The sequence below is a fragment of the Microbacterium sp. 71-36 genome (genome assembly GCF_001898305.1).
GTDB lineage: Bacteria > Actinomycetota > Actinomycetes > Actinomycetales > Microbacteriaceae > Microbacterium.
This window is the reverse complement of record NZ_MKTP01000001.1, coordinates 396,864-453,246: the sequence shown is the minus strand read 5'-3', so window position 1 is coordinate 453,246 and position 56,383 is coordinate 396,864. Positions and strand designations below refer to the sequence as shown.

The window sequence follows — 56,383 nt, the reverse complement described above, 5'->3', positions numbered from 1 at the left end:
CTCACGTCCGACGAGGTCGGAGACGAACCCGCCGAGGGCGCGGCCGATACGCGCACCCGATGGGGCGTGGTGCAGGTGCAGGCCCTCCTCGACGCACTGCCGGCTTTCGCCGACATCCGGGTCGAGATCCTGCACGGCAAGATGCACGCCGACGAGAAGGATGCCGTGATGCAGGCGTTCGCGCGCGGCGACATCGACGTCCTGGTCGCCACGACCGTCATCGAGGTGGGCGTCGACGTGCCGAACGCCTCGACGATGGTGATCCTGGAGGCCGACCGTTTCGGCGTGTCGCAGCTGCACCAGTTGCGCGGCCGCGTCGGCCGCGGCGGTCTGCCGGGCCTGTGCCTGCTCGTGACGGAAGCGGCGCCCGGCACGTCCTCTCGTTCGCGCGTCGAGGCCGTGGCCCGCACGCTCGACGGTTTCGAGCTCGCCGAAGTCGACTTGGAGCTGCGCGGAGAGGGCGATGTCCTGGGCGGCGCGCAGTCCGGGGTGCGGTCGTCTCTGCGTCTCCTGCGCGTCGTGACGGACGCCGAGCTCATCGTGGAAGCGCGGGCGGTCGCCGAGACGGTCCTCGCCGACGACCCGGCGCTGGTCCGACACCCGGGTCTGGCGGCTGCGCTGGAACGGCGCGTCGGTGTGGAAGAACGTGCAGCGCTGGCCAAGTCGTGAGCGCGGACACGATGGATAGGCTGGCGGAATGAGTCCGCGGATCGCCGTCGTACCCGGTTCCTTCGACCCCCCGACCCGGGGGCACCTCGACGTGATCCGCCGCGCGGCCGGTCTGTTCGATCAGCTGCACGTGCTCGTCGTGCACAACCCGGGCAAAGAGGCGATGCTCCCGATCGCCCAGCGTCAGGCGCTGCTGGAGCAGTCCATCCAGGAAGAGGGCATCGACGGCGACGTCGTCGTCGCGGCGTGGAGCATGGGGCTGCTGGTCGACTACGCGACCGACGTGGGAGCGCAGGTGCTGGTCAAAGGCATCCGTTCGCAGGTCGACGTCGCGTACGAGACCCCGATGGCGATCGTGAACAGAGACCTCGCGCACGTCGAGACCGTGTTCCTGCTGCCCGACCCGTCGCATGCCCTCGTGTCGAGTTCGCTCGTGCGACAGGTGGCGGCGCTCGGCGGCGACGTCTCGCCGTATGTGCCCGCGGCCGTCGCCCGCTTCCTCGACACCGGCGCGCGCGGACTCTGATCGCGACCGCGGGCCTCCGTCCAGGAGCGCCCGGGTAGCATGGACGACCGTGAGAACCCACCGACCCGGACCCTTCCAGCTCCCCGTGCGCGACATCGTGCGCCATCCCGGCGAGATGCGCGAGCACGAGCTCGAGATCCCCGCGCCCGAGAAGTGGGGGGAGGGACTCGTCGCCGTGCCCGCCGCCGAGCCGCTCGAGATCGACGTGCGCCTGGAGTCCGTCCACGAGGGCATCCTGGTCTCCGGAACGGTCTACGCCACGGCCTCCGGCGTCTGCGGACGGTGCCTCACCGACATCACCGAGCCTGTCGAAGTCGAGTTCCAGGAACTTTTCGCGTATCCTGGGGATGAAGCGAACGACTTCGAAGTTCAAGACGACCACGTGGATCTTGAAAATCTGGTCCGGGATGCCATCGTCCTGTCGCTTCCGTTCCAGCCGGTGTGTCAGCCGGATTGCCTCGGGCTCGACCCGGTCACGGGTGAGAAGCTGACGGAGAGCGCCGGCGACACGGAGCAGACGCCCGTCGATTCCCGGTGGGCAGCGCTCCAGCAGTACACCCCAGACGACGGCGATGCGCTCCGCGCCGCCCCCAAGACAGAGAAGAGCTAGTCATGGCAGGTAACCCCCCGAAGCGGAAGGTCTCCCGCTCGAACACCCGCTCGCGTCGCGCGCAGTGGAAGGCCGAAGCCCCCGCGCTGGTCAAGACCATCGAGAACGGCAAGGTCGTCTACAGCCGCCCCCACCAGGCGAAGGTCGTCACCGACTCGCAGGGTACCGAGCTCTTCCTCGAGTACAAGGGCCGCAAGGTCGCCGACGTCTGATCAACGTCCGGTGACGCGAATCTCTGCGCTCATCGAGAAGCTCGGGGTCGACATCGACCCCGAGCTTCTTTCTCTTGCGCTGACCCATCGCTCGTTCGCCTACGAGAACGGCGCCATCCCGCACAACGAGCGCCTCGAGTTCCTCGGCGACTCGGTGCTCGGACAGGCGGTGACCGTCCGCCTGTACACGCGGCATCCCGATCTCGATGAGGGCAGCCTCGCCAAGCGGCGCGCGAGCGTCGTGTCGACCGTGGCCCTGGCCGAGGTGGCGCGGGGCATCGGGCTGGGCGATCACGTGCGGCTTGGCCGCGGCGAGATCCTCACGGGCGGTCGTGACAAGGATTCGATCCTGGCCGACACGATGGAAGCGGTCATCGGCGCGACCTATCTGTCGGCCGGTCCGGACGCGGCGACCGGTCTGGTGCTGCGCCTGGTCGAGCCGTTGCTCGCCGATCCGGATCGGTACGGCGCCGCGATGGACCCGAAGACGAGTCTGCAGGAGATCGCTGCGCGCCAGTCGCTCAGTGCCCCGGTCTACGGCGTCGAGGCCACCGGTCCCGACCATGATCGGCGGTTCACGGCGACCGTGACGGTGGGCGATGTCGTGACCCAGGGGATCGGCTCGAGCAAGAAGCAGGCGGAGATGGCCGCCGCCCTCGCGGCGTGGCGCGAGCTCGACGCCCGTGCCTGAGCTGCCCGAGGTCGAGGTCGTCCGCGCCGGTCTCGAACCCGCGGTGACGGGTGCGCTCATCGCGTCGGTCGACGTCCGCGACGCCCGCGCGCTCACGCGGCACTCCGGCACGCCGGAGCACTTCGAGGCCGAACTGACCGGGCGTCGGATCGTGGGCGCCGTCCGTCGGGGCAAGTTCCTGTGGATGCCGCTGGGTGCGGACGAAGCGATCGTGACCCACCTGGGCATGAGCGGGCAGATGCTGCTGCGCGTGCCCGGTGCGCCCGAGGAGCGGCACGAGCGGATCCGCATCGAGCTCGAGCATCCGGTGCACGGGCCGCTGTCGGTGGTGTTCGCCGACCAGCGGACGTTCGGCTCGCTTGCGCTCGACGACCTCGTCGACACCCCCGACGCCGCCGCCGGCGGCCGCGGTTCGACGCTTCCCCGCGTCCCCACGCAGGTCGCCCACATCGCCCGCGACCCGCTCGACCCGGCGTTCGACGACGCGCGCTTCCGGGCTCGTCTCGCGCGCACGTCGTCGGGGATCAAGCGCGTGCTGCTCGACCAGACGATCGCGAGCGGCATCGGCAACATCTACGCCGACGAGTCGCTGTGGGCCGCGCGCATCCACCCCGAGTCCGTGGCATCCGATCTCCCGACCCGCTCGGTGAACCGGCTGCTGGCCGAGGTCCGCGCGGTTCTCGAGAAGGCTCTCGCCGAGGGCGGCACGAGCTTCGACGCGCAGTACGTCAACGTCAACGGCCAGGCGGGGTACTTCGCGCACTCGCTCAACGCCTACGGTCGCACCGGGCAGCCGTGCCCGCGGTGCGGACGTCCGATCGTGCGGGTGAGTTTCATGAACCGCTCGAGCCACTTCTGCCCGCGGTGCCAGCGGGTGCGCTGACCCGGTCGGTGCGGCCTTCGAGCTCGCCCGAGGCCGCGAGACTGCACGCGCCTGACATCTCCCCCGCACGCTGCAGTGGAGATGTCAGGCGGTTGCGGTCTCGGCGGTGTGACCGAGAGCGGGATCAGGCGAGCACCTTCTGCCACGCACCCTCGTACGCGAGCGGTGCGAACCCGATTGTCTCGTTGATCGAGAGCATCGGGCGGTTCTCCTCGGCGTTGTAGGTCATCACGCGCGGCGACTCGGGGACGGACTCGCGCCACGCGAGCAGTCCGGCGCACTTCACCAGCATCCCCAGGCGGTGTCCCCGGTGGGAGGCCACCACGAGCGTGTCCTCCTGGTGGGTGACGGCCGTGCGGTCCTTGCCGACGACGAGCTCGTTGAACGCGGCGAGTTCGCCGGAGTCGACGTGCTGCGCGACGGTCACCAGGAGGTGCCGGTCGGCGTCGGTGTAGCTGCGCTCCCAGTCGGCCACCCGCGCGGCATCCCACACCTCCTCGTCGTGATCGAGACCGGCGGAGGGGGCGTCGGTGATCATGCGGGACTTCATGTAGGCGAAGGCGTCGACGAACTCGGGCGGCGTGGGCAGCGTCCACTGGATGATGCGGTATCCCGACGCGGCCGCTTCCGCGTCCGTGAGGAGCGCGCGGAGACGCGGCTCGGCCCCTGCCAGCTCGAGCCGGCTCTGACGCACGATCTGCTCGAGCGTGTAGCCGGCTGCGAGATAGAAGCGCGCGCTGCGGTCGAGCGGGATGCGGCCGAAGCCGGTCGGGGCGTCGAGCTGCGGTCCGTCGACGGCCGGATGCTCGGCCCAGGACTGCAGGATGGTGCGCCCGTGCTCGCGCGCCGTCCGCTCGATCAGGTCGTGCGCGGCGCGGCCGATGCCGCGCCCCCAGGCGCTGCGACGCAGCTCGATGAGCCAGAAGCCGGTGCGGGCGCCGTCTTCCTGGGGGAGGTCGAGGCCGACGCGTCCCACGACCTCACCGTCCCACAGCGCGATCCAGACGAGACGGATCTGCGCCGCGGTCGGACGGTAGACGGCGAGGAGCTCGTCGGCGGGCATGGCGTGATCGTCATGCCCCGCGATCTCCCGGTAGACGAGATTGCGCACGCGGGACATCTCGCGGAAGTCGGCGGCATCCGGGGAGTCGATGGATGCCGGGATGTGCAGGGGGCGCAGCTCGAGGCCGGGCGGGAGGGCGTTCATGTCGGAACTTTCGGTGGGAGGGAAGAGGGGAGGGGCGGGGCCGGATGCGCCGGCCCCGCCGGGTCACAGCGGCGGGCGCGAGAGAAGCGCCTGTCGCTGCCAGTGGATCTCGCGCTGCGCTCGCTCGAGCGCGGCGCGGTGGGAGACGTTCGCCCGCACCGTCCGGGGGGCGAGCTGGTCGGCGCGCGCGGCAGCGCGTGTCAACAGCCACAGCCCGAGGCGGAGGGAGAGACGGTCGAGGAGACCGAGACGGCGCTCGGCCGAGGTCTCGACGGTGGGAAGGGACAACGCGGATGCCGTGTGCTGCGGCGCGCGCGTGAGCGAAGTGTTCATGCGGAGGCTCCGATGAGGAAGAACGAGCTGAGGGCCGCGGCCGACGAGAGACGACAGCGGCGGGAGGGTCACGGAGACCCGGGCGCACGGCATCCGAGGGTCGGATGGGAGTGCGGCGGGAGCGGAGACGGAGAGTCGTCTCGACGCGGCCCGGCTACGCCTGACGAACAGGCATGCCGACGGCGGTGGTCACTCCGCGCAGGGGTGCGGACAGCACGGGGACGGCGGTGAAGCCGGTGGCGAAGAAGCCGGTGGTGTTGCGAATCATGGGAGTGACCTCCTTTCTCAGTCGGTTGCGACCCCCGACGCTAGCGAAGGCGTTCAGCGGATGTCAAGCGAAGATCCAGAAACGAGGGATCCTCGGGCGCGTCGAGCGCGGGCTCGATCGGCCAGCCACCGCGGGATTCCGCGGGCCTTCGGGTAGCGTGAGGCGGAAGTCCACCGGGTCGGGAAGGCGCATCCGCATGCACCTCAAGAGCGTCACGCTGAAGGGATTCAAGTCCTTCGCGCAGTCGACGACGTTCGCGCTGGAGCCGGGCGTGACCTGCATCGTCGGCCCGAACGGGTCGGGCAAGTCCAACGTCGTCGACGCGCTCGCGTGGGTGATGGGGGAGCAGGGTGCCAAGACGCTCCGCGGCGGCAAGATGGAGGACGTCATCTTCGCCGGTACCTCCACGCGCGGTCCGCTCGGACGCGCCGAGGTGCAGCTGACGATCGACAACACCGACGGCGCCCTGCCGATCGAGTACAGCGAGGTGACGATCGCCCGCACGCTCTTCCGCAACGGCGCGAGCGAGTACGCGATCAACGGTCAGACGTGCCGCCTGCTGGACGTGCAGGAGCTGCTCAGCGATTCCGGGCTCGGGCGTGAGATGCACGTGATCATCGGCCAAGGGCGCTTGGACACGGTCCTGCAGGCCTCGGCGGAGGAGCGGCGGGGCTTCATCGAAGAGGCCGCCGGGATCCTCAAGCACCGCCGTCGCAAAGAGAAGACCGTCCGCAAGCTCGAGGCGATGGAGACGAATCTCACACGGCTGAGCGACCTCGCGGGCGAGCTGCGTCGTCAGTTGAAGCCCCTCGGCAAGCAGGCCGAGATCGCGCGCGAGGCGGCGACCATCGCCGCCGTCGTCCGTGACGCGAAGGCACGTCTGTTCGCCGACGAACTCGTCCAGCTCCGTCGCCAGCTGGCCGATGCCGCCGCAGCCGAGAGCGAGCGTCACACCGAGCGGCTCATGCTGCAGGATCAGGCCGACGGCATCCGGATGAAGGTCGAGCGGCTGGAAGAGGAACAGCGCTCCGAGGCGGTGGACCGCGCTCGTCGCGTCGCGTTCTCGCTGGAGCAGGTGCAGGAGCGTCTCCGCGGCCTGTACACGCTCGCCGGCCAGCGTCTGACGCTGCTCGCCGACGACGACGGCGACACCGCCGCGGCGGTGCCGACGGTGACGCAGTCGATGATCGACGATCTCCGGAGCGAGATCGACGAGATCGCGGGAGGCCTCGGAGACGCCCAGGATGCCGCTGCCGACGCCGCCCGCGGAGTCGCGCGGGCGCGCGCCGACCTCGACGCGCTCGACGCCGACATCGCGGCGCAGAGCGCGCTCGTCTCCGAGCACGACATGAGGATCACGGCGCTCCGGGGTTCCGCCGAGGCCGCGGCGTCGGGCCTCGCCGCGGTCCGGGGGGCCGTCGAGCGCCAGCAGCGCGCACTGGATGCCGCGCGCGACCGCCTCGCCGAGGCCGAGGAGGCGCGCGCCGCTCTCGACCCGGACGTGACGCCCGAGGAGTCGACCGCCGAGCATGCGGCCGCGTACGAACGCGCCCAGCGTGAAACGAACGACACGGAGTCCGAGGTGGCGGGGCTGCGCGAACGTCTGCACGCCGCCGAGCGCGAACGCGACTCCCTCACCGCCCAGACCACGGCGCTCGGCCGCGCCCTCGACGTCCGCAATGCGGCCGCCGATCTCGTCGCCGGCGGGGTGGACGGCATCCGGGGCCTCGTCGGCGATGCGGTGAAGGTCACCCCGGGGTACGAAGGGGCGATCGCCGCGGCGCTCGGATCGCTCGCCGAGGGGCTCCTCGTGGACGACGGTGCGGCCGCCTTCGCGGCGGCCCGTGCTGCCCGTGAGGGCGACCTCGGCGTGGTCGAGATCGCGATCGCCGATGCTCCGGACGCCGATCGCGAGGCGACCGTGCCGGGCGGCATCCGCGCGGTCGATGTCGTGTCCGCACCGGCCGGGGTGCGCGGCATCCTGTCGGGCGTGGTCATCGTGGACGACCTCGAGGCGGCGGAGTCCGTGCGCTCGGCTCTCGGATCCGCGTCGGCGGACACCGTCGTGGTGACTCGCGACGGCGCCGTGATGACGGCCCGAACCCTCCGCGCCGGGTCCGGCGGCGGACGTTCGCGCCTGGAACTCGCCGCCGAGCGTGATGCCGCAGCGGACCGCCTCGCCGAGATCACCGTCATCGCCGACTCGCTGCGGGAGGCCCTGGCCGAGGCCCAGGGGAAGCTCGCCGATGTCCGCGCGCGCACGAAGGAGGCGTTGACGACCTTGCGCGCCCACGACGCGGCGCTCGCGGCGCACGCGGAGAAGCTCAACCGCGTCACGGTGCGGCACGAGGCGGCCGTCGCCGAATGCGAACGCCTCGAAGCCGGACTCGTGCAGGCGCAGGCCGCGGTCGCCGATGCCGAGGCGAAGGCCCTCCTCGCCGACGAGGCGCTCGCGCGAGCGCTCGAGGTGCCGCGTCCGCTCTTGGACGCGTCCGCTCGCGAGGGCATGCTCGCCGAACTCGAGTCGGCGCGCGAGGGCGAGATGCGGGCGCGTCTCGACATCGAGACCCTGCGCGAACGCGTCCGGGCGGGCGAGGCGCGCATCGTGCAGCTCGAACAGCAGCGGGAGCGGGAGCGCTCCGCGGCCGCCGCGGCGGCACGACGCGCCGTCATCCGTCGGGGCCAGCGCGAGATCGCGGCCGAAGTCGCCGGAGCACTTCCGGCCCTTCTCGATTCGATCGACCGCTCGGTCAGTCAGGCGCGCGTCGAACTCGCCGCCGCGGAATCCGCCCGATCGGCCGTCACCGCCGATCTCGCCCGCGCCCGGGCAGAGGACACCGCGGTGCGCGAGAGACTCGCGAGCCTCACGGAGAGCGTGCACGGCCTCGAGCTGCAGATGCACGAGAAACGCCTTCACGTCACGAGCCTGCTCGAACGCGTGCAGTCCGAGTTGTCGCTCGACGAGGACATTCTCGTTTCGGAATATGGCCCCGATCAGCCGATCCCCGTGCTGGACGGCGACGCGACCGAACCCTTCGACCGCGCGGCACAGAAGCGTCGGCTGCAGGATGCCGAGCGCAAGCTCGCCCAGCTCGGCCGGGTGAACCCGCTCGCACTGGAGGAGTTCGCCACGCTCGAGCAACGCCACGCTTTCCTCACCGAACAGCTGGCCGACCTGCAGCAGACGCGCGCGGATCTGCAGACGATCATCGCCGACCTCGACGAGCGGATGCAGACCATCTTCGTCGCCGCCTTCGACGACACCCGCGCCGCCTTCGGCGAGATCTTCCCGATCCTCTTCCCGGGCGGGGCGGGCAGCATCTCGCTGACGGACCCGGACAATCCGCTCACCACCGGCATCGAGGTGGCCGTGCGTCCGGTGGGGAAGAAGATCGAACGGCTCTCGCTCCTGTCGGGGGGCGAGCGGTCGCTCGCGGCCGTGGCGTTCCTCACGGCGATCTTCACGGCGCGACCGAGCCCGTTCTACATCCTGGACGAGGTCGAGGCGGCGCTCGACGACGCCAATCTCGGTCGCCTGCTCGGGGTGTTCGAGAAGCTGCGCGCGAGCAGCCAGCTCATCGTCATCACGCATCAGAAGCGCACGATGGAGATCGCCGACGCGCTCTACGGCGTGTCGATGCGCCAGGACGGCGTGTCAGCGGTGGTCGGCCAGCGCGTCGGCGACCGTGCCCGCGCGGCGGCGGAACCTGCGCCCGTAAGCTGAAGCAATGGCTGAGAACTCCTGGTCGCTCGGCCGCGCGCTGCGCGGACTGTTCGTCAAACCCACCATCGACGAGACCACGTGGGACGACCTCGAGACGGCTCTGCTGACGGCCGACTTCGGTCCCGACGTCACGGAGCGTCTCGTCGACGAACTCCGCGAGAAGGTCGAGCGCTACCGCACGACCGACCCGCGCGACCTGCAGCGGATGCTGCGGGAGACCCTCGAAGAGCATTTCGCGAAGTTCGACACCACGCTCCGGCTGACCGAGCGTCCCGCCGTCGTGCTGGTCGTGGGGGTCAACGGCGTCGGCAAGACCACGACCATCGGCAAGTTCGCCAAGTTCCTGCAGCGCTACGGCCGCACCGTGGTCGTGGGCGCCGCCGACACGTTCCGCGCCGCCGCGGTCGATCAGCTCGCCACATGGGCCGAGCGCGGGGGCGCCACGATCGTGCGTCCGCAGCACGAGGGCCAGGATCCGGCCTCCGTCGCGTTCCAGACCGTCGCCCACGCGAAGGAGACGGGCACCGAGATCGTGCTCATCGACACCGCCGGCCGTCTGCACACGAAGGGCGGCCTGATGGACGAGCTCGGCAAGATCAAACGCGTGATCGAGAAGCAGGCCCCGATCAGCGAGGTCCTGCTGGTCCTGGATGCCACGACCGGGCAGAACGGGCTGATGCAGGCCCAGGCCTTCCTGGACAGTGCCGGCGTCACGGGGCTCGTCCTCACGAAGCTCGACGGTTCGGCGAAGGGCGGCTTCGTCCTCGCGGTGCAGGAACGCACCGGCATCCCGGTGAAGCTCCTCGGCCAGGGCGAGGGGATCGGCGATCTCACGGGCTTCACGCCCCATGTTTTCGCCGCATCGCTCGTCGACTGATCCGCGATCGCCCTCACCCGCTCGGGCGGGTCGCCTTTCGCAAGGGGGGTCGGGCTGGTTTCATGGGGGAATGGCGATCGAGCACGACTTCTTCGGACTCCTCGAGTCGGGACCCGACGGGTCGATCTTCTGGTCGGAGAACGTCGAGTTCGGCGACCAGAGCGTCACCGTCGACCTCACCGCTCCCGATCAGGACGACGTGTCGATCGACGCGCTCGACGTCGCTGCGGCGATGATCTCCTCGCTCGAGACGATCGATCTGGCCGCCCGCAACGCGATGGTCAATGAACTCGACGACCGGACGAGCGAGGTGACCGAGTACATCCTCCAGCAGCAGGCGACGCTGGGGGACGAGCTGGACGACCTGCTGTCCGACCCGTCCGGCGACACGCACATCGACGTCATCAAGTCGCTGCAGTTGATGAGCATGACGATCCTCGCCGACGAGCACGGGGGCACGGACCCCTTCGCCGTCTTGGAGTACGCCCTGGACCCGGACTCCACCGATGATGTGCTCCTGGTGAACCTCGCCTCGGACGGTCAGGTGCAGTCGGTCACCAGCGCCGACTGACCTCCCGCGTCCCTCTCACACCGCCTGCGCGAAGCCGGCGTCCGCGGCGGCGATGTCCTTCGCGAGATGGCCGAGATGCGGCGGGATCTCGCGCCCCTTCGACACCATCGACTGGGCCCACAGGCGCCCCGCGCGGTAGGAGGACCGCACGAGGGGACCGGCCAGGACGCCGAGGAAGCCGATGCGCTCGGCCTCTTCCTTGAACTCGACGAACTCCGCGGGCTTGACCCAGCGCTGCACCGGCAGGTGACGCGGCGTCGGTCGGAGGTACTGCGTGATCGTGATGATGTCGGTTCCGGCCTCGTGCAGATCCTGCAGGGCCTGCACCACCTCTTCGGGCTCCTCGCCCATGCCGAGGATGAGGTTCGACTTCGTGATGAGGCCCGCGTCGCGGGCGGCGGTGAGCACGCCGAGCGACCGCTCGTAGCGGAACGCGGGCCGGATGCGCTTGAAGATGCGTGGAACCGTCTCGACGTTGTGGGCGAAGACCTCCGGCCGCGACGAGAAAACCTCGTCCAGCAGCGCGGGGTTCCCCGAGAAGTCGGTCGCGAGGATCTCGACGCCGGTTCCGGGGTTCTCGGCGTGGATGCGCCGCACCGTCTCGGCGTGCAGCCACGCGCCCTCGTCGGGCAGGTCGTCGCGCGCGACGCCCGTCACGGTCGCGTACCGCAGCTGCATCCGCGTGACGCTCTCCGCGACGCGGCGCGGCTCGTCGGTGTCGTAGTCGGCGGGCTTTCCGGTGTCGATCTGGCAGAAGTCGCAGCGGCGCGTGCACTGCGAGCCGCCGATGAGGAACGTGGCCTCGCGGTCCTCCCAGCACTCGAAGATGTTCGGGCAGCCGGCCTCCTGGCACACGGTGTGCAGTTCCTCGGTCTTCACGAGGTTCTGCAGCGCCGTGTATTCGGGCCCGAGGCGCGCTTTCGTCTTGATCCACTCGGGTTTGCGCTCGATCGGGGTCTGCGCGTTGCGCACCTCGAGGCGCAGCAGCTTCCGTCCGTTCGGGGCGGTGGATGCCGTGCCGCCGGCGCTGCCGGTCCCGCAGGCGCTCACGCGGCGACCGCCGAGTACTCGGCCCGGAAGGCGGCCTCGACGCCCTCGACGATGTCCGCGGGGGAGACCTCGGCGCCGAGGACCTCACTCACCGTGGTGACACCGGCATCCGTGATCCCGCAGGGGACGATGCCGCGGAAGCCCGCGAGGGAGTTGTCGCAGTTGACCGCGAACCCGTGCATGGTGACACCTTTCTCGACGCGCACGCCGATCGCTGCGACCTTGTCGACGCCCAGCGGGCGTCGCACCCAGACGCCGCTGCGTCCATCGACGCGGAAGCCCTCGACGCCGTGCGCGGCGAGGGCAGAGATGAGGAGTCCTTCCAGGCGTCGCACGTGGGCGACGACGTCGAGGGGCTCGGGAAGGCGGACGATCGGGTACCCGACGAGCTGACCGGGACCGTGCCAGGTGATCTTGCCGCCGCGGTCCACGTCGATCACCGGCGTGCCGTCGGTGGGTCGCTCGTGGGCCTCGGTGCGCTTGCCCGCGGTGTACACCGATTCGTGCTCGAGCAGGAGCAGTGTGTCGGGGCGTGCACCGGAGAGCACCTCGGAGTGGACCGCGCGTTGCAGCGCCCAGCCGTCGGCGTAGGGCACGTAGTCGGGGGCGAGCCCCGCGCGAAGGATGTCGAGCATCAGCGCTCCCGTTTGTTGGATTGCGTCCAAGAATACATACACCGTCGCGCCATAGGCTGTCGGCATGGCCACCGAATCCCGCACCGGTCGCCCGCGCGCGTCGTCGCGCGAGGTGCTTTCGGAGGCGGCCTGCGAGCTCTTCCTGGAGCAGGGGTACGATGCGACGTCGGTGTCGGACATCACGCGCCGTGCCGGAGTGAGCCGTTCGAGCTTCTTCAACTACTTCTCCGCCAAGAGCGACGTGCTCTGGTCGGGATTCGACGCGCGCGTCGACGAGGCCATCGCGGATCTGCGCGACGGCGGTGCTGTGTCGGAGGTCCTTCTCGCGATCGGCGACGGCCTGGCACCCGATGCCCTCGCACTGGCGATCGTGAATGCCGATGCGATGGGCATCTCCGCCGAACTCGACCGCGACCGCGCGATCCGGCAGTTCCGCCTGCAGCGGGAGGCGGCCGCGCGACTGGTGCGCGACGGCACGGCTCCGCTCGCCGCCCAGGTGAGGGCCGGGGCGGCCGCGGCGGCCGTGCTGGCCGGCGTGTGGGCGTGGGCGGACCACACCGCCGGCCGCTCACTGACCGAGACCCTGGCGGAGGCGCTCTCCGTGGCGTGAGGTGTCGGCATCCGTATCGGTCTGCTCGACGATCCGGACGCTCCACGCGCGGTCGGATCACGGCGATCCTGCGGCGACCCGCTCGGCCGCGGCGGCGGTCCGGAGCGGGGCCGCGTAAACTCGATCCATCATGGCGACTTTCGGCACCCTCTCCGACCGGCTCACAGAGACCTTCCGCAATCTGCGCAAGAAGGGACAGCTGACCCCCGCCGACGTCGACGGGACGGTCCGCGAGATCCGGCGTGCCCTCCTCGACGCCGACGTCGCCCTGCCGGTCGTCAAGGAGTTCACCGCAGCGGTGCGCGAGCGGGCCCTCGGCGACGAGGTCAATCGTGCGCTGAACCCGGCCCAGCAGGTCGTGCAGATCGTCAACGACGAGCTCATCGGCATCCTGGGCGGCCAGCAGCGTCGCCTCCAGTTCGCCAAGAATCCGCCGACGGTCATCATGCTCGCCGGGCTTCAGGGTTCGGGAAAGACCACGTTCGCGGGCAAGCTCGCGAAGATGCTCGAGAAGGACGGACACACGCCTCTCCTCGTGGCCTGCGACCTCCAGCGCCCCAACGCCGTCAACCAGCTGCAGGTCGTCGCCGAGCGCGCCGGCGCCGCCATCTACGCGCCCCAGCCCGGCAACGGTGTGGGCGACCCGGTGACGGTCGCCCGCGACGGCGTCGAGTACGCGAAGCAGAAGCAGTACGACACCGTCATCATCGACACCGCCGGACGCCTCGGTGTCGACGCGGAGCTGATGAAGCAGGCCGCCGACATCCGCACGGCCACGCAGCCCGACGAGGTGCTCTTCGTCATCGACGCGATGATCGGTCAGGATGCCGTGAACACGGCGAAGGCCTTCCAGGACGGCGTCGACTTCACCGGCGTCGTGCTGTCCAAGCTCGACGGTGACGCCCGCGGTGGAGCCGCGCTGTCCGTCGCGTCGGTCACGGGACGCCCGATCATCTTCGCGTCCACCGGCGAGGGTCTCGACGACGTCGAGCCTTTCCACCCCGACCGCATGGCATCCCGCATCCTCGACCTCGGTGACATCCTCACCCTGATCGAGCAGGCGCAGCAGGCCTTCGACGAGGCCGAGGCGATGAAGGTCGCAGAGAAGCTCGCGACGGAGACCTTCACGCTCGAGGACTTCCTCGAGCAGATGCAGCAGATGAAGAAGATGGGCTCCATGAAGAAGATGCTCGGGATGCTCCCGGGCATGGGATCCATGAAGCAGCAGCTCGAGGACTTCGACGAGCGCGAGATCGACCGCACCGAGGCGATCATCCGCTCGATGACCGTGGCCGAGCGTCGCAACCCCAAGCTCCTGAACGGCTCGCGGCGCCTGCGCATCGCGCGCGGTTCCGGCATGACCGTCACCGACGTCAACCAGCTCGTGCAGCGCTTCGAGCAGGCCGCCAAGATGATGAAGACGGTCGCGCGGGGCGGTGTGCCCAACATCCCCGGCATGGGACCCATCGGCGGCAAGCCGGGTGCGTCGTCGAAGCGGGGGAAGCAGCAGAAGGCGAAGGGCTCGCGGTCGGGCAACCCGGCCAAGCGTGCCGCCGAGAACGCCGGGATCGCCGCCGCCGCTCCCGCCGCCGGGTCGGGCTTCGGCCTCGGGGGCCAGAAGGCGCCGACCGAGGAAGACCTGGCCGAACTGCAGAAGCTGCTCGGTCGGGGCTGAGCCGGGGGCCCGCACGGCCCACCGGCGTCAGGGGAGGACGCCCGCGTCCTGCAGGGCCGAGACCACCGTCTGCTCGATGGCACGCTGCCCGCGCGCGGTGGGGTGCACGTCGTCGTCTTGGAGCCACTCCGGATGACCCACCAGCGGTTGCCCCACGTCGACGAAGATCCCGCCGGCGGAGTCGACCGCGTCACGGAGCGCGTCCGAGGTCGTGGCGGTGTCGTCCGGGACGTCCGGATCGTCGTTCCAGATCGTGCTGAGCCCGACGATGCGCGCGTCGGGCGCGGCGTCGTGGAGCTGGGCGATGGTGTCGTCGGTGTCCGTGCGGATCTCGTCCGCGTCCTGCCAGAAGTCGTTGCTCGAGGACTGCACGATGATCAGCTCGGGCTGCAGCGCGGCGATCGCGGGGGAGAAACCGGCGTAGGCCGTGCCGCATTCGCCCGCGATCACGAACCCCATGCCGCCGCAGGCGAGGTTGGTCAGCGAGACGTCCTCGCGCTGGGCGAGGAGAAAAGGCCACGCCTCGCCGAGCGGCAATCCTGCGCCCGACATGAGCGAGTCGCCCAGCGTGACCACACGCAGGGGCGCGGGCGATGCCGTCGGCGCGACGATCGGGGCGAGCGTCGGCGTGGGGAAGGTCAGTGCCTGCACGGGATCCGCGGGATCAGGCGTGCAGCCGACGAGCGTGAGGAGCGCGCCTCCGGCCAGGGCGGCCAGCAGAGGCATCGCGGCACGGCGCCGTCGGGTCATGGCGAGATCCTACGGGCGGGAACCTATGAGTCCGCCCTCGCGAGTGCCGTCACACCCGCAGCGCAGCGAGATGCTCGCGCAGTGTCGGCCCGCCGCGGAACTCGCGGATGAGGTGCTGCACCACCTCGCGCAGATCGCCGTCGGCCGCTTCGGCCACCGCGATCTGGCGCGCCGAGCTTCCGCCCGTGGCCAGAATCGTCTCCAGGCCCGCGAACTCGCGGACGCAGTGCAGGTCCACCGCGATCTCGGCGAGTTCCTCCATCGTCGTGCGCAGGTGGTCCCGCACGGGCAACTGCGTGCCGTCGCGATCGACGATCACGCGGGCGTCGAGTCCGTACCGGGCCGCGCGCCACTTGTTCTCACGGGCGTACCACGGCGGGATGCCGGGCAGCTCGCCGCCCTCGTCGAGGATCCGCGAGAAGTGCTCGACGAGGGTCTGCACGAAAGCCGCGACGGCGGCGAGCTCGGGAAGCGTCGACATGCCGTCGCACGCGCGGATCTCGACGGTTCCCCAGCGCGGCGCGGGACGGATGTCCCACCGCACCTCGCTGGCATCCGCCATCACTCCCGTTCGGACCATGTCTTCCAGGTAGCGCTCGAACTCGGCCCAGTCGCTCAGCTGCCAGGGGAGGCCCGCGGTGGGCAGCTGCTGGAACACCAGCGCCCGGTTGCTCGCGTAGCCGGTGCGTTCCCCCGCCCAGAACGGACTGGATGCCGACAGGGCCTGCAGATGCGGCAGGTACACCGTCAGCGCGTTCACGATCGGGATGACCTTGTCCACGTCGTCGACGCCGACGTGGACGTGGATGCCCCAGATCATCATGTTGCGGCCCCACCACTGGGTCCGCTCGATGAGCTTGTGGTACCTCGTCTTGTCCGTGACCTGCTGCTCGTACCACTGGGCGAAGGGGTGGCTGCCGGCGCACAGCAGCTCGATGCCCCGGGGCTCGGTCTGCTCGCGCAGGGCGCCGATGGCATCCGCGATGTCATCGACGGCCTCGGCGACGGTGTGCCCGACGCCGCTCGTGACCTCCACCGTGTTCGTCAGCAGTTCACCGGTGACGGTGAAGCGCTCGAGCGCCGTGGCCTCCTCGACGAGCTCGAGGACCTCGGGGGCGCGGGCCACGAGATCGCCGGTTTCGCGGTCGGCGAGCATGAGTTCCCATTCGAGTCCCACGGAGGAACGTGTGGACGGAGCGAACGGGAGCGTCATGCGGTCAGTCTGACACGACGACACGGGCGTCATCGGGTTCGCGACCCGCCGTGTCATCTGGCAGAATAGAGGGTCGGACCAGGTGCTCGACCCTCTATCCAGCGCCGGTCCTCCTCTTTGAGCTTCCGCCGGGTGTGCACCCCACGCTCCAGGCGACCGGTTCGTTCATTTCCCACCACAGGAGAAATCGTGGCTGTCAAGATCCGTCTCAAGCGTCTCGGCAAGATCCGTGCGCCCTACTACCGCATCGTCGTCGCCGACTCGCGCACCAAGCGCGACGGTCGTGTGATCGAGGAGATCGGCAAGTACCACCCGACCGAGGAGCCCTCGTTCATCGAGGTCGACTCCGAGCGCGCGCAGTACTGGCTCGGCGTCGGCGCGCAGCCGACCGAGCAGGTCCGTGCCATCCTCAAGCTCACGGGCGACTGGGGCACGTTCAAGGGCGACAAGGACGCGAAGTCCACCGTCAAGGTCCGCGAGCCCAAGGCCGCGTTCGAGGCCGACACCGCGAAGAAGTCGGTCGTCAAGCCCAAGGCCGAGAAGAAGGCCGAGGCTCCGGCCGCCGACGAGGCGCCCGAAGCCGCTGCCGACGAGACTTCGGCAGAGTAAGTCCCGTGCTGTCCGCCGCGCTCGAGCACGTCGTCAAGGGGATCGTCGATCACCCCGACGCCGTGACCATCCGTTCCGCCACGTCGCCCCGCGGCGAGGTGCTGGAGGTTCGCGTGCACCCCGATGACCGGGGTCGCGTGATCGGGCGCGGCGGTCGCACCGCCAAGGCGCTGCGCACGCTCATCACGGCCCTCGCCGACGGGCAGCGCGTCCGCGTCGACGTCGCCGACGACTGATGTCGGCCGGCGACACCGCGGGCGCCCAGCCCGCCAAGACCCAGCTCCGTGTGGGCCGCCTGGTCAAGGCCCACGGGCTGAAGGGCGCATTCAAGCTCGAGCTCTACACGGATGACCCCGAGGGACGTTTCGTCGCCGGGAACAGCTTCACCCTGCAGGTGCCGGAATCCTCGCCGTGGCACGGCCGCGAGCTGACGGTCCGCGAATTCCGCTGGATGAACTCCCACCCGGTCGCCTTCTTCGAAGGCGTCGACGACCGTACGGCCGCAGAGGGCCTGGTCAAGGCGATCCTGTGGATCGACCAGGACGCCGAGACCGCCCCCGCCGAAGACGACGCCTGGTACGACCACCAGCTCATCGGCCTCGATGTGGTGCGCGACGGTGAGGTCATCGGGCGCGTCGTGCGCGTCGATCACTTCCCCGCGCAGGACCTGCTGATCGTGCGTCCGACGGGTCGCGGCGAAGACGCCGACGTCCTGGTCCCCTTCGTGAGCGCGATCGTGCCCGAGGTCGACGTCGAGGCCGGTCGGGTCGTGGTGACTCCTCCCGCCGGTCTCTTCGAGGAACTCCCGGGCGACGACGACACCCCGCAGGACGAGTCCGGTGCGGACGAGTCCGACGAGGTCGCCGACTCCCGCGAGGACTGACGTGCGCATCGACGTCGTCTCGATCTTCCCGACGATCTTCGACGCCCTCGAGGTGTCGCTCCTGGGCAAGGCCCGCCAGAGCGGGCTGCTCGACGTGCGCGTGCACGATCTCCGCGACTACACGCACGACCGTCACCGCACGGTCGATGACACGCCGTACGGCGGTGGCGCGGGCATGGTCATGAAGCCCGAGCCATGGGGTGAGGCTCTCGACGACGTCACGCGGGACGCGGAGGCGGCGCCGGTGATCGTGTTCCCGTCGCCGGCGGGGGAGCGCTTCACGCAGAAGATCGCGCGGGAGCTCTCCGAGGAACAGCACCTCGTCTTCGGATGCGGTCGCTACGAGGGCATCGACGAGCGCGTTTTCGACTACGCCGCCGGCCTCGGACGTGTGCGACTGCTCAGCCTCGGTGACTACGTGTTGAACGGCGGCGAGGTCGCCGTGATGGCGATGGTCGAAGCGATCGGGCGCCTGATCCCCGGCGTCGTCGGCAACCCGGAGAGCCTCGTCGAGGAGTCGCACGAGGATGGTCTGCTCGAATACCCGTCCTTCACCAAGCCCGCGTCCTGGCGCGGTCACGAGGTGCCGCCGGTCCTCCTGAGCGGCAACCACGGGGCCGTCGCCTCTTGGCGGCGTGAGCAGCAGATCGAGCGCACCCGCCAGCGCCGTCCGGATCTGCTCGCCGACTGAACGCCCCTCCGGCGTGGCGCGCAGCGCTGTCGCCGGCGAGGCGTGGACCGTGGCATCCGCAGTCGGATGCCACGAGCGCCACGGTCAGTCGACGCCGAGGAACCCCCGGTCGGTGAGGACGATCGGCCCGTCGGCCGTGATCGCGACCGTGTGCTCCGAGTGGGAGCCGCGCGAACCGTCCGCGCTGCGGAGGGTCCACCCGTCAGGGTCGGTGATGAGCTCATCGGTCGTCTGCAGGAACCACGGTTCGAGCGCGAGGACGAGACCCGCGCGCAACGGATAGCCCCGTCCGGCCTTGCCGTCGTTGGCGACGTGCGGGTCGCCGTGCATCGTGCGACCCACGCCGTGCCCGCCGAAGTCGGTGTTGATGCTGAGGCCTTCCGCGTGGGCCACGGCGGCGACGGCGGCGGAGATGTCGCCGATCCGGTGGCCGACCGTGGCAGCCTCGATCGCGGCGGCCAGAGCGCGCTGCGTGGTGTCGATGAGAGCGAGGTCCTCATCGCGCGCGGTGCCCACGACGAACGACACCGCGGAGTCGGCGACCCACCCGTCGACGGACGCGGCGAAGTCGAGCGACACGAGATCGCCGTCGCGCAACGCGTAGTCGTGGGGGAGTCCGTGGAGCACGGCGTCGTTGATCGACGTGCAGAGGACCTTGCCGAAGGGGCTCGCCCCGAACGACGGGTGGTAGTCGATGTAGCAGGACTCGGCACCTGCTGCGCGGATCATGTCGTGCGCGCGACGGTCGAGGTGCAGGAGGTTGGTTCCGACCTTCGTCTCATCGCGCAGCGTCGCCAGGACTTCCGCGACGAATCGGCCGGCCGGGCGCATGGCGTCGATCTCGGCCGGGGTGCGCAGTTCGATCATCGGTGGTTCCCTTTCCTCGAACCTCCATTCTCTCCGATCGCCGCCGTGCGCCGCTCGCGACGTGCGGAGACGGCGGCCCGAGGCCGCGTCGGTCGTCGGTCCGGTCGAGGTTCAAAGCGACCGCACAACTGCCGCCCCTACCATCGGTTCATGGTGCTGCGCCGACTCTTCCTCCGCTGGCTCTTCCCGGCCGCCTTCCTGCTGCCCCTGTGGCTGTTCGTCGGATGGATCGTGTTCGGCGGCGGGAGCGGCTGGGCGCTGCTCTGGTTGCTGATCGCGGCCCCCGCGGTCTTCGTGACGCAGATCCTCGTGGCGCTCATCGTCCGCGGGCGGGGCTCGGTCCGCCTCGAGCGGGCGGCGTCCTGGCGCGACGTCGTCGGCGTCGGACTGTGGCAGGTGGTCGTGATCGCGCTCGGACTCTACGACTCGCGGACCTTCTTCCCGCTGCTGGTCCTGAGCGTGGTCGGCGCGTTCGTCCTGTTGTGGTCGTCGTTGGCGCAGATGTGGAACGAGGCGCGCGCCGGGGTGGCCCTTCTGCACACCTCCGACGGCACCGGCTACATCCCGCCGACGCAGGAGCGGCCGCGCCCGCAGGCCGCCGGTGAGGTCATCGTCATCTCGGAGAAGTCCGCCTCGTCCTGAGCCGGTTTGGTCGGCGTCTCCGTCCATGGCAGAATGGGCGTTTGTGCCCTGACAGACTCTGCCTCAGGGGAGTCCGCCGCAACCGCGGCCTCGGGTACGCCACTCCTTTTTCCCCTTTATCGTGCGATCGACCTGTGGCGGTCGCAGGAAGTGACGATCATGCAGATCCTCGACTCCGTCGACGCGGCCTCGCTGCGCTCCGACATCCCCGTCTTCGGCCCCGGTGACACCGTCAAGGTGCACGTCAACATCACCGAGGGCAACCGCTCGCGTATCCAGGTCTTCCAGGGCGTCGTCATCGGCCGCTCGGGCGACGGTGTGCGCGAGACCTTCTGCGTCCGCAAGGTCAGCTTCCAGGTCGGTGTCGAGCGCACCTTCCCCGTGCACAGCCCCGTGATCGACCACATCGAGGTCGTCACCCGTGGTGACGTGCGTCGCGCGAAGCTCTACTACCTGCGCAACCTGCGTGGCAAGAAGGCCAAGATCAAGGAGAAGCGCGACCGCTGAGTCCGCCTCCTCGAACGCCCTGCGATCCGTCGCGGGGCGTTCGTCGTTTCCGCGCGTGCTCACCGGCATCGGGATGCCGGCCCCCGGGCATTCATAGACGTTCGTAGCCGTGTGACGTTCGGCGGGTGCGGCGGAATGTGCGAGGCTTGTCCAGCGGTCTTCCGGTGTGCGGTGAGCCCGGCGAAGGATCAACATGAGCGACGAAACCGCATCCCCTCCGGCCCCGATCACCCGTCGTCGCCGCGGAGCACTGACGTTCCTGCGCGATGTGGTGGTGATCCTGCTCATCGCCCTGGCGGTGTCGTTCCTGGTCAAGACGTTCGTGGTGCGGTCGTTCTACATCCCGTCCGCGTCGATGAACGACACACTGCTCGTGAACGACCGGATCCTCGTCGACGAGCTGACCCCCCGCTTCGGCGACTACGCCCGCGGCGACGTCGTGGTGTTCCGCGACCCGGGCGGGTGGCTGCCGGCGACGGTCAAGCAGCAACGCCCGCCCCTCGTGGAGGCGACCGACTGGGTGCTGTCGCTCGTGGGCCTGTCGGCGCCCGACAGCGACGACCACCTGATCAAACGCGTCATCGGAATCCCCGGCGATCACGTGGTGTGCTGCAACGCGCTCGGTCAGACCGAGGTGAACGGCGTGCCGCTGGTCGAGCCCTACGTGAAGCTCGCGCCGGGGGCCGCAGCGCCCTCGCCGGTGCCCTACGACATCACGGTTCCGCAGGGCTCGCTGTGGGTGCTCGGAGACAACCGCAACAGCTCGAAGGACTCCCGTTTCAATCAGGACCAGCCCGGGAAGGGCTTCGTGCCGATCGACAACGTCGTGGGCCGCGCCTTCCTGATCACCTGGCCGTTCGACCGCTTCGGTGCGATCGACTTCCATCACGAGGTGTTCGCGGGGGTCCCTCAGCCGGACAGCCTGCCGTGATCGAACCCACGCTCACCCTCGAGCGGCGCCTGCTCAAGGAGCACGCGCTGATCATCGCGTGCGACGAGGTCGGTCGCGGTGCTCTCGCCGGCCCGGTCGCGGTCGGCGCGGCGGTCATCGATCCCGCGCGGTCCCGCAAGCGGGTTCCCGCGGGTCTGCGGGACTCCAAGCTGGTTCCCGAGGCACGTCGGCCCGATGTCGCCGCACGCGCCGCCGCCTTCGTGCAGCACAGCGCGGTGGGCTGGGCCAGTGCCGACGAGATCGACGAGATCGGGATCATCCGCGCCCTGGGTCTCGCCGCCGTCCGCGCGATCGCGGATCTACGCGCCCACGGCGTCGTCCCCGAGGAAGCGCTCGTGATCCTCGACGGCAACCACGACTACATCACCCCGGCGGGGGAGAGCGGGCTGCGCGTGAAGCCGATCATCAAGGCCGATCGGGACTGCGCGAGCGCGGCCGCGGCATCCGTCCTCGCCAAGGTCGCCCGCGATGCGGTGATGGTCGGCCTGCACGAAGACCTGCCGGCCTACGGATGGGCGCGCAACAAAGGCTACGCAAGCCTCGACCACCGCGAGGCCATCGGTGTGCACGGCATGAGCGTCCACCACCGTCGTTCCTGGGCGATCGCGCCGGCTCCGACGCTGTTCTGACGCGCGAGCGAGGTGGGTTCCGCGCCGTCGCACGGTCGGCGCCGCTGCGCAACGCGCCTAGGATGGGAGAACCATGGATGACGACGTCTTCGAGGACTACGACCGCGAACTCGAGCTGGCCCTGTACCGCGAGTACCGCGACGTGGTCTCGCAGTTCCAGTACGTGATCGAGACCGAACGCCGGTTCTATCTCGCCAACGACGTGAACGTCGTCCGCCGCGACACCGAGCACGATTTCTACTTCGAGATCTCGATGACCGACGTGTGGGTCTGGGACATCTACCGCGCCGACCGCTTCGTGAAGTCGGTGCGCGTGCTGACGTTCAAGGACGTGAACGTCGAGGAACTCTCGCGCCGCGACTTCCAGCTGCCCGAAGAGCTCTCGCTCGACAGCTGACGGTTCCTCCCCAGACGCCCCTGTTTCCGATCCGTCCCCGGATCCCGGATCCGGCCCGTCGGAGCCTGATGACCGGATGCCACGCTCTCGGGCATGGCAGCGAAAGACGACTTCGGGCGAGCCGGTGAAGAACGGGCCGCCCGCCACCTGGCCGCGAACGGTTTCCGTATCCTCGACCGCAACTGGCGGTGTCCGCAGGGCGAACTCGACATCATCGCCGAGACGGCGGGCACCCTCGTCGTGGTCGAGGTGAAGAGCCGCACGAGTGAGGCCTTCGGCCATCCGTTCGAGGCGATCGATCGGCGCAAGGCCGGTCGGCTGTGGCGTCTGGCCATGGCCTGGATCGCGGTGCATCCCGACGAGGCGCGGGGGCGGAGCCTGCGTATCGACGCGATCGCCCTCATCGGCTCCGATCCGCGCACCGCCCGCCTCGAGCACCTCGAGGACGCGCTGTGACCGTCGCACGCACGTGGGCGGTGGCACTGACCGGGGTACGCGGTGATCTCGTTGAGGTCGAAGCCGATCTGTCGCCCCAGACACCCGAGTTCGCGATCATCGGGCTGCCCGACAAAGCACTGGGGGAGGCCGGACGCCGGGTGCGGAACGCCTGCACCAATCGCGGCCTCGAACTCCCGAAGCGGCGATTGACCGTCAACCTGTCTCCGGCGAGCCTCCCGAAACGGGGCTCGGCGTTCGACGTCGCGATCGCCGTCGCGGCCCTCGCGACGACGGGGATGATGGATGCCGCCCGCGTCGCCGACACCGTGCACATCGGAGAGCTCGGCCTCGACGGCCGTCTGCGGCCGGTCCCCGGAGTGCTGCCGTCGGTGCTCGCGGCGCACCGCGCGGGGCGGTCGCGCGTGGTCGTGCCCGCTGCCAACGCCGCCGAGGCCGGGCTCGTCGAGGGGATCGAGGTGCGTGCCGCGACGTGCCTGGCGGAGGTCGTGCGCTGGCACGGCGGTGCGAGCGAGGCGCCGGACCTTCCGCCGGTCCTGGCCGAGGATCCTCCGCCGGCGCGCGAGGAGTCACTCGACCTCGCGGACATCCTCGGACAATCGGATGCAGTGGACGCTCTGATCGTGGCCGCCGCCGGCGGGCACCATCTCCTGATGAGCGGGCCTCCCGGTGCTGGGAAGACCATGCTGGCCCGCCGACTTCCCGGCATCCTGCCCGAGCTGGACGACGACGCCGCGCTCTCGGTCGCATCCGTACGCTCCCTCTCGGGCGAGGTCGTCACGCGTCTGAGCCGAACACCGCCCTTCGAGAGCCCGCATCACGGTGCGAGCGCCGCGGCGTTGATCGGGGGAGGCTCGGGCGTCGTGCGTCCGGGGGCGATCGCCCGGGCCAGCGAGGGGGTGCTGTTCCTCGACGAAGGGGGCGAGTTCCCGGCATCGGTGCTCGACGCGTTGCGGCAGCCGTTGGAGAGCGGGGTCATACAGGTGCACCGGTCCGGGGTGTCGGCGACCTTCCCGGCGCGGTTCCAACTGGTGATCGCGACGAACCCGTGTCCGTGCGGGCAGTACGGCGTCCCGGGCGGAGTCTGCGAGTGCGCCCCGCAGGCCATCCGGCGCTACACGCGACGTCTCTCGGGCCCGCTGCTCGACCGCATCGACCTCGACCTGCGGCTGCAGCGGGTCTCGAATGCCCGACGTGAGAACGCTGTCCCGGCCGTCACCACTGCCGCGGCGCGCGAGACGGTCATCCGTGCCCGCGATCGCGCGGCCGCGCGCTGGGCCGCGACGCCGTGGCGTCGGAACGCCGATGTTCCGGGCACGTGGTTGCGGGGCGCGGCAGCTCCCGACGCCGACGTCCTGCGGCCGCTCGACATCGCGCTCCGTCGCGGCTCGCTCACTCTGCGCGGCTACGACCGCCTCCTCCGCGTCGCCTGGACCGTCGCCGACATCGCCGGACGCGATCGACTCCACCCGGACGACGTGGGGCGCGCGCTGTTCCTCCGGCAGGGGAGTGTCGCGTGAAGATCCCCGACCTGAGTCCGGATGCGGCCGGCGCGGCGCTCGCAGGGCTGGGAGTTCCGACGGACGTCGACATGGTCGACGCCTACGCGCGGGTGTGGTGGACGGTCCTCACCGAGCCGGGCGACGGAACAGCGGGCGACCTGATCTCCCGATTCGGCGCGGCGGCTGCACTCCGGCTCGCGCTGGCCGATCACGATGACGAGTGGAGCCCGGCCCGGGCGCGATGGCGTCCACGGGCGGATGTCGGCGCGGTGCGTCAGGCGCTGGACGCCGGCCGACGGGCGGGGGCGACGCTCGTCGGCCCCGCGGATCCCCGGTGGCCGGTACGGCTGGACGACCTCGCCGTCCACGCCCCGCACGCCCTGTGGGTGCGAGGTGACCCGGGGCGGCTGTGCGACGCCCCGACCGTGGCGATCGTCGGTGCGCGCGCGGCGACGCCCTATGGCGAGGCCGTCGCCGCCGATTTGGCGGCCGACCTCTCCGACGCGGGGGTGACCATCGTGTCCGGAGCCGCGTACGGCATCGACGGTGCTGCCCACCGGGCGGCGCTCTCCGGCGGCGGGCGGACGATCGCCTTCCTCGCGGGTGGCGTGGACCGGGCCTATCCGCGGGGACACGAGGGTCTGCTGGCGCGCATCTCCGCATCCGGTTCCGTCGTGAGCGAGACGCCGTGCGGTGCGGCTCCGACCAAGTGGCGGTTCCTGGCGCGCAACCGGCTGATCGCGTCGCTCGCGGATGCCGTCGTCGTCGTGGAGGCGGGCCATCGCAGCGGTTCCCTCAACACCGCGGCCCACGCCGCCCAGCTCGGGCGTGCGCTCGGTGCCGTGCCCGGCCCCGTGACGAGCGCCGCCTCCGCGGGCAGTCACCGGGTCCTCCGCGAATTCGACGGTGTCTGCGTGACGTCCGCGGCGGATGTCCGGGAAATGCTCGGTGCGGCGGGGGAGTCGCCCCCGAGAGCGGCCGGTCGCACCGACGACTCCAGCCGATTGCGGGACGCGCTCTCCCCGCGCATCGGTCGCGGTGTCGGCGAGATCGCACGGCGCGCGGGGTTGTCGGAGTCAGAGACCCGGACCCTCCTGGGGTTCGCCGAACTCGAGGGACACGTGCGCCGCGAAGAAGACGGCCTCTGGCGATCCGCGGTCCCCGAGAGGTGAGGAGCGGTGAGTTCGCCTCGCCTCGACAGGACGACTCGGGCGGCCCGCGCGCGTCGCGAGTGCGGTCGGCGGGCGTCGGAGGCAGTCTTGTCGCATGCGCATTTCGGAGGCGGTCGAGGGGTACCTGTCCCACCTCGGCAGCGTGCGGCGGCTCTCGCCGGCGACGGTGCGCGCCTACCGCTCCGACCTCGCCGACCTCGCGCGGGCCTCCGGCGATCCCGACGTCCGCGAACTCGACATCGAGACCCTCCGAGAATGGCAGTGGGATGCCACCGCGGCCGGTCTCAGCAAGGCCACGGCCGCGCGCCGCACCTCGACCGTGAAGGGATTCCTGGCGTGGGCCCGCGAGGAGGGCGTCATCGACGTCGACCCGTCGCAGCGTCTCGTCGCGCCCAAACGTGGGCGTACGCTCCCCACCGTCGCCACCGCATCCGCGCTGGAGGCGCTGCTGTCGGAGGCGGAGGCGGCCACGCAGGCGGGCGATCCGGTGGCCCTGCGCGACCACGCGCTCCTCGAGCTGCTGTACGGCACCGGCGCACGCGTGTCGGAGATCTGCGGACTCGACGTCGACGACGTCGACCACGAGCGCCGCACGCTGCGCCTGCGCGGCAAGGGCGACAAAGAGCGTGTCGTGCCCTACGGCTCACCGGCCGCCCACGCCCTCGAGGCCTACCTCGTGCGGGCACGCCCCGTGCTGCGGGCGCGCGCGGACGACCCCGACGCCGCCGTCTTCGTCGGAGCCCGGGGCGGTCGACTCGGTCCTCGCGCCGTGCACGCGCTGGTGTCACGGGTCGTCGCGCCGGCGGTGGGCGCGGAGACACTCGGCCCGCACGCGCTCCGCCACTCGGCCGCGACGCATCTTCTCGACGGCGGCGCCGATCTGCGATCGGTGCAGGAGATCCTCGGACACGCCAGCCTCGGCACCACCCAGATCTACACGCACGTGTCCGGCGAACGCCTGCGCGAGGCCTACCGACTCGCGCACCCACGCGCGTAGCGGCGCACACGCCGCACATCGTCGTGGCGCGGGACCGCCCGCGGTCGTAGCGTGGAGGCGTGGTGCACCGTGCTCGACCCGTCTGGGCGACGGGAGGGGTCGTCCTCTCCCTGACGCTGCTCGTCGGCTGCGGCCTCGCGCCGCAACCGGTGGTGACCCGTCTGCCCCCGGCATCCGGGGCATCCGCCGTCCCGAGCGCGAGCCCGACTTCGAGCGGCACGCCGATCGACGAATCGCTCACGAGTCCTGCCCCGGGGGCGATCGCATCCGTCGCGCCGGGGGACGCATCGGTCACCGCGTGCGGCGAGGGAGGCTCCGCGACGGTGAACGGCTCCGAGCGATCGGTCCGCGTCGAGGGGACGTGCGCGCAGCTCTCCGTCTCGGGGTCGGCGCTCACCGTCGACGCGAGCACCGCCACGATCGGCGCTCTCACGATGTCGGGGGATCGCGTCCGCGTCACGGCCGCGGCGGTCGACGACGCCACCGTGCAGGGGAACGACACGTCGCTCACCGTCGCGGGCGCCCTCGGTCGCCTCGACCTCAGCGGCGATCGTGCGGCGGTCGCCGTCGAAGGGTCGCTCGGGTCGCTCATCGTCCGTGGGCAGGACAGTGTGATCACCGCCCGCGGGGGCATCGGCGACAGCACCATCGACGGGCGCGGCAACAGCGTCGGCTGACACCCTCCGCCGTCGGTCAGGAGCGACCGCGGCTCAGCAGCACGGCAGGAGGATCGCGCGCGGTACCCCGCCCAGGAGCCGCAGCGGGTTGACGTACTCGCCGTTCCATCGCACGCCGAAGTGCAGCGCACCCGCGTCGACGTGCCCACCGAGCGCGACATCGCCGACCGGGTCGCCGCGGGCGACGCCCGCCCCCGCGTCGAGTTCGGTCGTGACCGGCTCGAAGGTGGTGACGAGTCCGTCTCCGTGGTCGATGGTGACGACGGGGCGCCCCGCGACGGCGCCCGCGAACGCGACCCGCCCGTCGGCGGGAGAGCGCACGCGCTCGACATCGCCGAGATCGAGGCCGCGGTGCCCGGGGGCGTACGGGCTCGCCGGAGCCACGAACGGACGCATGACGTGCACGACGGTGACAGGCCACAGCCAGTCACGCCCCGCGAGCGGGTCGGCTCCGGCGGCGATCGCGGTCGGGGCGGGTGCCAGGGCCACGGCGACCGTGATCAGCAGGGAGAGACCGGCGACGAAACGACTCCTCATGGCGACGAGCGTGCCCGCCGGGACGACGGGGCCGTGTGCGGCATCGCACGTTCAGTGGGGGAAGCGCGTACCGGACGGCGTGGGGAGGAGCCGTCCTGTATGCTGGAGACCGCATCCCGTGTATCGGGATGACTCCGCGTGCCCACAGCGCACCGCACTGGTCCTCGGATCAGCGCACCGCGCGGCATCCACACCCCATGGTCCTCCGCTCCGGCGGAAGGCGGGTGTGCGCCGGGCACCAGGCTCGCCGGTCGATCGACCGGCGCGGAACAACCACAACCACGGCGTGAGAGCGCCGCAGAACAGGAGTACGACCATGGCCGTCGTCACCATCCGCCAGCTGCTCGACAGCGGCGTTCACTTCGGACACCAGACCCGCCGGTGGAACCCGAAGGTCAAGCGCTTCATCCTGACCGAGCGCTCCGGCATCCACATCATCGACCTCCAGCAGTCGCTGTCGTACATCGACAAGGCGTACGAGTTCGTCAAGGAGACCGTCGCGCACGGCGGCACCATCCTCTTCGTCGGCACCAAGAAGCAGGCGCAGGAAGTCCTCGCCGAGCAGGCGACGCGCGTCGGCCAGCCCTACGTCAACCAGCGCTGGCTCGGTGGCCTCCTCACCAACTTCTCGACCGTCTCCAAGCGCCTCGCTCGCATGAAGGAGCTCGAGGAGCTCGACTACGAGAACCCGGCCGAGAGTGGCTTCACCAAGAAGGAGCTGCTGCTCAAGAAGCGCGAGCTCGACAAGCTGCACAAGTCGCTGGGCGGTATCCGCAACCTGCAGAAGACGCCCTCCGCGATCTGGGTCGTCGACGCCAAGCGCGAGCACCTCGCCATCGACGAGGCCAAGAAGCTCGGCATCCCCGTGATCGGCATCCTCGACACCAACGCCGACCCCGACGAGTTCCAGTACCCGATCCCCGGCAACGACGACGCGATCCGTTCGGTGAGCCTGCTCACGCGCATCATCGCCGACGCCGCCGCCGAGGGTCTGATCCAGCGTCACCAGCCCGCCGGTGAGGACGAGGCCGCCGAGCCCCTCGCCGAGTGGGAGCGCGAGCTGCTCGAGACCCCCGCCGAGACCGGTGCCGAGGCCGTCGAGGCGGCGACCGAGTCCGCTGACGACGCCGCCGGCGCCGAGGCTCACGACGAGGCCGTCGCCGCCGCTTCGGGCGAGGAGACCGCTGAGGTCGCCGAGGCCGAGGCCACCGACAGCAAGTAAGCGCGCCGCCGCGACACCGCGGCGTCACCCGCACAGGCTACGATCCGGCGGGGTCGTGACCGCATCCCTCGGGGTGCGCACGGCCCCGCCGGTCTCACATCAGAACGCACAACGACAAGGAGACGCCACACCATGGCAAACTTCACGATCGCCGACATCAAGGCCCTGCGCGAGCAGCTCGGCACCGGCATGGTCGACACCAAGAAGGCGCTCGAAGAGGCCGACGGCGACGTCGAGAAGGCCGTCGAGATCCTGCGCCTCAAGGGCGCGAAGGGCAACGCGAAGCGCGCCGACCGCTCCACGAGCGAGGGCCTGGTCACCGCCCGCGAGTCCGACGGCGCCGTGACGCTGCTCGAGCTCGCCTGCGAGACCGACTTCGTGGCGAAGAACGACCGCTTCATCGCGCTGGCCGACAAGGTCGTCACCGCGGCCGCCGCCGCCGGTGCCGACTCGGTCGAGGCCGCCCTCGCCGCCGACGCCGGCGGTCAGACCGTCGAGCAGCTCATCTCGGACGAGGCCGCCATCATCGGCGAGAAGGTCGAGCTGCGTCGCGTCCGCACCATCCGCGGCGACAAGTTCGAGGTCTACCTGCACAAGACCAGCAAGGACCTGCCGCCGCAGGTCGGCGTCGTCCTCGCCTACACCGGCGACGACGCGGAGACGGCGCGCTCCATCGCGCAGCACATCTCCTTCGCCAACCCGTCGTACCTCACCCGTGACGCCGTGCCCGAGGCCGACGTCGAGAAGGAGCGCGAGATCGTCACCGAGATCTCCCGCAACGAGGGCAAGCCCGAGGCCGCGCTCCCGAAGATCGTCGAGGGTCGCGTGAACGCGTTCTTCAAGCAGGTCGCGCTCCTCGACCAGGACTACGCGAAGGACAACAAGCTGTCCGTCGCGAAGGTCGCGTCCGACGCCGGTCTCACCCTGACCGACTTCGCCCGCTTCAAGGTCGGCGCGTAAGCACCGATGACGAGGCCCGGGATGCCATGGCATCCCGGGCCTTTTCCCTGCGCGCGTGGCGTATCGGTCGCGTCCGCGGGGGAGATAGTTTGAACCAGACGAGAGGACATGACACGTGATCGATGAAGCGACCCGGCGCCGCCGCGTTCTGCTCAAACTGTCCGGTGAGGCCTTCGGCGGGGGACAGCTCGGGGTCAACCCCGACGTCGTCAGCCAGATCGCCCGAGAGATCGCCGAGGCGGTGGATCGCGTGGAGATCGCGATCGTCGTCGGCGGTGGCAACTTCTTCCGCGGCGCGGAGCTCAGCCAGCGCGGCATGGACCGCGGCCGCGCCGACTACATGGGCATGCTCGGCACCGTGATGAACGCGCTCGCGCTGCAGGACTTCCTCGAGCAGGCCGGAGCCGCCACGCGCGTGCAGTCCGCGATCTCGATGACGCAGGTCGCGGAGCCCTACATCCCGCGTCGCGCGCAGCGGCACATGGAGAAGGGCCGCGTCGTCATCTTCGGCGCCGGTGCCGGCCTGCCGTACTTCTCCACCGACACCGTCGCCGCGCAGCGTGCCCTCGAGATCGGCGCGTCCGAGGTGCTGGTCGCCAAGAACGGCGTCGACGGCGTCTACACCGCTGATCCCCGCGTGGATGCGACGGCCACGAAGCTCGACCACCTCACCTACAACGACGCCCTGCAGAAGGGCCTCAAGGTCGTGGACTCGACGGCGTTCAGCCTGTGCATGGACAACGGCATGGACATGCGGGTGTTCGGCATGGAGCCCGCGGGCAACGTCACCCGCGCGCTCCTCGGCGAGACCATCGGTACGCTCGTCACTTCGTGACGCGCGGCGCGGGCCCGGGTGCCGGGCCCGCGCGCGACTAGACTGGGAAGCCAGTTTCAACGAATGGAGTCACCGTGATCGCCGATGTCCTCGCCGATGCCGGAGCGCGCATGGATCGCGCCGTGGAGGCCGCGAAGGAGGACTTCGCGACCGTCCGCACCGGACGCGCGAACCCCCAGATGTTCCAGAAGGTCCTGGTCGACTACTACGGCTCTCCGACGCCCCTCGCTCAGCTCGCTTCGCTGAACAACCCCGAGGCGCGCACCCTCGTGGTGAACCCCTACGACAAGTCCGCGCTCAAGGCCATCGAGCAGGCGATCCGCGACATGCCGAACCTCGGCGTCAACCCGACGAACGACGGCAACATCGTGCGCGTCACGATGCCCGAGCTGACCGAGGATCGCCGCAAGGAGTACGTCAAGATCGTGCGCGGCAAGGGCGAGGACGCGAAGGTCCAGGTGCGCAACCTCCGCCGTAAGGCCAAGGACGACCTCGATGCGCTCAAGAGCGACGTCGGAGAGGACGAGCTCGTCCGCGCCGAGAAGGAGCTCGACGGTGTGACCCGAGCGCATGTCGACGCGATCGACGAGGCGCTCAAGCGCAAAGAGGCCGAGCTGCTCGAGGTCTGACCCATGCCCCAGGCCCCCGACGACGACGTGACGGCGCCCGCCGAGCCGCCCTCCGGACGGAGGAGCGACCCGGCGCGGCGCGCAGCGCACACCGGTGAGACGGTGACCGCGATCGAGTCGCAGTTGCGCGCCATGCGGACGGATGCCGAGCAGCACATCGCCCATGCCCGGGCGGAGTTCGACCAGGCCAACGAACGCATCAAGCAGCGCACCGGACGCGACCTGATCGTGGCCAGCCTCATCGGTGTGGCCATCGGCGTCGTCGTCGTCGCTTCGCTGATCTTCGTCAAGTGGCTCTTCGCGTTCTTCGCGCTCGGTGCCATGGTGCTGGCGGTGCTGGAGTTCTCGCGCGCCCTGCAGGTGGCGGGGCGCCGCGTCGACGTCGTCCCGCAGCTGACGGCGGGCGTCCTCTTGCTGGCCAGCGGTTTCCTGGCGGGTCTGTGGCTGCACTGGGTGGCCGCGCTCGTGGCCGTCGCCTTCGTCGTCGTCTGGCGCCTCACTGCGCAGCTCCACGCGCATGACGGACGCGCGCGGACCGAGGTCCTCGCCGATGTCCTCGTCGCGGCCTTCGTGCAGATGTACGTGCCGTTCCTCACCAGCATGGCGATGATCCTGCTCGCCGAGGACGGTGGGGAGTGGTGGGTCCTGGCCTTCCTGGTGCTCGCGGTCGTGGCCGACACCGGCGCCTACGTCTCGGGTCTGACCTTCGGCCGCGGCGGGCGGCATCCGATGGCCCCGAGGATCAGCCCGAAGAAGACCTGGGAGGGTTTCGCCGGTGCGTGCGTCGCCGCCCTCGCGGCGGGAGTCCTGCTCGCCGTGTTCATGCTGCAGATCCCGTGGTGGACCGGCCTCATCTTCGGGGCCGTGGTTCTCGCCACAGCGACCGTGGGCGACCTCGGCGAGTCCATGCTCAAGCGCGATCTCGGCATCAAGGACATGAGCTCGTGGCTGCCAGGACACGGCGGCGTGCTCGATCGCCTGGACTCGATCCTGCCGTCCGCCACGGCAGCGCTGGCGATGTACTACCTCCTCGCGCCCCTGGGAGCGTCATGACAGATACCCGCACCGACCGCTCGGCCCCGTTCCCCGACGCTCCGCGCCGCAAGCGGGGATACGAGAAGCGGGCCGTCGACGCCTTCCTCGAGAAGGCGCGGGAAGCCTTCGAGGCGGACGAGCCCGGCGCCCTCCGCTCCGCCGAGGTGCGTTCGGCATCCTTCCCGCTCGTACGGGGCGGTTACGCCATCGGACCGGTGGATGCCGCGCTCGGACGCGTCGAGGACGCCTTCGCCGCCCGTGAGCGCGAGTACGCCCTCTCTCGTCTCGGCGCTCGCGCCTGGGTGGCAGAGACGCGCGACACCGCGCAGGTCGTCCTGGACCGCCTTGCACGACCGCGCGGAAAGCGCTTCGACCGGGTCGGCTTCCTTCATTACGGCTACAGCGTCCACGAGGTCGACATCGTCGCCGACCGCATCGCGCGCTACCTCGCGACGGGCGACGCGATCACGGCGGAACAGGTCCGTTCCGTAGCGTTCCGCATGCAGCGCGGGGGGTACCGCGAGACGCAGGTCGACGCGGTGCTCGACGCCGTCGTCGAGGTCATGCTCGCGGTCGGCTGAGCCTCGCGTAGCCGTCGACCGAACCGATCGGTAGAATCGGACGCACTGTGACTTCCGGATCCGATCTCACGCGTGCGTCCTCGCGGCGCGTGGCCCGACGCGCCCACGCTTCGGCGGACGTGGTCCATCCGGCTCCGTCCGGCCGCCGCGGGCCGCACTGGTCCCGCCGTCGCGGTGTCGTCGCGGTGTTCGCCGCCTGCGCCGCCCTCGCCTTCACCGGCGCCTACGTCGGTCCGATGGGCGGCGCGATGCTCCGCGCCCAGGCCGAAGAGCCGCGCACGGTGACGCTGTACGCCGAAGGGCTCGACGACGCGCAGCAGGTCTCCACCGGGGGAGAGAAGCAGACGCCGACCCTCGACCGGTCGAGTTACAACGTCTACGTCACGCCCAAGCCCACCCCGACCCCGACGCCCACGAAAGAATCGTCTTCCTCCGGGTCGAACGCCTCGAGCAGTGCCGGTCCGCTGTTCTACACCGGCGGGGGCGCACCGGCCGAGTGGATGGCCGCCGCGGGAATCTCCGGCGACGACATGGGCTACGTCGACTACATCGTCAGCCGCGAGAGCGGCTGGAACCCGAACGCGACGAACCGCTCGTCCGGCGCCTGCGGACTGGTGCAGGCGTTGCCGTGCAGCAAGGTGCCCGGCAACGGATACGACCCGGTCGACAACCTGCGGTGGGCCACCGGCTACGCCGTCGGCCGGTACGGCAGCTGGGCCGGCGCATACGCGTTCTGGACCAGCAACCACTGGTGGTGACGGGAGCGTGCCCCGTTCCCGGAAGCGGCGTCCGTCCAGCGACCGCGCCGACGTCTCGCTCGATCGGCTGATCGCCGGCTGGAAGCGCGTCGAGGTCAAGCGCGGTGTCGAGTGGACCGTCCAACCGATCTCGGCGCCGCAGGCGCAGAAGACCTACGTCTGCCCCGGATGCGGGCGCACCGTCGAGGTGGGTGTCGCCCACGTCGTGGTGTGGCGCGCCGATGGAGTCCTGGGCGACTCGGCGGATCTCGCCGCTCGTCGCCACTGGCACACGCCCTGTTGGAGGATCGCCTGATGGAGATACGCGGACCCGTGCTGCTCCCCGCCCGCCGCGAGGATGTCGAGCTGACCACCGTCGACGATCTGACTCTGGTCGGCGAGCTGGCGCTCCCCGAGGGGCGCGATCCCGTGGCCACCCTGGTGACGCTGCACCCGCTCCCGACGGCGGGTGGATTCATGGACTCCCACATCCTGCGCAAGGCGGCGGCGCGGCTGCCGGCGCTCGCCGATCTCGCGGTCCTCCGCTTCAACACCCGCGGCACCACGTCACCGCGGGGGACGAGTGGGGGGACGTTCGACGGGGGTGCGTCGGAGGTGTTCGACGTGGCGGCGGCGATGGACTTCGTGCGCGAGCGCGGCCTCCCGCGCCCGTGGCTGGTCGGTTGGTCGTTCGGGACGGAGCTCGCGCTGAAGTACGGCCGCGACCACGACATCGAAGGCGTCATCCTGCTCTCACCGCCGTTGCACCGAGCGACGGCGGACGAGGTCGCCGCCTGGGCGGGCGACGATCGCCGCATGGTCGTCCTGGTACCGGAGTTCGACGACTACCTGCGCCCCGACGAGGCACGGGAGCGTTTCGCGTCCGTTCCCCACGCGCACCTCATCGCGGTCGAGGGCGGCAAGCACCTGTGGGTCGGTGAGACGCAGACGCGTCGTGTGCTCACCGAGATCGTCGCGGCGGTGAATCCCGACGCCCTGCCGCTGCCGGTGGAGTGGGACGGTCCCGTCGCCGGCTGAGGCTCAGCGCTCGTTCTGGCGCGGGATGATGACCTCGCGGTAGATGATGAGGATGCTCGCGGCGACGGGGATCGCGATCAGCGCACCCAGCAGGTTCAGCAACGCGCCACCGGCCAGCGCGGAGATGACCACGACCGACCCGGGCACGGACACGGCGCGGTTCATGATGCGCGGTGAGATCACGTACGCCTCGATCTGCATGTAGATCAGGTAGTAGATCGCGGCGATGACCGCCGTCGTAGGCGAGCCGAGGCCGGGGATGAGGCAGGTCAGCACGATGATCGTCGATCCGGTGAGCGTTCCGACCAGCGGGATGAGCGAGAAGAAGAACGCGATCACGGCGAGCACCGCGGGGAAGGGCGCACCGATGATCGAGAGGAAGATCGCGCTCAGGATGCCGTTGATCACGCCGAGGCTGACCTGCCCCATGACGTAGTAGCCGACGGAGTCGGTGATCTTCTCGGACAACTCGATGAAGCGGGCACGCTTGGATGCCGGGACGAGCTGGTAGACCGCGGACTTCAGCGACGGCGTGGAGGCCGTGAAGTAGATCGTCAGGATGAGGACGATGAACGCGCCGCCGAGGCCGGCGGCGACCGCGCCGCCGATGGTGAGCAGGCTGTTGCCCACCATGGTCGAGATGGACCCGACGTCCAGCGTCGAGAACCAGTGCTGGATGCCCGCCCACACTTCGTCCAGACGCAGCCAGGGGAAGTTCGCGGTGGCCCAGTCCTCGACGCCGGTGACGATCTCGTTCCACTTGCCCGGCTGCAGCAGACCCTCGATCTGTGCGATCAACTGCGTGATCTGACTCACGATGATCGGGACGACCATGAAGATGATGCCGGCGAAGACGCCGAGGACCCCGAGGATCGTCAGGAGGACCGCTGCCCAGCGCGGCAGTCCCCGCCGCTCGAGGAACGAGACCACCGGGTCCAGACCCAGAGAGAGGAACAGCGCCGTCCCCACGTACAGGAGGATCGTCGAGAGGTTCTGGATGCTCACGATCACCAGGAGCCCGACGCCGACGCCGAGGGTCGCGAGGATCGCGACCCGGAAAGGATTGTGGATCTTCATCCTGATCGACTCCTGCCTCCGCCGGGCGAGCATGCCCGTGTCGAAAGGATACTGAGCGGGGGCGCTTCGTCGGGACCGCCGCACCTCGCCGCGAACTTTCAGCCGGGCTCGGCTAGTCTGAAACGTCGATTCTTCGGTGGCCGCCCGAGTCGCCGGTGGGGATGGTGTGTAGCGTGAGATTCGTCTGGGCCGTGGTGGCGTTCGTCATCGCCGCCGCCATGATCGGCGCGGGCATCGCCCAGCGCACCGTCTTCCAGGGACCTTCGGAGGCGACGGAATCGATCCAGACCGACGGGTCGACGGCCTACACCCTGATCGACGGCTCTGTCCTCGGCAGCCTCCCCGGTGCTCAGGCGCTCCGCGTCGCCGGAGACGGTGAGGTGTTCGTCTCGTACGGGAGAACGTCCGACATGCAGGCGTGGCTCGCCGACGTCCCGTACACCGCGGTCACCCTCGGCCAGGAGAATGCCGTGCAGACGGCGGTCGTGCCGGCGTCGGTCTCCGCACCGGCAGCCGAGACGACCACCGCGCGCACGCCCGTGGGGTCGGACCTGTGGCTCGACGAGTATCAGCAGACGGGGTCGCTCAGCACGACCCTGCAGCTCCCGGCCGACATGAGCGTGCTCGTCGCCAGTGACGGCACGGCCCCCGCTCCCTCCGACATCTCGGTGACCTGGCCGATCGACAACTCCACCCCCTGGGCCGGTCCGCTGATCGCCGGGGGAGCTGTCGCTCTCCTGGCCGGGATCGTGCTGTACCTGCTCGGCATCCGTCATGTGCGCCGCTCGCGCCGTCCGCGACGCAAGGGGCTGCCGCTGCCCGTCACCGAGCCGATCTCGATCGCCGACGCCGACGCGGCCGACAAGGGCGTCATCAGCTCCTCCCCGTCGCGTCGTGGTCGCGGTGCGCTCGGACCCGGGCGACGGGCCCTGATCGCGGTGCCCGCCCTGGGGATCTCGGCAGCGCTCTTCGCCGGGTGCTCCGCCGACGCCTGGCCGCAGTTCGTCGCGAGCGACAGCCCGAGCCCGACGCCGACGGTGATCGTCCCCGAGGGGCAGTTCCCGCCCGCGGTCACCGAGAATCAAGCCGCGAAGATCGTGTCGCGGATCGCGACGACGGTGGCCCAGGCGGACTCGGCTCTCGACGCGACGGCCGCCGAGACACGACTGACCGGTCCGGCGCTGGCCGAGCGGAAGACCAACTACACCCTGCGCGCGGCGCTGCCCGATCGCCCCGCGCTTCCGGCCATCCCCGCCGAACCCGTGCAGATCACCCTCCCGCAGACGACGGGCACGTGGCCGCGCACGGTGATGACGGTGGTCGAGTCCGCGGATGCCACGTCACCGACGACCTCGATCATGATGATGACGCAGGCCGACCCGTGGTCGCAGTACCGCGTGTCGTACATCGGGAACCTCGAGGCATCCACCAATCTCCCCGAGCTCGCCGCCCCCTACGTCGGCGCGACGCAGGTCCCGCCGGACTCCTCGTTCCTGGTGATGCAGCCCGACCAGGTGGCGACGGCCTACGCCGACCTCATCAACAACGGGCAGAACAGCACGTCGTGGGCCGCGTTCGACACGGCCAACGACCTGCTGCTCCCCGCGATCGAAGAGAACAAGAAGAACCGCACCGACGAGCTCAACCAGACCGGTCAGGGCACGGCGGAGATCAGCTTCTCGGCGACCGCGGGCGCGGCCGAGCCGATCGCCCTCGCCACGCTCGACACGGGCGCGATCGTCGCGGTCAACGTCTACGAGAGCGACACGGCGAAGCCGACCAACAAGGATGCCGTGATCAAGCTCGACAACAACCCCGCGGTGAAGGCCCTCACCGGCGTCGACCAGTCGGCGACCGGGTTCACCACGACCTACACCGACCAGATCTTCTTCTACGTGCCCAGTCAGGGTTCCAGCGACAAGATCCGACTGCTGGGCTACCGTTCCAGCCTCCTCGAAGCGAAGGTGTCTCCGTGAGCACTCCCACCCCCGGTTCCGTCCTCCGCGGCGCCGTCGACCTGTCGTCGCTGCGCAACCGTCCCCAGCCTCCCGCGGCGCCCACCGACGGTTCGGCTGCGGCCGCCTCGGCGGGTACGGCTCCGTCGCTCGTGTTCGACGTCACGGACGCCTCGTTCGGACAGGTCCTCGAGCTGTCGCGCACGGTGCCGGTGGTCGTCGACCTGTGGGCCGAGTGGTGCGCTCCCTGCAAGCAGCTCAGCCCGATCCTCGAGAAGGTCGTCGCGGAACTCGCCGGCAAGGTCGTGCTCGCGAAGGTCGACGTCGACGCCAACCCGCAGCTGGCGCAGGGCTTCCGCGCGCAGTCGATCCCGATGGTCGTGGCGCTCGTCGCCGGACAGCCCGTACCGCTGTTCACCGGCGCCGTACCCGAGCAGCAGGTCCGCGAGGTCTTCGGCCAGCTCCTGCAACTCGCGGCACAGCACGGCGTGACCGGCACCGTGCCGGTCGACGGCGCCGAAGCCGGTCCCGTCGAGCCGGAGGAGCAGCCCCTGCCGCCCCTGCACGCCGAAGCGTTCGCCGCCATCGAAGAGGGCGACTACCCTCGCGCCATCTCGGCATACGAACAGGCCCTCGCCGAGAACCCCCGCGACGCCGACGCCCGCGCCGGTCTCGGCCAGGTGCGTCTTCTCGACCGAGTCCAGGGTGTCGATCTGCAGGCGGCCCGCGCCGCGGCCGCTGCGGCCCCCACGGACATCGAGGCGCAGTTCGTCGTTGCCGACCTCGACATCGCCGGAGGCCACGTCGACGACGCCTTCGCGCGTCTGCTCGACCTCTTCGCGGCGCTGCCCGCCGACGAGCGCGCGCCCGTACGCGAGCGCCTCCTGGAGCTCTTCGGGCTCATCGGCGACGAGGACGCCCGCGTCATCCGCGCGCGTTCGCGACTGGCATCCCTGCTCTTCTGATCCCATGAGGAACGGCCCCGTCTTCGGACGGGGCCGTTCCTCGTTCGCGGGCTCAGCCGGCGCGGTGGTGCAGCCAGAGGACGCCGAGCGGGGGGAGGGTCAGCACGGCACTGCCGCGGGCGTCGGTGGTGACCGAGCCGAGGTTGCCCTGGCCCGATCCGCCGAACGCCTCGGCGTCGCTGTTGAGCACCTCGGTCCACGTGCCCGCCTCGGGCAGGTCGAGGGGGAAGTCGCCCAGCGGAACGCCCGAGAAGTTGCACACCACGGCCACGGTGTTGCCGTGGTGGTCGCGGCGCGCGAACGCGAGCACGTTCGGGTTCCAGGCGGGCGCGCCCAGTCGCGAGAACGCGGCACCATCGTGATCGCGGGACCACAGGGCCGCCTGATCCTTGTAGACGCTGTTGAGCTCGGCGACGAACGCGTGCAACTGCGCGTGCGAGGGTTGGTCCAGCATCCACCAGTCGAGGGACCGCGATTCCGACCACTCGGACATCTGGCCGAACTCCTGCCCCATGAACAGGAGTTGCTTACCCGGGTGTCCCCACATGTACGCCAGGAACGCGCGCATGTTGGCGAGCTTCTGCCAGTGGTCGCCCGGCATCCGGCCGAAGAGACTCCCCTTCCCGTGGACGACCTCGTCGTGACTGATGGGCAGGATGAAGTTCTCGCTGAACGCGTAGACGAACGAGAACGACAGCTCGCCCTCGTGGTGCGAGCGGTACATCGGGTCGCGGGAGATGTACTGGAGCGAGTCGTTCATCCAGCCCATGTTCCACTTGAAACCGAAGCCGAGCCCGGCGTGCGCCGTGGGCGCCGTGACGCCGGGGAAGCTCGTCGATTCCTCGGCGATCATCGCGATGCCGGGGTACCTCTTGTACGCGGTGGCGTTGACCTCCTGGAGGAACCGGATGGCCTCGAGGTTCTCCCGTCCGCCGAACTGGTTCGGTGCCCACTCGCCATCGTTGCGCGAGTAGTCCAGGTAGAGCATGGAGGCCACGGCATCCACACGGAGCCCGTCGACGTGGAACTCCTCGAACCAGTACAGCGCGTTCGCGACGAGGAAGTTGCGCACCTCGTTGCGGCCGTAGTCGAAGATCAGCGTTCCCCAGTCCTTGTGCTCGCCGCGCCGCGGGTCGGGGTGCTCGTAGAGCGGCTCGCCGTCGAACCGGGCGAGGGCGAACTCGTCCTTGGGGAAGTGCCCGGGGACCCAGTCCATGATCACGCCGAGACCGGCCTGGTGCAGGCGGTCGATCAGGTAGCGGAGGTCGTCGGGATCGCCGAACCGGCTCGTCGGGGCGTAGTAACCCGAGACCTGGTATCCCCACGATCCGCCGAACGGATGCTCGGCGAGAGGCAGGAACTCCACGTGCGTGAAGCCCTGAGCGCCGACGTAGTCGATGATCGCGTCGGCGGCGTCGCGGTACGACAGCCCCGGGCGCCACGAGCCGAGGTGGAGCTCGTAGATCGACATGGGCCGGTCGATGGGAGCCGTCCGCGACCGCTCCGTGAGCCACGCGTCGTCGGCCCATCGGTAAGTGGATGCCGTCACGACCGACGCCGTCGCGGGCGGGACCTCGGCGAGCCGCGCCATCGGGTCGGCCTTCTGGATCCACGCACCCGAACGCGTGAGGATCTCGAACTTGTAGCGGGCGCCGACACCGACCTCGGGGACGAAGAGCTCCCAGACGCCGCTGCCCCCCATCGAGCGCAGCGCGCTGCCGGTGCCGTCCCACCCGTTGAAGTCGCCGATCACACGAACCGCGCGGGCATCGGGTGCCCACACCGTGAACGCCGTGCCGCTCGAACCGTCCAGCTCCCGGACGTGCGCGCCGAGCACGCGCCACAGCTCCTCGTGGCGCCCCTCCGAGATGAGGTGGAGGTCGAGCTCCCCGACCGCGGGAAGATGCCGGTAGGGATCGTCCGCGACGTGGTCCGTGCCGTCGTCGTAGGTGGCGCGCACGCGATACGCACCGGGCGCATCGGTGTGCACACCTTCCCAGATCCCCGCGCGCGAGTGCGAGAGTTCCACGATCGCCCCGTCCGCGAGCTCGGCCACGACCTCGCGCGCCAGCGGCCGACGGGTGCGGATCACCCAGCCGTCCGCCGTCTCGTGCGCGCCGAGGATGCTGTGCGGATCGTGGTGGGCGCCGTGGGCCACGGCATCCAGGAGTTCGGGAGGGAGAGCGGTCATCGTGACTCCTTCACGTGCAGGATGTGCACGGGTTCGTCGAATGCGTCCAGGCGCACGAAGTTGTGATCGGCCCAGGTCCAGACCGCACCGGTGATGAGGTCTTCGACCTCGTACGGGGTGCCGGGTTCGACGCCCCAGAGGGTCGTGTCGAGGTGCACCGTCGTCTCGCGCGTCGAGTGCGGGTCGACGTTCGCGACGACGACGACGGTGTCGGACACACCCGTGGGCGACAGGGCCGCGTCGAGGTGCTTCGCATAGACGAGGATCGCGTCGTCATCGCTCCACTGGACGTGGAGGTTGCGCAACTGGCGCAGGGCCGGGTGGTCGCGACGGATGCCGTTGAGGCGCCGCAGATACGGAGCGAGGGAATCGCCCGCGGACTCGGCGCCGGCCCAGTCACGGAACTTGTACTCGTACTTCTCGTTGTCGATGTTCTCTTCGGAGCCCGGCCGCGCGACGTTCTCGTACAGCTCGTAGCCCGCGTAGACGCCGTAGGTCGGCGCGGCGGTCGCCGCCAGCGCGGCACGGATCTTGTACGCCGGTCGCCCACCGAACTGCAGGTACTCGGTGAGGATGTCGGGGGTGTTCACGAAGAGGTTGGGTCGCAGGAAATCGGCTGTCTCGTGCGCCAAGCCGTCGAAGAACTCCTCGAGCTCCTCCTTGGTGTTCCGCCACGTGAAGTACGTGTAGCTCTGTTGGAAGCCGGCCATCGCGAGTCCCTGCAGCGGCGCGGGTCGGGTGAACGCCTCGGCGAGGAACACCGCATCGGGCTCTTCGGCGCTCACTGTGGCGATCAGCCACTCCCAGAACTGCAGCGGCTTGGTGTGGGGGTTGTCGACGCGGAAGATGCGCACGCCCTGGGCGATCCAGTGCCGCACGATACGCAGGACCTCGGCGCGGATGCCATCCGGGTCCTTGTCGAAGTTGACGGGGTAGATGTCCTGGTACTTCTTCGGCGGGTTCTCGGCGTACGCGATCGAACCGTCGGGGAGGGTCGTGAACCACTCGGGGTGCTCGGCGACCCACGGGTGATCCGGCGACGCCTGCAGCGCGAGGTCGAGGGCGACCTCGATGCCGTTGTCGCGCGCGGCGTCGACGAAGGCGCGGAAGTCCTCCAGCGTGCCGAGGTCGGGGTGGACGGCATCGTGCCCGCCGGCCGGACCACCGATCGCCCAGGGGGAGCCCGGATCGCCGGGGGACGTCACGAGAGTGTTGTTGGGCCCCTTGCGGTTCTGCTCACCGATCGGATGGATCGGCGGGAGGTAGAGGACGTCGAATCCCATCGCGGCGACGCCGGGCAGGCGATCCACGGCCGTGCGGAAGGTGCCGCTGATCACGGAGCCGTCCTCGGCGCGGGTCGCACCCTCGGAACGCGGGAAGAACTCGTACCATGCGCCCACGCCGGCGCGTTCGCGCTCGACCAGCAGCTCGGCATCCTTACCCGCCGATGCCAGCGCCATGACCGGCCGCAGCGCGAAGAGCTCGGCGATCGCGGGGTCGCGCACGACCTGCAGCGCGATGTCGTCGTGCGTATCGGGGTCGCGCAGCGTGCGGGCCGCGGTGTAGAGCAGGTCTTTGTCGCTGCCGGGACGCTTCTTCTCGCCCCGGGCCCGATCGAACAGCTGGGCCCCCATCTCGCGCATGAGCGCGGAGTCGACGCCGGCCGCGATCTTCACCTCGGCGGCGTGCTCCCAGGTGGCGAACTCGTCGGCGAAGGCCTCGAAACGGAACCGCCACACCCCCTGCTCGAGCGGGGCGATGAGGGTGGACCAACGGTCGAACCCGTCGTTCAGCGGCGACAGCCGGTGCAGCGATTCGTCCCCTGACGGGGAGAAGAGCCGGACGTGGACACCGATGCGGTCGTGCCCCTCGCGGAACGCGGTGACGGTGAACGGCACCGCCTCACCGACGTAGGCCGAGGGACGGAAACGGCCCCCCGGCACATGCGGATGGGGGAGCGCCAGCGGGATGCGCGGCGTCACCACGCCCTTCGCGGGTGTCGGTTTGAGGGGGCGGACGGGGATCGAGGCGGCGCTGCGCCAGTGGTGAGCGGGCGTGGGGGTCGTCGTCGTGGTGGCCACGGTCCGAACCTACCGTGGGCCGACGACGTTCCCCCAGGCCTTGCCCCGGGTCTTGACAGACCGATCCCGTCCGTCGTGGGCGACTCAGTCCACGGACTCCACGCGGAACAGCCGCATCGACGTGCCGACGAACGGCACGACCTCGCCCGGCGCGAGGCGCGGAGTGTCCTCCGCGGGCGCCTCATCGGCGCTCGACCACAGGGAGACGTACTGCACGTCCTCGGCCAGGACCGGCAGAGTCACCTCGACGGGGCTCTCGTTGCCGTGCACGACGAGCAGGATGCGATTGAGCTCTTCGTTCTCGGGTGTCGACGTCGCGAGGTACTGCAGCGTGCGGTGGGAGGGATCGGTCCACCGGTCGCTGGACATCGTCTCGCCGTGCTCGTCGAACCAGTCCATGAGCGACGCGGAGGGGATCCGCTCGCCGAGGCGGGCGAAACGCACCGGGCGCAGGGCGGGGTTCTCCCGGCGCAGGGCCAAGAGGCGTTGCGTGTGCGCGAAGAGCTCCTGCTGCCAGGGGGCGAGGTCCCACGACAGCCACGTCAGCGGCGAGTCGTGGCAGTACGCGTTGTTGTTGCCGCGCTGCGTGCGCCCCATCTCGTCGCCCGCGGTGATCATCGGCACGCCCGCCGACAGCAGCAGCGTGCCGAGGAGGTTGCGCATCGCCTTGCGACGGGTGGCGAGGATGCGCGCATCGTCGGTCTTGCCTTCCGCGCCATGGTTGTACGAGCGGTTCGTGTCGGCCCCGTCACGGTTCTGCTCGCCGTTCCCGAGGTTGTGCTTGACGTCGTACGAGACGAGGTCCCGCAGCGTGAAGCCGTCGTGGGCCGTGACGAAGTTGACGCTCGCGAGCGGTCCGCGCTCTTCGGAGAACGTGTTCGACGACCCTGCCAGCCGCGTCGCGAAGCCTCCGATCCCCACGGGCGCCGTGCTCGCACGTCGGGCATAGTCGACGTCGCTCAACCAGAAGTTGCGCACGCGGTCGCGATACCGGTCGTTCCACTCGTGCCAGCCTTCGCCGAAGTTGCCGGTCTGCCAGCCGCCCATGCCGACGTCCCACGGCTCCGCGATGAGCTTGGTCCCCGCCAGCACCTCGTCGTCGCGGATCGCGCGCAGCAGCGGATGATCCGGATCGAACGAATGGTTCTCGTCGCGGCCCAGGGTGACGGCGAGGTCGAACCGGAAGCCGTCGATCTGCACGTCGTCGGCCCAGTAGCGCAGCGAGTCCAGGACGAGCCGGGCCGCGGCATCCGTCGACGTGTTCACGGCGTTCCCGCATCCGGTCTCGTCGATGTAGGCGCCCTCGTCGGTCTGCCGGTAGTAGCCGCGGTTGTCGAGACCGCGGAGGCTCGTCCGCGGTCCGCCGAGGCCCTCCTCCGCGGTGTGGTTGTACACGACGTCGAGGAGGACCTCCAGGCCCGCCTCGTGCAGCAGCCGCACCATGCCCTTGAACTCGCGCAGCACCGCCTCCGGGCCCTCGGCGCGGCTCGCCGCGGTGGCGTAGGCGGCGTGCGGCGAGAAGAAGTTCAGGGAGTTGTAGCCCCAGTAGTTCGTGAGCCCCAGCTGCAGCAGGCGCGGCTCGGTCGCGAACGCGTGCACCGGGAGCAACTCGACGCTCGTGATGCCGAGGGACAGGAAGTGGTCGATCATCGCGGGGTGCGCCAGTCCCGCGTAGGTGCCGTGCAGCGCGGGAGGCACGAGTGGATGCCGCTTGCTGAGGCCCTTCACGTGCCCCTCGTAGATGACGGTCCGATCCATCGGAACGCGGGGCTTGGCCACCCCGCCCCAGTCGAACCCGCCGTCCACGACGACACCGCGCCAGTCGCCGTAGCCACCCGACACCAGACCGCGCGCGTAGGGGTCGAGGAGCAGCGTCTCGGGGTTGAAGGTGTTGCCGGGCCCGTGCGGGCCCCCGGCCCGCACGGCGTAGCGCGCCCCGGGGCGCAGCAGCGGGCTCGTGGCCTCGAACACCCCGCCCCCGACGGCGGTCATCGGGACGGTCTCGACGGCCCAGTCGAGGTCGACGTCGTCGAAAACGACCAGGTGCATGCTGTCGGCGTTGCCGGACCAGACCCGCAGTGTCCCGCCGTCGGCGCCGAGCCGCACGCCGAGGTCGTCGAGAGACGGAGCGAGGAGCGCAGGGCGGGGCGACAGGGCCGCTTCGGGTGGGACCATGCGTCCTAGGGTAGTGAAGGACACGGACGCGAAGCGGGAGGGTGCATGTCGGTCTATCTCGACCACGCCGCGACCACCCCGCTGCGACCGGAGGCACGCGACGCGTGGCTGGCCGCCCACGAGGTGCTGGGCAATCCGTCGTCCATCCACGGCGCGGGGCAGGCGGCGCGGCGACTGCTCGAAGACGCGCGCGAGCGGGTGGCGGAGGTCCTCGGATGCCAGCCCATCGAGGTCGTGCTCACGTCCGGCGGCACCGAGGCGATCAATCTCGCGCTCAAAGGTCTGTGGTGGTCGCGGGAGGATTCGGCCGACACGGTGGTCCTGCCCGACGGCGAGCACCACGCGACGCTCGACACCGTGGCCTGGCTGGCGCGGGCGGAGCACGCCCGTGTCCGTCCGGTGGGGGTGGACCCGCTCGGTCGCATCCCCGTCGCCGACTTCGTCTCCGCGCTCCCGGACGCCGCCCTGGCGACGGCGCTCGTGGCCAACAACGAGGTCGGAACCCTGCAGGACGCCGCGGGCCTCGCCCGCGCGGCCGCCGACGCCGGTGTGCCGCTGCACCTGGACGCGGTGTCGGCGCTCGGCCAGATCACGGTCGACTTCGCGGGTTGGCGCGGATCCGGGAACGATCCCGGCGGTCTGGTCGCGCTGTCCGTTTCGGCGCACAAGGTCGGCGGTCCCGTCGGCGTCGGCGCGGCGGTGATCTCACGACACGCCCGCCTCACGGCGCTGCAGCACGGGGGCGGTCAGCAGCGGGGCCTGCGCGCCGGCACGCAGGACGCGGCCGGGGCCGCCGCGTTCGCCGCCGCCGCGGTCGCGGCCGAGGCCGAGCGCGAACGCGAGGCCGCGCGGCTCGAAGGGCTGCGCCGACGTCTCGTGCGCGGCATCCTCGCGGCGGTCCCGACTGCGCGTCTGCTCGGCGACCCCGACGACCGGCTCCCCGGCAACGCGCACGTGCTCTTCCCCGGGGCGGCGGGGGAGACGCTGCTGTTCCTGCTCGACATGGCGGGGATCTCGGTGTCCACCGGCTCGGCGTGCCAGGCGGGGGTGGCGGAACCGTCCCACGTCGTGCTCGCCCTCGGACTCGACGACCGCGCCGCGCGCTCGGTCCTGCGGATGACGCTCGGACGCACCTCCACCGACGACGACGTGGATGCCGTGCTGGCGGCCCTGCCGTCCGCGTACGAGCGGGCCGTGGCATCCGGCGCCCGTTCAGCGGGTGGTTCGTAGACTGGGACGATGCGAGTTCTGGCGGCGATGAGCGGTGGCGTCGACTCCGCCGTGGCGGCGGCGCGCGCGGTCGAGGCGGGGCACGACGTGGTCGGCGTGCACCTGGCCCTGTCGCGCGCGGGCGGAACGCTCCGTGCCGGAAGCCGCGGCTGCTGCACGATTGAGGACGCCATGGACGCGCGACGCGCCGCGGACAAGCTCGGCATCCCGTTCTACGTGTGGGATTTCTCGGAGCGGTTCCGCGACGACGTCATCGAGGACTTCGTGTCCGAGTACCGCGCCGGTCGCACCCCCAACCCCTGCATGCGCTGCAACGAGAAGATCAAGTTCGCCGCCCTCCTCGAGCGCGCCATCGAGCTCGGCTTCGACGCCGTGTGCACCGGCCACTACGCCACGCTGATCGACACGCCCGACGGGCGCGAGCTGCACCGGGCCTCGGACGCCGCGAAAGACCAGTCGTACGTCCTGGGCGTGCTGACCGAGGCGCAGCTCGCGCACACCTACTTCCCGCTGGGCTCCACGCCGTCCAAGGCCGTCGTCCGTGCCGAGGCCGAAGAGCGCGGGCTGTCGGTCGCGCAGAAGCCCGACAGCCACGACATCTGTTTCATCCCCGACGGTGACACGCGCGGCTGGCTCGCCGAGCGCGTCGGTGCCGAGACCGGCGACATCCTCGATCGGTCCGGCGCGGTCGTGGGACGGCACGAGGGCGCCCACGCCTTCACCGTCGGCCAGCGACGCGGACTGCAGCTCGGCGTGCCCGCGTCCGACGGCAAGCCGCGCTTCGTGCTGGAGGTGCGGCCTGTGAACAACACCGTGGTCGTGGGACCCAAGGAAGCGCTCGCGTGCGCCGAGATCTCGGGCGACCGCTTCACGTGGGCCGGGCGCGCGCCGGCGGACACGACCTTCGCCTGCCACGCCCAGATCCGCGCGCACGCCGAGCCGGTGCCCGCGATCGCGACGCTCGCGGACGGCGTGCTCACCGTGCGCCCCGACGACCCCTTCGACGGTGTCGCCCCCGGGCAGACGGCGGTGCTCTACGACGGGACGCGCGTGATCGGCCAGTTCACGATCGCGCGCACGGTGTCGGCCGTTCCCATCGAGGCCTGAGCCGCTCGCCGTCGCCGCCTTCGGCGTCGCGGAGCGGAGGGGATTCGGGCTGGGGAGGACCGGGGCCCCGGCATCCGTCCTCCCCTCGCGTGATCTCCTCCCGTCAGGGCGCGCGCCGTCGCAACCCCGCGGGGGATGTCGGGGGCCCTGCCTAAGCTGGATCCGTGACCGAGCACGACCAGCTTCCCGACCTCACCCTCGACGAAGCGCGCACCGAAGCGGCCGATCTGACCGAGCGGATCGTCGGGGCGCGTGACGCGTACTACGGGCGGGATGCCGAGCTCGTCGACGACGCGACCTACGACGGCTGGATGCACCGGCTCGAGGCCATCGAGCGGCTGTACCCCGAGTTGCAGGGGCAGGACAGCCCGACGCTGTCGGTGGGCGCCGCCGAGGCCACCGACCTCGTCACGATCGAGCACGCCGAGCGGATGCTGAGCCTCGACAACGTGTTCTCGCCCGAGGAACTGCGCGAGTGGGCGGTCAAGACCCAGGCGTCCGCCGGGCGTCCGGTCAACTGGCTGAGCGAGCTCAAGATCGACGGTCTGGCGATCAGCCTGCGCTACGAGGACGGGGTGCTCACCTCGGCCGCGACACGCGGCGACGGACGCGTGGGCGAGATCGTGACCGACAACGCGTTGCGCGTCGCCGGCATCCCGCGACAGCTCTCGGGCGACGGCCACCCGTCACTGGTCGAGGTGCGGGGCGAGGTCTTCATCCCGGTCGCGGCGTTCGAGAACCTCAACCGGCTGCAGGGCGAGTACCGGGAGCGCGCCGTCGCCGAGGCGCGGGAGCGCGCCGCCGCCCGCCGCGGCGGCGCGAAGGCGTTCGACCTCGAGAAGGCCGAGCAGGCGGCGGCACGACGCTTCCCGGCGTTCGCCAACCCGCGCAACGCCGCGAGCGGCGGACTGCGCCAGCAGATCGAGAAGAAGTCGGGGCTGGAGCTCGAGGCCGGCCTGGCACGCATCGACTCGCTCGCGCTGTACGTCCACGGCATCGGGGCGTGGCCCGACCCACCGGTCGCCGCGCAGAGCGAGATCTACGACCTGTTGGCGTCGTGGGGGCTGCCGACGTCGCCGTACAGCAAGGTCGAGCCGAGCGTCGACGGGGTCCTCGACTTCGTCGCGTACTACGGCGAGCATCGCCACGACGTCGAGCACGAGATCGACGGGGTCGTCGTGAAGATCGACGAGCTGGCTCTGCACGACGAGCTCGGTGCCACCAGCCGCGCCCCGCGGTGGGCGATCGCGTACAAGTACCCGCCCGAACAGGTGAACACGAAGCTCCTCGACATCGTCGTGTCGGTCGGCCGCACCGGACGCGCGACGCCGTTCGCCGTCATGGAGCCCGCCCGCGTCGCGGGCAGCGTGGTGCGGCAGGCCACCCTGCACAACCAGGACGTCGTCAAGGTCAAGGGCGTGCTGATCGGCGACACCGTGGTGCTGCGCAAGGCGGGTGACGTGATCCCCGAGGTACTCGGGCCCGTGGTCGAGCTGCGCGACGGCACCGAGCGCGCGTTCGTCATGCCGAAGGACTGCCCAGAATGCGGGACCGAGCTGCGCCCCGCGAAAGAGGGCGACATCGACCTCCGCTGCCCGAACGCGCGGTCCTGCCCCGCGCAGGTGCGCGGGCGGGTGGAGCACATCGGTTCGCGGGGCGCGCTCGACATCGAAGCACTCGGCGAGGTCACCGCGGCCGCGCTGACGCAGCCCGACATCCCCGCCGAGCCACCGCTCGACACCGAGGCCGGGCTCTTCGACCTCACGGTCGAACAGCTCGTCCCGATCGAGGTCATCGTGCGCGACGCCGAGACGGGGGAGCGCAAGGTCGATGAGAAGACGGGCGACGAGGTGCGCCGCGCCCCGTTCCAGAAGCTGGGACCGGCGACGTATCCGCCCGGTTCCGAAGACCTCGATCCCGCTGAACGCCGGCGCCGAGGTATCCGGAAGGACCACCGCGAGGTCCTGCCGTCCGAGCAGGCGTTGAAGCTCATCGCCCAACTCGAGAAGGCGAAGTCGAAAGACCTCTGGCGCCTGCTCGTCTCACTGAACATCCGCCACGTGGGCCCGGTCGCCGCTCGAGCTCTGGCGCAGTGGTTCGGATCGCTGGATGCCATCCGGGCGGCGTCGCGCGACGAACTCGCCGCGGTCGAGGGCGTGGGCGGCATCATCGCCGACGCGGTCATCGACTGGTTCGAGGTCGATTGGCACCGGGAGATCGTCGATCGCTGGGCGGCGGCGGGCGTCCGTTTCTCGATCCCCGGTCATCCCGGCCCGGGGGCCGCGGCGGCGGCCGGCGGTGTCCTGTCCGGCCTCACCGTGGTCGCGACGGGATCGCTCGAGGGATACTCCCGCGAGGGCGCGCAGGAAGCGATCATCGCCGCGGGCGGCAAAGCGGCGTCGAGCGTCTCGAAGAAGACCGACTTCGTCGCCGCCGGTCCGGGCGCCGGCTCCAAGCTCGCGAAGGCGGAGGAGCTCGGCATCCGGATCCTGGATGCCGCGCAGTTCCGCGTCTTGGTCGAGCAAGGGCCGGACGCTCTCGAGCCCGCCCCCGCAGCCGACGCCCCGTGACCGCAACCGCCGTGCCCGCCGCGCCACGAGAAGCGGGGGTGAGGCGTTGATCGCCCCACCCCCGCTCGTTCTCCGGGCGATCAGCCCTGGCAGGCGGTGGCGGCGGCGGTGAAGCTGTTCTGCAGGGCCGTCACCTGGGTGCCGGGTTCGCTGGCCTTGCTCGGGTCGGCGGTGATCTGCTCGAGGAACGTGACGTAATTGCTGAGCGCGCACCACCACCCCGCTGGAAGCTCACTCCGCGAGGAGCTGTTCCTTCACCTGACGCCGCAGGACCTTCCCGATCAGGGACTTCGGCAGCTCGTCGACGACCACGATCCGGCGGGGCACCTTGTACGGCGTCAGGATGCCACGCGCGAACGCCGTGACCTCCTCCGCGTCGAGCCGGCATCCGTCCGCCACGACGACCGCGGCGACGACCTCTTCGCCGGAGTGCTCGTTCGGGAGCCCCACGACGGCGACGTCGGCGACCGACGGGTGCTGTCGCAGGACGTTCTCGACCTCGGTCGGCGCGACGTTGAAGCCGCCCGTGATGATGAGCTCCTTGATCCGGTCCACGATGCGGACGAACCCGCCCTCGTCGATCGTCACGATGTCGCCGGTGCGGAACCAGCCGTCGACGAACACCTCCTCGGTCGCCTCGGGCTTGCCGTAGTAGCCCGAGAACACCTGCGGTCCTCGGACCACGAGCTCCCCGCGGCCGCCGGGCTCGACGTCGGTGTGCGGGTCGTCGGGGTCCACGACGCGGCATTCGGTGCCGGGGAGCGGGAGCCCCACGGTGCCCGGCACGCGGTTCTCCGCCACCGGATTAGCCATCAGCACCGGGGAGCATTCGCTGAGGCCGTAGCCCTCCACGAGATACCCGCCGGTCGCCTTCTCGAAGGGGACCACGAGCTCGTGGGGGAGGGCCATGGCGCCCGAGATCGCGATGTCGGTGCCGGCGAGGGACACGCCCTGCGCCTCGGCAGCGGCGAGAAGGCGCTCGGCGATGGGCGGGACGAGCGGCAGGAACGTGGCGGGATGCCGCTTGGTCACCGCGAGGACCAGATCGGGGTCGAATTTGGGGAACAGCACGAGCCGCGCGCCCATCGACATCGCGAACGTGAGACACAGCGTGAGGCCGTAGGCGTGGAACATCGGCAGCACGGCGTACACGACGCACCCCTCGCCACGGACGATCGACGGCACCCACGCGCGTGACTGCGCCGCGTTGGCGAGCAGGTTCGCGTGCGTGAGCATCGCGCCCTTCGGCGTGCCGGTGGTGCCGCTGGTGTACTGGATGATCGCCAGATCGCCGGCGGCGGGGCGCGGGTGCGCCGACGGAAGCGGGTCGTGGCGGAGGAGCTGCGCCCAGGGCGTGGCATCCGTCGTCTTCTCGGTCAGCGCGGACCGCGCCTCCCGCGCCTTCGCGACGGGCAGGCGCAGCGCCAGCCGCGTGCGCAGCGGCATCGCCTGGGTCACGTCGACGGACACGAGAGTCCGCACGCGCAGGTCGGCCGGGAACTCCTGCACGGTCTTCACGACCTTGCTCCAGACGATGGCGTGCTTCGCGCCGTGGTCCTCGAACTGCTTACGCAGCTCGCGGGCCGTGTAGAGCGGGTTGTGCTCCACGACCACGGCCCCGAGCCGCAGTACCGCGTAGAACGCGACGATGTGCTGCGGGCAGTTCGGCAGCACGATCGCCACGGGATCCCCGGCACGCACACCCTGGGCGGCGAGGGCCGCGGCGGCACGGGCGACCTCGGCCGACAGGTCGGCGTACGACGTGGTGCGCCCGAAGAACTCCAGCGCGGGGGCGTCGGGGTAGTCGCGCGTGGACGCGTCGAGGATGTCGACGAGTGAGCCCGTCGGGGGGTCGAGATCCTCGGGCACCCCCGCGGCGTAGCTGGCGGTCCAGGGGCGAGGCGGGTCGAAGCTCGTCACCGTCCCAGCGTAGGCCGGGGCCGGTCTCGGCGCGCGGTGCCCGCGAACTAGACTTGGCGGGTGTCTGAAATCACCCCTGATCTCGTGCGCCATCTCGGTGTGCTCGCTCGGATCGAGTTGAGCGACGAAGAGATCCAGAGCCTCACCGGGCAGCTGGATGCCATCGTCGACAACATCGCGAAGGTGTCCGAGGTGGCAACGCCCGACGTCGTCGCGACGAGCCACCCGATCCCGCTGCAGAACGTGTTCCGCCCCGACGTCGTGCAGCAGCAGCTCACCCGTGAGCAGGTGCTGCAGAACGCGCCCGACCAGGCCGACGGCCGGTTCCGCGTGACCGCGATCCTGGGGGAGGAGCAGTGAGCGACCTCACGCGCCTGAGCGCCGCCGACCTCGCCGCCGCGCTGTCCGCGAAGGAGGTGTCCAGCGTCGACGCGACGCGCGCGCACCTCGAACGCATCGCCGCCGTCGACGGCGACGTGCACGCTTTCCTGCACGTCAGCGACCACGCCCTCGAGGTCGCGGCCGACATCGACCGCCGCCGTGCCGCCGGAGAAGCGCTCGGCGAACTCGCCGGCGTGCCCCTCGCCGTCAAGGACGTGCTCGTCACGACCGATATGCCCTCCACGAGCGGATCGAAGATCCTCGAGGGGTACATGTCGCCCTACGACGCGACCGTCGTGGCGCGTTCGCGCGCCGCGGGCCTCGTGCCGCTCGGCAAGACGAACATGGACGAGTTCGCGATGGGGTCCTCGACCGAGTTCTCCGCCTACGGTCCGACCCGCAACCCCTGGGACCTCGACCGGATCCCGGGCGGGTCCGGTGGAGGTTCGGCCGCGGCCGTCGCCGCGTTCGAGGCGCCGCTCGCCCTCGGCTCCGACACCGGCGGCTCGATCCGCCAGCCCGCGCACGTGACGGGCACCGTGGGGGTGAAGCCGACGTACGGCGGCGTCAGCCGCTACGGCGCGATCGCCCTGGCATCCAGCCTCGATCAGGTCGGCCCCGTGACCCGCACCGTCCTCGACGCCGGTCTCCTGCACGACGTCATCGGCGGGCACGACCCGCACGACTCGACCTCGCTCTCCGACGCGTGGCCCTCGTTCGCCGCCGCCGCCCGCGAGGGCGCGACCGGCGAGGTCCTGAAGGGCCTGCGAGTCGGCGTCATCCGCGAGCTCGACGACCGCGGCTTCCAGAAGGGCGTGTCGGACTCGTTCCGCGCATCGCTCGCCGTGATGGAAGCCCAGGGTGCGGAGATCGTCGAGATCAGCGCCCCGCACTTCGAGTACGGGGTCGCTGCGTACTACCTGATCCTCCCCGCCGAGGCATCCAGCAACCTGGCCAAGTTCGACTCGGTCCGCTTCGGCCTGCGCGTCACACCGCAGGGCACCCCGACGGTCGAGAACGTGATGGCCGCGACGCGCGACGCCGGGTTCGGCCCCGAGGTGAAGCGCCGCATCATCCTGGGCACCTACGCCCTGTCGGCCGGGTACTACGACGCCTACTACGGCAGCGCGCAGAAGGTCCGCACGCTCATCCAGCAGGACTTCGACACCGCGTTCGCCGACGTCGACGTCATCGCGACGCCGTCGGCGCCGACCACGGCGTTCCGCCTGGGCGAGAAGCTCGACGATCCGCTGCAGATGTACCTCAACGACGTCACGACCATCCCGGCGAACCTCGCCGGCGTCCCGGGGATCTCGATCCCGAGCGGCCTGGCCGAAGAGGATGGGCTGCCGGTCGGCATCCAGTTCCTCGCCCCCGCCCGCGAGGACGCCCGCCTGTACCGCGTCGGTGCGGCGCTCGAGGCGCTGCTCGTCGACCAGTGGGGCGGTCCGCTCCTGGATCGAGCCCCCTCCCTCACGAACGGAGCGACGCGCTGATGGCGAAAGACGCGCTGATGGACTTCGACCAGGCCCTCGAGCTGTTCGAGCCGGTCCTCGGGTTCGAGGTCCACGTCGAGTTGAACACCGCGACGAAGATGTTCTCCGCCGCGCCCAATCCCGCGAACGAGGCGAATCACGGCGCCGAGCCGAACACGCTCGTCGCGCCCGTCGACATGGGCCTTCCGGGCGCACTGCCGGTCGTGAACGCCGAGGCGATCCGCTCGTCGATCAGCCTGGGCCTCGCGCTCGGCTGCTCGATCGCTCCGTCGAGTCGCTTCGCGCGGAAGAACTACTTCTACCCCGACCTGGGCAAGAACTACCAGATCTCGCAGTACGACGAGCCCATCGCCTTCGAGGGGTCGGTCGAGGTCGAGCTCGAAGACGGCACGATCGTCACCGTGCCGATCGAGCGCGCGCACATGGAAGAGGATGCCGGCAAGCTCACCCACATGGGCGGGTCGACCGGTCGCATCCAGGGCGCCGAATACTCGCTCGTCGACTACAACCGAGCCGGTGTGCCGCTCGTCGAGATCGTCACGAAGCCGATCTTCGGCGCGGAGCACTCGGCCCCCGCGCTCGCGAAGGCGTACGTCGCCACGATCCGCGACATCGTGCGGGCGCTCGGCATCTCCGAGGCGAGGCTCGAACGCGGAAACCTCCGCTGCGACGCGAACGTCTCGCTGCGCCCGCGCGGGCAGGAGAAGCTCGGCACCCGCACCGAGACGAAGAACGTCAACTCCATGCGGTCGGTCGAGCGCGCGGTGCGCTACGAGATCCAGCGTCAGGCCGCGATCCTCGCCGCCGGCGGCACGATCACGCAGGAGACGCGGCACTGGCACGAGGACACCGGGCGCACGTCGCCGGGTCGCCCGAAGTCGGATGCCGACGACTACCGCTACTTCCCCGAGCCCGACCTGCTGCCGGTGGTCCCCGCGCCCGAGCTGATCGAGGAACTGCGCGCTGCTCTGCCCGAGCCGCCCGCGGCCCGCCGTCGCCGACTCAAGGCCGACTGGGGCTTCGCGGACATCGACTTCCAGGGCGTCGTGAACGCGGGCCTGCTCGACGAGGTCGAGGCCACGATCGCGGCCGGCGCGACTCCCGCCGCCGCCCGCAAGTGGTGGCTCAGCGAGATCAGCCGCATCGCCAACGCCGAGGAGCGCGAGCCGGCCGAGCTCGTCAGCCCCGAGAACGTCGCGGCGCTGCAGCAGCTCGTCGACGCCGGCACGCTGACGGACAAGCTCGCGCGCCAGGTGCTCGAGGGTGTCATCGCGGGCGAGGGCACGCCGCAGGAGGTCGTGGACGCCCGCGGTCTCGCGGTCGTCTCGGACGACGGCGCGCTCATCGCCGCGATCGACGAGGCGCTGGCCGCGCAGCCCGACGTGCTGGCGAAGATCCGCGACGGCAAGGTCCAGGCCGCCGGTGCCGTCATCGGCGCCGTGATGAAGGCGATGAAGGGCCAGGCCGACGCCGCGCGCGTGCGCGAGCTCGTTCTGGAGCGCGCCGCCGCACAGTAAGCACCGTGGATGCCACGGCCCCGCCGGTCCTCGCGACCGGGGGCCGTGGCATCCGTCGTCTCGGGGATGTCTGCGGCCCCCTGCGGCACGACTTCGGTGATTCGCCTCGGGTAAGTCCGCCTCGGCGCGTTCCGGCTGAGGTTGCGCAGATCGCGGAGGGTGCGCAGATCGTGGAGGGTGCGCGGATCGCTGAGGGTGCGCACGACGCCGCGGGCCGGTCCGGCCGCGATGTCGGAGGCCCGGGGGAGAATGGATGCCATGGGACGCGGAGACGGCACGGGGCGCATCGTCTCGCCGCCCGACGCCGACGACACGGGTGCGGGGATCCTGCACGTCGACATGGACGCGTTCTTTGCGTCGGTGGCCGTCCTCGACGATCCGTCGCTCGCCGGGAAGCCGCTCATCATCGGCGGGTCCGAGGGTCGCGGTGTGGTCTCGAGCGCGTCGTACGAGGCACGGCGTTACGGCGTGAAGTCGGCGATGCCGGTCGCGATCGCCCTGCGCCTGTGTCCGAACGCGATCGTCGTGAATCCGCCGTACTCGCGATACACCGAGATGTCGCGACAGGTCATGGCGATCTTCGACGAGATCACGCCGCTCGTGGAGCCGCTGTCGATCGACGAGGCGTTCCTCGACGTGCGCGGAGCACGGCGGCTCTG

56 protein-coding genes (2 of these 56 only partly in view) are annotated in these 56,383 nt (G+C 70.5%); 43 read left to right on the top strand and 13 right to left on the bottom strand.

Annotated elements, in window-relative coordinates:
• From BGO45_RS02210 to mutM, 6 genes are all read left to right on the top strand, one after another.
• Positions 1 to 669, top strand: the final stretch of a protein-coding gene (locus BGO45_RS02210; RefSeq protein ID WP_292690543.1) for an ATP-dependent DNA helicase RecG. 1,494 nt of this gene lie to the left of the window's left edge; 669 of the gene's 2,163 nt are visible here — the last part of the coding sequence; the start codon falls outside the window, past its left edge; the stop codon is at positions 667 to 669.
• 28 nt (positions 670 to 697) lie between these two features.
• Positions 698 to 1,195, top strand: coding sequence for a pantetheine-phosphate adenylyltransferase (coaD, locus tag BGO45_RS02205; RefSeq protein ID WP_292690541.1), 498 nt, complete (start codon positions 698 to 700; stop codon positions 1,193 to 1,195).
• 115 nt (positions 1,196 to 1,310) lie between these two features.
• Positions 1,311 to 1,805 carry a DUF177 domain-containing protein gene (locus tag BGO45_RS02200; protein ID WP_077052639.1) on the top strand — a complete coding sequence of 165 codons (495 nt, stop codon included), beginning with the start codon at positions 1,311 to 1,313 and terminating at the stop codon, positions 1,803 to 1,805.
• Positions 1,806 to 1,807: 2 nt separating this feature from the next.
• On the top strand, positions 1,808 to 2,017 hold the full coding sequence (gene rpmF / locus BGO45_RS02195) for a 50S ribosomal protein L32 (RefSeq protein WP_013586329.1): 210 nt from the start codon (positions 1,808 to 1,810) through the stop codon (positions 2,015 to 2,017).
• 19 nt (positions 2,018 to 2,036) lie between these two features.
• Positions 2,037 to 2,708 (top strand): ribonuclease III, encoded by a 672-nt coding sequence (gene rnc, locus BGO45_RS02190; protein WP_217693667.1) that lies wholly within the window; start codon positions 2,037 to 2,039, stop codon positions 2,706 to 2,708.
• On the top strand, positions 2,701 to 3,591 hold the full coding sequence (mutM, locus tag BGO45_RS02185) for a bifunctional DNA-formamidopyrimidine glycosylase/DNA-(apurinic or apyrimidinic site) lyase (protein WP_292690503.1): 891 nt from the start codon (positions 2,701 to 2,703) through the stop codon (positions 3,589 to 3,591). Before rnc ends, mutM begins: the two co-directional genes overlap by 8 nt.
• A 124-nt stretch (positions 3,592 to 3,715) precedes the next feature.
• Here mutM and BGO45_RS02180 read toward each other — a convergent pair whose 3' ends face one another.
• Entirely contained in the window at positions 3,716 to 4,798 is a 1,083-nt protein-coding gene (locus BGO45_RS02180) for a GNAT family N-acetyltransferase (protein ID WP_292690501.1), read from the bottom strand.
• A gap of 63 nt (positions 4,799 to 4,861) precedes the next feature.
• Positions 4,862 to 5,131, bottom strand: coding sequence for a hypothetical protein (locus tag BGO45_RS02175; RefSeq protein ID WP_292690499.1), 270 nt, complete (start codon positions 5,129 to 5,131; stop codon positions 4,862 to 4,864).
• Positions 5,132 to 5,595: 464 nt separating this feature from the next.
• On the opposite strand from BGO45_RS02175, the gene smc reads away from it, so the two are divergent.
• The 3 genes from smc to BGO45_RS02160 all read left to right on the top strand — a co-directional run bounded on the left by smc (position 5,596) and on the right by BGO45_RS02160 (position 10,571).
• Entirely contained in the window at positions 5,596 to 9,123 is a 3,528-nt protein-coding gene (smc, locus tag BGO45_RS02170) for a chromosome segregation protein SMC (protein ID WP_292690497.1), read from the top strand.
• A gap of 4 nt (positions 9,124 to 9,127) precedes the next feature.
• A complete protein-coding gene (ftsY, locus tag BGO45_RS02165) occupies positions 9,128 to 10,000 on the top strand; it encodes a signal recognition particle-docking protein FtsY (protein WP_292690495.1) in 873 nt (290 codons plus the stop codon).
• Positions 10,001 to 10,070: 70 nt separating this feature from the next.
• A complete protein-coding gene (locus BGO45_RS02160; protein ID WP_076490262.1) occupies positions 10,071 to 10,571 on the top strand; it encodes a DUF2004 domain-containing protein in 501 nt (166 codons plus the stop codon).
• A gap of 15 nt (positions 10,572 to 10,586) precedes the next feature.
• On the opposite strand, the gene lipA is transcribed toward BGO45_RS02160, so the two are convergent.
• Together lipA and lipB are read right to left on the bottom strand one after the other, a co-directional pair.
• Positions 10,587 to 11,621, bottom strand: coding sequence for a lipoyl synthase (gene lipA, locus BGO45_RS02155; RefSeq protein WP_292690492.1), 1,035 nt, complete (start codon positions 11,619 to 11,621; stop codon positions 10,587 to 10,589).
• The gene (gene lipB, locus BGO45_RS02150; RefSeq protein WP_292690490.1) at positions 11,618 to 12,256 is read right to left on the bottom strand and encodes a lipoyl(octanoyl) transferase LipB; all 639 of its coding nucleotides are present in this window, start codon (positions 12,254 to 12,256) and stop codon (positions 11,618 to 11,620) included. Before lipB ends, lipA begins: the two co-directional genes overlap by 4 nt.
• Positions 12,257 to 12,320: 64 nt before the next feature.
• Between lipB and BGO45_RS02145 the strand changes: the two genes are divergently transcribed.
• Positions 12,321 to 12,866, top strand: a complete 546-nt coding sequence (locus BGO45_RS02145; protein ID WP_292690488.1) for a TetR/AcrR family transcriptional regulator — start codon at positions 12,321 to 12,323, stop codon at positions 12,864 to 12,866.
• A 130-nt stretch (positions 12,867 to 12,996) separates the two neighbouring features.
• Positions 12,997 to 14,541, top strand: a complete 1,545-nt coding sequence (gene ffh / locus BGO45_RS02140) for a signal recognition particle protein (protein ID WP_292690486.1) — start codon at positions 12,997 to 12,999, stop codon at positions 14,539 to 14,541.
• A gap of 27 nt (positions 14,542 to 14,568) precedes the next feature.
• Here the strand turns inward: ffh and BGO45_RS02135 are convergent, their stop codons facing one another.
• Entirely contained in the window at positions 14,569 to 15,291 is a 723-nt protein-coding gene (locus BGO45_RS02135) for an SGNH/GDSL hydrolase family protein (RefSeq protein WP_292690484.1), read from the bottom strand.
• A gap of 49 nt (positions 15,292 to 15,340) precedes the next feature.
• On the bottom strand, positions 15,341 to 16,504 hold the full coding sequence (locus BGO45_RS02130; RefSeq protein WP_292690482.1) for a glutamate--cysteine ligase: 1,164 nt from the start codon (positions 16,502 to 16,504) through the stop codon (positions 15,341 to 15,343).
• A gap of 189 nt (positions 16,505 to 16,693) precedes the next feature.
• On the opposite strand from BGO45_RS02130, the gene rpsP reads away from it, so the two are divergent.
• Genes rpsP through trmD form a run of 4 tightly spaced genes read left to right on the top strand, consistent with a single transcriptional unit; the run spans position 16,694 to position 18,687 of the window.
• The gene (gene rpsP, locus BGO45_RS02125; RefSeq protein WP_292690480.1) at positions 16,694 to 17,113 is read left to right on the top strand and encodes a 30S ribosomal protein S16; all 420 of its coding nucleotides are present in this window, start codon (positions 16,694 to 16,696) and stop codon (positions 17,111 to 17,113) included.
• Positions 17,114 to 17,118: 5 nt separating this feature from the next.
• On the top strand, positions 17,119 to 17,349 hold the full coding sequence (locus BGO45_RS02120) for an RNA-binding protein (RefSeq protein WP_063257548.1): 231 nt from the start codon (positions 17,119 to 17,121) through the stop codon (positions 17,347 to 17,349).
• Complete coding sequence (rimM, locus tag BGO45_RS02115) at positions 17,349 to 17,996, top strand: ribosome maturation factor RimM (protein WP_292690476.1); 648 nt, start codon at positions 17,349 to 17,351, stop codon at positions 17,994 to 17,996. The genes BGO45_RS02120 and rimM overlap by 1 nt, the downstream gene beginning before the upstream one ends.
• Position 17,997: 1 nt before the next feature.
• Positions 17,998 to 18,687, top strand: a complete 690-nt coding sequence (gene trmD / locus BGO45_RS02110) for a tRNA (guanosine(37)-N1)-methyltransferase TrmD (protein ID WP_292690473.1) — start codon at positions 17,998 to 18,000, stop codon at positions 18,685 to 18,687.
• A gap of 84 nt (positions 18,688 to 18,771) precedes the next feature.
• On the opposite strand, the gene map is transcribed toward trmD, so the two are convergent.
• A complete protein-coding gene (map, locus tag BGO45_RS02105; RefSeq protein ID WP_292690470.1) occupies positions 18,772 to 19,554 on the bottom strand; it encodes a type I methionyl aminopeptidase in 783 nt (260 codons plus the stop codon).
• 150 nt (positions 19,555 to 19,704) lie between these two features.
• On the opposite strand from map, the gene BGO45_RS02100 reads away from it, so the two are divergent.
• The 10 genes from BGO45_RS02100 (at position 19,705) to BGO45_RS02055 (ending at position 27,485) form a co-directional block, all read left to right on the top strand.
• Positions 19,705 to 20,196 (top strand): MFS transporter permease, encoded by a 492-nt coding sequence (locus BGO45_RS02100; protein WP_076490270.1) that lies wholly within the window; start codon positions 19,705 to 19,707, stop codon positions 20,194 to 20,196.
• A 159-nt stretch (positions 20,197 to 20,355) separates the two neighbouring features.
• The gene (rplS, locus tag BGO45_RS02095) at positions 20,356 to 20,703 is read left to right on the top strand and encodes a 50S ribosomal protein L19 (RefSeq protein WP_076491715.1); all 348 of its coding nucleotides are present in this window, start codon (positions 20,356 to 20,358) and stop codon (positions 20,701 to 20,703) included.
• A gap of 193 nt (positions 20,704 to 20,896) precedes the next feature.
• Positions 20,897 to 21,634, top strand: a complete 738-nt coding sequence (lepB, locus tag BGO45_RS02090) for a signal peptidase I (protein WP_292690467.1) — start codon at positions 20,897 to 20,899, stop codon at positions 21,632 to 21,634.
• Positions 21,631 to 22,284 (top strand): ribonuclease HII, encoded by a 654-nt coding sequence (locus BGO45_RS02085; RefSeq protein WP_292690463.1) that lies wholly within the window; start codon positions 21,631 to 21,633, stop codon positions 22,282 to 22,284. Before lepB ends, BGO45_RS02085 begins: the two co-directional genes overlap by 4 nt.
• Positions 22,285 to 22,357: 73 nt before the next feature.
• Positions 22,358 to 22,681 (top strand): DUF2469 family protein, encoded by a 324-nt coding sequence (locus BGO45_RS02080; RefSeq protein WP_022878868.1) that lies wholly within the window; start codon positions 22,358 to 22,360, stop codon positions 22,679 to 22,681.
• A gap of 93 nt (positions 22,682 to 22,774) precedes the next feature.
• Complete coding sequence (locus BGO45_RS02075) at positions 22,775 to 23,137, top strand: YraN family protein (protein WP_076490273.1); 363 nt, start codon at positions 22,775 to 22,777, stop codon at positions 23,135 to 23,137.
• Positions 23,134 to 24,657, top strand: a complete 1,524-nt coding sequence (locus BGO45_RS02070; protein WP_292690460.1) for a YifB family Mg chelatase-like AAA ATPase — start codon at positions 23,134 to 23,136, stop codon at positions 24,655 to 24,657. Before BGO45_RS02075 ends, BGO45_RS02070 begins: the two co-directional genes overlap by 4 nt.
• A complete protein-coding gene (dprA, locus tag BGO45_RS02065; protein ID WP_292690456.1) occupies positions 24,654 to 25,811 on the top strand; it encodes a DNA-processing protein DprA in 1,158 nt (385 codons plus the stop codon). Before BGO45_RS02070 ends, dprA begins: the two co-directional genes overlap by 4 nt.
• 94 nt (positions 25,812 to 25,905) lie before the next feature.
• Positions 25,906 to 26,808, top strand: coding sequence for a tyrosine recombinase XerC (locus BGO45_RS02060; protein WP_292690453.1), 903 nt, complete (start codon positions 25,906 to 25,908; stop codon positions 26,806 to 26,808).
• 59 nt (positions 26,809 to 26,867) lie between these two features.
• The gene (locus tag BGO45_RS02055) at positions 26,868 to 27,485 is read left to right on the top strand and encodes a DUF3060 domain-containing protein (RefSeq protein WP_292690451.1); all 618 of its coding nucleotides are present in this window, start codon (positions 26,868 to 26,870) and stop codon (positions 27,483 to 27,485) included.
• A gap of 33 nt (positions 27,486 to 27,518) precedes the next feature.
• Here BGO45_RS02055 and BGO45_RS02050 read toward each other — a convergent pair whose 3' ends face one another.
• A complete protein-coding gene (locus BGO45_RS02050) occupies positions 27,519 to 28,022 on the bottom strand; it encodes a murein hydrolase activator EnvC (RefSeq protein WP_292690448.1) in 504 nt (167 codons plus the stop codon).
• Positions 28,023 to 28,338: 316 nt separating this feature from the next.
• Between BGO45_RS02050 and rpsB the strand changes: the two genes are divergently transcribed.
• From rpsB to BGO45_RS02005, 9 genes are all read left to right on the top strand, one after another.
• Positions 28,339 to 29,244 (top strand): 30S ribosomal protein S2, encoded by a 906-nt coding sequence (rpsB, locus tag BGO45_RS02045; RefSeq protein WP_076490278.1) that lies wholly within the window; start codon positions 28,339 to 28,341, stop codon positions 29,242 to 29,244.
• A gap of 132 nt (positions 29,245 to 29,376) precedes the next feature.
• Entirely contained in the window at positions 29,377 to 30,204 is an 828-nt protein-coding gene (tsf, locus tag BGO45_RS02040) for a translation elongation factor Ts (protein WP_292690444.1), read from the top strand.
• 115 nt (positions 30,205 to 30,319) lie between these two features.
• The gene (gene pyrH, locus BGO45_RS02035) at positions 30,320 to 31,039 is read left to right on the top strand and encodes a UMP kinase (protein ID WP_076490280.1); all 720 of its coding nucleotides are present in this window, start codon (positions 30,320 to 30,322) and stop codon (positions 31,037 to 31,039) included.
• 74 nt (positions 31,040 to 31,113) lie between these two features.
• Positions 31,114 to 31,668 (top strand): ribosome recycling factor, encoded by a 555-nt coding sequence (gene frr, locus BGO45_RS02030; protein ID WP_076490281.1) that lies wholly within the window; start codon positions 31,114 to 31,116, stop codon positions 31,666 to 31,668.
• A gap of 3 nt (positions 31,669 to 31,671) precedes the next feature.
• Positions 31,672 to 32,721 carry a phosphatidate cytidylyltransferase gene (locus tag BGO45_RS02025; RefSeq protein ID WP_292690441.1) on the top strand — a complete coding sequence of 350 codons (1,050 nt, stop codon included), beginning with the start codon at positions 31,672 to 31,674 and terminating at the stop codon, positions 32,719 to 32,721.
• On the top strand, positions 32,718 to 33,284 hold the full coding sequence (locus BGO45_RS02020) for a DivIVA domain-containing protein (protein WP_292690439.1): 567 nt from the start codon (positions 32,718 to 32,720) through the stop codon (positions 33,282 to 33,284). The genes BGO45_RS02025 and BGO45_RS02020 overlap by 4 nt, the downstream gene beginning before the upstream one ends.
• Positions 33,285 to 33,331: 47 nt before the next feature.
• Entirely contained in the window at positions 33,332 to 34,042 is a 711-nt protein-coding gene (locus BGO45_RS02015; RefSeq protein WP_292690437.1) for a transglycosylase SLT domain-containing protein, read from the top strand.
• 7 nt (positions 34,043 to 34,049) lie between these two features.
• Positions 34,050 to 34,337 carry a hypothetical protein gene (locus tag BGO45_RS02010; RefSeq protein ID WP_076490284.1) on the top strand — a complete coding sequence of 96 codons (288 nt, stop codon included), beginning with the start codon at positions 34,050 to 34,052 and terminating at the stop codon, positions 34,335 to 34,337.
• On the top strand, positions 34,337 to 35,059 hold the full coding sequence (locus BGO45_RS02005) for an alpha/beta hydrolase (RefSeq protein WP_292690433.1): 723 nt from the start codon (positions 34,337 to 34,339) through the stop codon (positions 35,057 to 35,059). The genes BGO45_RS02010 and BGO45_RS02005 overlap by 1 nt, the downstream gene beginning before the upstream one ends.
• A gap of 3 nt (positions 35,060 to 35,062) precedes the next feature.
• On the opposite strand, the gene BGO45_RS02000 is transcribed toward BGO45_RS02005, so the two are convergent.
• On the bottom strand, positions 35,063 to 36,136 hold the full coding sequence (locus tag BGO45_RS02000) for an AI-2E family transporter (protein WP_292690430.1): 1,074 nt from the start codon (positions 36,134 to 36,136) through the stop codon (positions 35,063 to 35,065).
• A gap of 173 nt (positions 36,137 to 36,309) precedes the next feature.
• Here BGO45_RS02000 and BGO45_RS01995 point away from each other — a divergent pair, with 173 nt between their 5' ends.
• On the top strand, positions 36,310 to 38,112 hold the full coding sequence (locus BGO45_RS01995) for a glycosyl transferase (protein WP_292690427.1): 1,803 nt from the start codon (positions 36,310 to 36,312) through the stop codon (positions 38,110 to 38,112).
• On the top strand, positions 38,109 to 39,056 hold the full coding sequence (locus tag BGO45_RS01990; protein ID WP_292690425.1) for a tetratricopeptide repeat protein: 948 nt from the start codon (positions 38,109 to 38,111) through the stop codon (positions 39,054 to 39,056). Before BGO45_RS01995 ends, BGO45_RS01990 begins: the two co-directional genes overlap by 4 nt.
• 52 nt (positions 39,057 to 39,108) lie before the next feature.
• Here BGO45_RS01990 and glgB read toward each other — a convergent pair whose 3' ends face one another.
• The 3 genes from glgB to glgX form a co-directional block, all read right to left on the bottom strand.
• Positions 39,109 to 41,247: a 1,4-alpha-glucan branching protein GlgB gene (glgB, locus tag BGO45_RS01985; RefSeq protein ID WP_292690423.1), complete on the bottom strand. Its 2,139-nt coding sequence runs from the start codon at positions 41,245 to 41,247 to the stop codon at positions 39,109 to 39,111.
• Entirely contained in the window at positions 41,244 to 43,211 is a 1,968-nt protein-coding gene (locus tag BGO45_RS01980) for an alpha-1,4-glucan--maltose-1-phosphate maltosyltransferase (protein WP_292692816.1), read from the bottom strand. Before BGO45_RS01980 ends, glgB begins: the two co-directional genes overlap by 4 nt.
• Positions 43,212 to 43,412: 201 nt before the next feature.
• On the bottom strand, positions 43,413 to 45,503 hold the full coding sequence (glgX, locus tag BGO45_RS01975) for a glycogen debranching protein GlgX (protein ID WP_292690420.1): 2,091 nt from the start codon (positions 45,501 to 45,503) through the stop codon (positions 43,413 to 43,415).
• Positions 45,504 to 45,548: 45 nt separating this feature from the next.
• Between glgX and BGO45_RS01970 the strand changes: the two genes are divergently transcribed.
• From BGO45_RS01970 to ligA, 3 genes are all read left to right on the top strand, one after another.
• On the top strand, positions 45,549 to 46,733 hold the full coding sequence (locus BGO45_RS01970) for a cysteine desulfurase family protein (protein ID WP_292690417.1): 1,185 nt from the start codon (positions 45,549 to 45,551) through the stop codon (positions 46,731 to 46,733).
• Between the two features lie 9 nt (positions 46,734 to 46,742).
• Entirely contained in the window at positions 46,743 to 47,840 is a 1,098-nt protein-coding gene (mnmA, locus tag BGO45_RS01965; protein ID WP_292690415.1) for a tRNA 2-thiouridine(34) synthase MnmA, read from the top strand.
• A gap of 164 nt (positions 47,841 to 48,004) precedes the next feature.
• The gene (gene ligA, locus BGO45_RS01960; protein WP_292690414.1) at positions 48,005 to 50,410 is read left to right on the top strand and encodes an NAD-dependent DNA ligase LigA; all 2,406 of its coding nucleotides are present in this window, start codon (positions 48,005 to 48,007) and stop codon (positions 50,408 to 50,410) included.
• Positions 50,411 to 50,641: 231 nt separating this feature from the next.
• On the opposite strand, the gene BGO45_RS01955 is transcribed toward ligA, so the two are convergent.
• Positions 50,642 to 52,330: a long-chain-fatty-acid--CoA ligase gene (locus BGO45_RS01955; protein ID WP_292690412.1), complete on the bottom strand. Its 1,689-nt coding sequence runs from the start codon at positions 52,328 to 52,330 to the stop codon at positions 50,642 to 50,644.
• A gap of 60 nt (positions 52,331 to 52,390) precedes the next feature.
• On the opposite strand from BGO45_RS01955, the gene gatC reads away from it, so the two are divergent.
• The 4 genes from gatC to BGO45_RS01935 form a co-directional block, all read left to right on the top strand.
• Positions 52,391 to 52,690, top strand: coding sequence for an Asp-tRNA(Asn)/Glu-tRNA(Gln) amidotransferase subunit GatC (gene gatC, locus BGO45_RS01950; RefSeq protein WP_076490297.1), 300 nt, complete (start codon positions 52,391 to 52,393; stop codon positions 52,688 to 52,690).
• Positions 52,687 to 54,207, top strand: coding sequence for an Asp-tRNA(Asn)/Glu-tRNA(Gln) amidotransferase subunit GatA (gene gatA / locus BGO45_RS01945; protein WP_292690409.1), 1,521 nt, complete (start codon positions 52,687 to 52,689; stop codon positions 54,205 to 54,207). Before gatC ends, gatA begins: the two co-directional genes overlap by 4 nt.
• A complete protein-coding gene (gene gatB, locus BGO45_RS01940; RefSeq protein WP_292690407.1) occupies positions 54,207 to 55,724 on the top strand; it encodes an Asp-tRNA(Asn)/Glu-tRNA(Gln) amidotransferase subunit GatB in 1,518 nt (505 codons plus the stop codon). Before gatA ends, gatB begins: the two co-directional genes overlap by 1 nt.
• A gap of 258 nt (positions 55,725 to 55,982) precedes the next feature.
• A protein-coding gene (locus tag BGO45_RS01935) for a DNA polymerase IV (RefSeq protein WP_292690406.1) crosses the window boundary here: on the top strand, positions 55,983 to 56,383 show its start. 856 nt of this gene lie beyond the right edge of the window; the window shows 401 of its 1,257 coding nt (coding positions 1-401); its start codon is at positions 55,983 to 55,985; its stop codon lies off the right edge, out of view.

What these genes read in the sequence shown, in the direction of transcription:
- coaD (WP_292690541.1), top strand. Translation starts at nt 698, where the DNA reads ATGAGTCCGCGGATCGCCGTCGTACCCGGTTCCTTCGACCCCCCGACC.
- BGO45_RS02200 (WP_077052639.1), top strand. Translation starts at nt 1,311, where the DNA reads ATGCGCGAGCACGAGCTCGAGATCCCCGCGCCCGAGAAGTGGGGGGAG.
- rpmF (WP_013586329.1), top strand. Translation starts at nt 1,808, where the DNA reads ATGGCAGGTAACCCCCCGAAGCGGAAGGTCTCCCGCTCGAACACCCGC.
- BGO45_RS02180 (WP_292690501.1), bottom strand. Translation starts at nt 4,798, where the DNA reads ATGAACGCCCTCCCGCCCGGCCTCGAGCTGCGCCCCCTGCACATCCCG.
- BGO45_RS02175 (WP_292690499.1), bottom strand. Translation starts at nt 5,131, where the DNA reads ATGAACACTTCGCTCACGCGCGCGCCGCAGCACACGGCATCCGCGTTG.
- smc (WP_292690497.1), top strand. Translation starts at nt 5,596, where the DNA reads ATGCACCTCAAGAGCGTCACGCTGAAGGGATTCAAGTCCTTCGCGCAG.
- ftsY (WP_292690495.1), top strand. Translation starts at nt 9,128, where the DNA reads ATGGCTGAGAACTCCTGGTCGCTCGGCCGCGCGCTGCGCGGACTGTTC.
- BGO45_RS02160 (WP_076490262.1), top strand. Translation starts at nt 10,071, where the DNA reads ATGGCGATCGAGCACGACTTCTTCGGACTCCTCGAGTCGGGACCCGAC.
- lipB (WP_292690490.1), bottom strand. Translation starts at nt 12,256, where the DNA reads ATGCTCGACATCCTTCGCGCGGGGCTCGCCCCCGACTACGTGCCCTAC.
- BGO45_RS02145 (WP_292690488.1), top strand. Translation starts at nt 12,321, where the DNA reads ATGGCCACCGAATCCCGCACCGGTCGCCCGCGCGCGTCGTCGCGCGAG.
- ffh (WP_292690486.1), top strand. Translation starts at nt 12,997, where the DNA reads ATGGCGACTTTCGGCACCCTCTCCGACCGGCTCACAGAGACCTTCCGC.
- BGO45_RS02135 (WP_292690484.1), bottom strand. Translation starts at nt 15,291, where the DNA reads ATGACCCGACGGCGCCGTGCCGCGATGCCTCTGCTGGCCGCCCTGGCC.
- BGO45_RS02130 (WP_292690482.1), bottom strand. Translation starts at nt 16,504, where the DNA reads ATGACGCTCCCGTTCGCTCCGTCCACACGTTCCTCCGTGGGACTCGAA.
- rimM (WP_292690476.1), top strand. Translation starts at nt 17,349, where the DNA reads ATGTCGGCCGGCGACACCGCGGGCGCCCAGCCCGCCAAGACCCAGCTC.
- map (WP_292690470.1), bottom strand. Translation starts at nt 19,554, where the DNA reads ATGATCGAACTGCGCACCCCGGCCGAGATCGACGCCATGCGCCCGGCC.
- BGO45_RS02100 (WP_076490270.1), top strand. Translation starts at nt 19,705, where the DNA reads ATGGTGCTGCGCCGACTCTTCCTCCGCTGGCTCTTCCCGGCCGCCTTC.
- rplS (WP_076491715.1), top strand. Translation starts at nt 20,356, where the DNA reads ATGCAGATCCTCGACTCCGTCGACGCGGCCTCGCTGCGCTCCGACATC.
- lepB (WP_292690467.1), top strand. Translation starts at nt 20,897, where the DNA reads ATGAGCGACGAAACCGCATCCCCTCCGGCCCCGATCACCCGTCGTCGC.
- BGO45_RS02080 (WP_022878868.1), top strand. Translation starts at nt 22,358, where the DNA reads ATGGATGACGACGTCTTCGAGGACTACGACCGCGAACTCGAGCTGGCC.
- BGO45_RS02075 (WP_076490273.1), top strand. Translation starts at nt 22,775, where the DNA reads ATGGCAGCGAAAGACGACTTCGGGCGAGCCGGTGAAGAACGGGCCGCC.
- BGO45_RS02060 (WP_292690453.1), top strand. Translation starts at nt 25,906, where the DNA reads ATGCGCATTTCGGAGGCGGTCGAGGGGTACCTGTCCCACCTCGGCAGC.
- BGO45_RS02050 (WP_292690448.1), bottom strand. Translation starts at nt 28,022, where the DNA reads ATGAGGAGTCGTTTCGTCGCCGGTCTCTCCCTGCTGATCACGGTCGCC.
- rpsB (WP_076490278.1), top strand. Translation starts at nt 28,339, where the DNA reads ATGGCCGTCGTCACCATCCGCCAGCTGCTCGACAGCGGCGTTCACTTC.
- tsf (WP_292690444.1), top strand. Translation starts at nt 29,377, where the DNA reads ATGGCAAACTTCACGATCGCCGACATCAAGGCCCTGCGCGAGCAGCTC.
- BGO45_RS02025 (WP_292690441.1), top strand. Translation starts at nt 31,672, where the DNA reads ATGCCCCAGGCCCCCGACGACGACGTGACGGCGCCCGCCGAGCCGCCC.
- BGO45_RS02020 (WP_292690439.1), top strand. Translation starts at nt 32,718, where the DNA reads ATGACAGATACCCGCACCGACCGCTCGGCCCCGTTCCCCGACGCTCCG.
- BGO45_RS02005 (WP_292690433.1), top strand. Translation starts at nt 34,337, where the DNA reads ATGGAGATACGCGGACCCGTGCTGCTCCCCGCCCGCCGCGAGGATGTC.
- BGO45_RS02000 (WP_292690430.1), bottom strand. Translation starts at nt 36,136, where the DNA reads ATGAAGATCCACAATCCTTTCCGGGTCGCGATCCTCGCGACCCTCGGC.
- glgB (WP_292690423.1), bottom strand. Translation starts at nt 41,247, where the DNA reads ATGACCGCTCTCCCTCCCGAACTCCTGGATGCCGTGGCCCACGGCGCC.
- glgX (WP_292690420.1), bottom strand. Translation starts at nt 45,503, where the DNA reads ATGGTCCCACCCGAAGCGGCCCTGTCGCCCCGCCCTGCGCTCCTCGCT.
- BGO45_RS01970 (WP_292690417.1), top strand. Translation starts at nt 45,549, where the DNA reads ATGTCGGTCTATCTCGACCACGCCGCGACCACCCCGCTGCGACCGGAG.
- mnmA (WP_292690415.1), top strand. Translation starts at nt 46,743, where the DNA reads ATGCGAGTTCTGGCGGCGATGAGCGGTGGCGTCGACTCCGCCGTGGCG.
- gatB (WP_292690407.1), top strand. Translation starts at nt 54,207, where the DNA reads ATGGCGAAAGACGCGCTGATGGACTTCGACCAGGCCCTCGAGCTGTTC.